Below are 53,985 nucleotides of genomic sequence, written 5' to 3' on the forward strand. Positions count from 1 at the left end.
CACTGGGACCGCCTGGAGGACGCTGAGCACGTCCACGGGCATGGTGGCGCCACCCGGATCGTGTGGGCCGACGAGCAGCCGCCTGGGGACCGGGAGGCCGTGCTGCGGGAGGCGATCGACGTCGCCCGCGAGGAGGGGCACCGGCTTGAGGCCCAAGTGGGCATCCAGCAGGCGCGCGGGGCCCGCTCCGTCGCCTACCTGCTGCGCAAGCTCCTCGCGAAGGCACAGCCCGCCGCCGAGGCGCAGCAGCCGTGACCACGGCCGCCCGCGACGCCGCGGACTGGCGCCTGCGGGCGGCCTGCCGCGGCCACAACACCGAACGCTGGTTTGACGGCCCTGGAGGCCAATACGGCACCGCTCAGCAGCTCTGCGACGGCTGCCCAGTGCGCGCCGAATGCCTCCACGAAGCCCTCACCACCGAGTCCGCCTGGCACCGCTACGGGCTCTGGGGCGGACTCACCGGAGGCCAACGCAACACCATCCCCACTCTCCCCGCCCCGAAAGCCGCCGCCCTCGCCTTCCTCCGCGAACACCTCGCCGCCCTCGACGCCGAAAGGACCCCCAAGCCCATGACCACCGCCCCCGCCACCAGCCCGGCCCCACCGGTCGTCGACGTCCGCCCGAAGGCCGGCGCCGAAACGCCCGAGCTCATCACCACCAGCAGCCTCCTCCGCTGGGCGGAAGACCACCCTGACCCCGACGTCCAGGACCAGGGCGCCCGCGCCGAAGCCGCCCTCACCGGCCTCCGCCACCGGTACGCCGCCGACCAGGAACTCACCGCCATCACCACCGAGGCCGAGCAGCTGGAGAAGCGCCTCGCCGAACTCCGCGCGCGTGAAGCCGAGCTCGCGCCGGCGCCGAAGCGGAAACGCGGCTCGCACGTCCGCGACTACGACCCCCGGACCGTCCGCGCCTGGGCCGACGAGAACGGCGTCGACTGCCCGCGCATGGGCCAACTCCCCAAGGCCGTCCTCGAGGCGTGGCGCGCGGCCCAGGAGCCGAAGTGATCGCCGAGATCCTCGCCAGCTTCGCCATCGCCGCCGTGACCGTCGCCTGGACATTCCTCGCGACGGTCCGGTGGGCCCGCTTCGGCAACGACCAGCCCACGACTCGGCCCACCCCCACCTGGGCCCGGAGGAACCGATGAACCGCCCCACCACCATCCTCTGCGGCCTGTACAGCTCCCACGCAGTCCTCCTCGGCTACTACGCCACCAACAGCGCCCGCAACGACGCTCCCTGGCACACCGTCGGCCTAGTCGCCGTCTCGGCGCTCCTGGTCGTCGCCGCCGTCCGCGAGTACGTGGCCGCAGACGAGAGGCGAGCCGCCGCCGCGAGGGCCGAGCGCGCCGCCAGACCTCCCGACGCCATACCGCGCGCCCTCCGCGACGACATCGCCCTCGGCTGGAACGACCTCACCTCGGCGTGCTGCCTGACCGCCTGGGCCTCGCACGGCACCGACCACGACCCCGCCACCTGCACCCGAAAGGACCAGACCACATGAGCAACCGCCTGACCGAAGCGGAGGCCGCCGCCCTCCGCGCCTACCCGCCCAAGCCCGGCACCCTGATCACCCGAGCTGTGGTGAACAAGGCCGTCCGGCAGGCCGCCGACGTGCCCGAGGCCCGCCTGACCCTCGACACGATCACCAGCGACGCCCTCGACGCCCTCCAGCTCAGGGCCGCGCGCATGGAGCACGCCACCAAGCAGGCCGCCGAGCTCGCCGTGCGCCTGGAGGACGCCGAACGGGAACGGGACGGGGCGTACCGCGAGCGCGCCCACCTCCTCGCCTGGCTCGCCGCCCTCCACCCCCGGCACGCGGTCCTCGCCCCGGCTGTCGACATCGACGACGAGGACGGCTGGTGGCTGCTGTTCCTCACCGTGACTGGCCGCCAGCTCTCGTGGCACATCGCACCGCGGGACGTGGGGCTGTTCGACCACGTGGAGCACGTGGACGTCGCCGACCCGCGCGCGCAGTGGGACGGCCACACCACCGATGAGAAGTACGCGGGCATCGCGGCGCACACGGCCGAGCTGGAGAAGCAGATCGTCCCGGGGGGCGCTGAGGCAGCCATCGCCCGCGTACGCCAGATCATCCAGGAGTTCACTGGCGGCGAGCACCCCCGGCGCGCTGGGAAGACGCTCGCCGGGGAGCTGGCCGCCCGCGTCCTTGTCGCCCTCGACGAACCCGCGCCCGGCCCGGCAGGGGCCGACGTGGCCGAACTGGAGAAGACCGCCCGCGTCTTCGCTGCACTCCACCAGTCCGCCGAGCAGGACGTGAGCCGCGTCATCGCCCTCTACGAGCAGTGGGTGAAGGCCGGACCGCCGCCGCTCGGCACGTCCATGGCGCGCTGGTGGGACGCCCGGCTCGTCGAACTGCACGACGCGATCCGGGCGCCCGACGAAGCGACCGAGCCCATCGTCGACCGGCCCTTCCGCTCCCACCGGCCGAAGCCCGCAGCCCCATACGAGTGCGCCCACGGCCACGCCTGGAAGCCCCGCACGCCGTGTGCCGAGTGCCTCGCCGAGCGGGAACGGCCGCACCCGGCTGAGCCCGTGAGCGCCGTTCTGGACCCCGACCGCCCGAAGACGAGGTACCGGGTGTGCCGCAGATGCACTCAGGCCACCGCGGAGCCGGTACACCGCGCTGCCGCGTGCGCCTGCACGTACGGCCAGCGCTGCCCCAACTGCCGCGACTGAACACGGAGACGACCATGCCCGAAGCCGACCACCACCGCCCGTTCATCACCGAGCCGCCCGACTGGCCGTCGACAGTCCGCCTCTTCCAGCCCCCGCAGCTCACCGACGAGCAGCGCGAGCAGATCCGCCAGTCCATGGCCAACGTCACGGCCGGGCTCACCCAGATCTTCGAGGCGATCAGCCCGGCCGCCGTAACCGCCGCCAAGCAGCTGGAGGAACTCGGCGAGCAGCTGCGCGCCGCGGGTTCGTACCGGCCCGACTGGGCCGACACGTTCGCCTACAAGCCCGGAAGGTCCTGACCGTGCCCAAGCCGATCAGCCGCGCTCCGTACGACCACGCCTTGCACCAGATCAACGAGGTCAGCGAGCAGACCAACCGAATCACCGGCATCGGAGACAGCTCACGCCCCATCGACGCCGTGGCCATGGTGGCCGTCCTCAACGCCCGCTCGAACCTGGCCATCGCGTCCGCGCTCCTTGCGGTCGCCGACGCACTCCGAGACAGGCAGCCAGCCTGAGCACGACGAAGGGGCGCGCGCCAACAGTCTTGCCGGACCGGCGCACGCCCCCAGGCGGGATCACCGTACCGCCCCACGCACACCAGGAGCACCCACGATGACCACCGCCACCCACCTCCGCACCATCGCTACCCGCTGGACCGACCTCACCGACGCCCTCGCCTCCACCGGTACCGCCACCTGGCCCCCCGCAGGCCGCATGAGCGACTACCTCAACGCCCTCGACCAGGCCGACGAAGAGTTGGCCGAAGCCGCACGCTGGCAGGCCGCCTACACCCGACAGTTCCTCGACCGCGACCCCGCCCAGATCGGCGCCACCCGGCCCCCACTGCGCATCGCGATCCTCGACACCATGCGCACGGTCGAAGCCGCCCTGATCCACACCGCCGACGAGGTGGCCCACGTCGTCCAGCGAGAGCCCATGGCATTCACCGCGGCCCGGAAGGTCGACCGGGCGACGTACACGAGCGAGCGGCACGCCCGCGTCGTCCACGAGGATCGGCAGCGCCGTGACGCCCTCGCTCGTGCCGACGTCGCCGACCCGCGACGCTGGCGGTTCGGCGGACGACACACCGCCCCGCACACGGCCCTGTGGCTCCTCGCCCGCGTGGAGGCCCGCCCGGGCCCGTTCCGGCCCCTGCCCGACCGGGAGCACCGGCTGATCGCCAACGTCGCCCAGGAGGCCGCCGAGCGCGTTGAGCGGGCCCTCGACATCGCCGGACGCAAAGCCACCATCGCCCAGCCCTGCCCCGACTGCGGCGGGCGGATCGACATGCACGGAGGCGCCGGCGCCGAACCCGTCGCACACTGCACCAGCTGCGGTCACATCTGGACCCAGCAGGACACCACAGCCGTAGCCTGACCCCATGACACCCGCGGACTTGTTACTCGGCCTCGGCCGGGAAATGGCAGCAGTCCACTCGCTCAGCGCCGACCAATGGCGCCGGCGCGAGTTCCTGGTCCGGCGGGCAGCCGCAGCCGACAGGCTCGCCGACGCCAACGGCGGCCATCCGGTCGCGGCAGCCGAGGTCATCCACGAGGCCCTGCTCTTCGCGCGGGCGCTCCTCGATCACGACCTGCTGAACGGGACCGGGCGCGGGCCGGTCCCTCCGGAATCCGGGACTGATGATCCGCGCGGCTACGCCCGGCAGGAGCATCGGGTGTGGGTGTTGGAGCACGAGACGCCGTAGGCAGCACTGAGCCCCCGCACACCTCGTGCGGGGGCTCACGTACGCCCGGCTACGGCCGCCACTCCTCGCGGTAGCCGGGCCGGTCCGCGTACCGCAGCGCGCGGTATCGCGCGGCCTCCCCCAGCCCGGCTGCGCGACCGTACGCAAACTCCGGCTCGGGGTCCTCGGTGTCCAGGTCCGCGACGGCTTCGTACGCGGCCAGTAGGGCTCGGTCGGCTTCGATCTCGCGCAGCGCCCGAGCAGGATCGTGATGGGCGACGTGTTCGCCACGTCCCTGCTCCAGGAAGTCCTGGAGCGGGAACGCTGCGATGAACTCGGATCGCTCGACGAGTTCCTGAGGTAGCGCGCCGCGTCGCGAGAACACGAAGCCGTCGTTGTAGTACCAGTCTGGGCCCGTGTCCTGGGCGGCGGCCCGCGCGATCCGCTCGTCCTCGTCGAGCTGGGCGCGCAGCCACTGCACGAGATCATCCATCGCTACTCCTCCGCCTGGTCCTTCCTCGGCCGTGCCGTCCCGGACCCCTTGTAGCCGCGGAACACGGTCTGGACGATGCTCAGGCTCACGCCGAGACGATCCGCGATCTTCCGGTACGACAGGCCTTCCTGCTCGTGGAAGCGTCGGATGAGGTCGTCCCGCTCGGCCGACCACTCCGGGTTGCGGCGGACCTGCTCGGCCATGATCCGGCTCTTCGCCTTCACCCGCTCCTCCTCGTCCGCGATCTGTTCGACCGCGTCCAGGGCGTCCGACACGCGGCGCACCTCCTCGTCGCTCACTCCTGGCCCTTCATCCGGTGGGCCGCTTGCCTCGGACTGTAGGGGACCCCTACAGTCGGGAGCAAGCAGCCGAGTGCTGCCAACAGAACGACCCCCGGCCGGAGTTGCCGCTCCATATGGCCGGGGGTCAGGCCCACCTCAACCATCACGAAAAGGCAGGCCCTGATGGCCCACCGTACCGATCAACCCCCTGAGCAGCCCACCCCCGTCACGGAGGACATCGACGCCCCGGCCCCTGTGCTGCTGGATCGTGCCGCCGCCGAATACGCCGACGCGCAGACCCGCCGCCAGCAGCTCTCCCGCGAGGACCGCGTCCACGGCAACCAGACCGGCGGTGCCAGCTGATGGGTCTCCGAGACTTCGTGCGCAGCCTCGCGCCCGGCAACGACCGCCAGCTGGCTGCCGACCTCAGCACCCAACGCCGCCGCGCCCACCACCGCTCCGTCACCAAGGCCGCTGCCGAGGGCGAGAAGTGGGAGCGCAAGGACCGCAAGCGCGACCGCCGCGGCGACCGCCACACCGACTGGACCAACTGACCCTCACGAGACCGGCCGCCCCGCGAAATCCCCCACGCGGGGCGGCCACCTCTTGGAGACCACCGTGAGCATGTCCCGAGCCACGCGACAGATCGTCGTCGCACACCTCACCGACCGAGGCATGAACCCCACAGAGATCGCCGACGAGCTGGGCGTCTCCCGCGAAACCGTCCGCAGAGACCTCCACAACCGGCCCACCGACGACCAGCCCGACACCGCCCCCGACGAGGCGCCCCCTGTGGCATTCGGCGAGCAGGGACTGACGCTCCCCCCGAGCCTCCAGCTCGGCCAAGACCTGCGCCTCCTCGCCGCCTCATACAAGGCCCCCGCCGAGGACATCGCGCGCCAGCTGCTGCACCTCGAAGCCGAGGCGATCCGCGACCGCGTCCACGCCCGCCACGCCGCCACACCGGCCACGTAGCCGTGCGCGCCGTCTGGCCGATCCTCGCCCTCCTCGGCGCCGCCGGCCTCTACGCCGTCGCACCCCGCCGCGCCCCACTCCTGTACCTCGGCCCGGCCGCCTGCACCGTCGCCCTCATCACCCTCGCCGTGACCTACGTCGCGGCCGTCTGGAGCCACTGACCATGCCGTACACCGTCATCAACCTCGGTGGCGTCGCCCTCGGCGTCGGCATCATCCTCATGTTCCTCATCCGCTGGTGGTTCCAGGAGAAGCACCGGTGGGCCGGCCTGGTCCCGTTCGTCCTCGCCCACATCTACGGGCTGCTCGCCGCGCTGGCCACGTTCACCGCCTGGTCCGCGCTCGGCATCGTCACCTGGCTCGCGATCTGGATCGCCAACGTCGGCGGGTGGGCCGGTCTGGTCCTGGGCGTCGGCGGCAACGCCCCGCTCGTCGTCCGCGGCAACCCGGTCGTCCTCACGGACGGCGGCTTCGTGATCGTGTTCCTGTTCACGCTGGTGTTCATCGCCCTGCTGAAGTGGGCGCCCAAGGTGCCGAACGCGAAGCTGGTCTGGGGCGCCTTCTCTGGGATCTGCCTTGCCCTGTCCGGGAACGTGGCCGGGATGGCTGCGGTACCGCTCGGCAGCGCGGTCAACTTGCTGGGGTCCGGCTTCGAAGGAACGTTCACGTGAGCGCCGACGAGCCAACGGAGACGGAGGCCGAGGAGGCCGAACCGGCGGGGGAGTCAGGCGGGATGAGCGAGCGCACGGCGCGCGCGATCCTCGCCCTCGTCGCTGGCCTCGCGGTCTGGGGGCTCGTCGCCGCGTTCCCCGAGATCGCATACGTCATCGTCGGCATCCTCGGCACACACGGCTGGCAGAAGGCGCGCGGGTGGATCGGAGGCCGTCGCGAGGATCAGGCCGCCGAGGAGGAAACGCCCCCGGATATCGGCGAGGCTCTGCGCCGCCTCGTCGGCGACGACAAGGGCGTCCTCCTCACCGTCCTCCGTGACGACCTGAAGCTCCCCGACACGAAGGCAGTGAAGGCGCTCCTCAAGGCCGAGGGCATCCCCTGGAAGTCCGGGCGCACGCGAGAGGGGAACGGGCCGTCCGTGCGCCGGGAGGCCATCCCACCCGCGTCCTCTCCCGCTGCCGCCGAACCCCATAGAGAGGGTTGTTGTTGCAGGTCAGGCGACAACAACAACACCAACAACGGCTCCGGCGACCCCTCCCAGAAGGGGTTACGTGTAGAGCGCATCGGCCAGGCCGGAACCGTCACCTACAGCCCGGCAGACGTCGCCCGCCACCATCCGCCTCCCAACCCCTGAGGCCCCGTCGGCAGGCATGACAAAAAGTTGACAGAACTGCCGATCCGCTGACCGGCAATACTCCCCACTGCGAGGCTGGAGCCATGAGCGAAGCAGATCCCGACACTCCCGTCCGACGGGACATCGACCCCGAAGAGAACCAAGAACCATCGAACAACGACGCCATGAACTACGAGCCCGCCGAGGACGAGTGGGGGTTCGCCGATCCAAACGACTTCTACGACCCGTGATCGTCGTACCACGAGGCCCCGCCGCACACCCTGCGCGGCGGGGCCTTCGTACGCCATCCTGAACCCATGCCCGCAGCCCTCAAGTTCACCGGCGCCGACAAGGACATGACCCTCGACGAGCTCGCCGCGTTCGTCGACGCCGCCAGGAAGGCCGGCGTCCCCGGCGACAACCCGATCCGCGCGGAGCTGTCGACGAGCGGGAAGACCAAGGAAGTTGAGACCGCCCTCGACGAGGACGACGACTAGGCGACTACGCCCGTAGTTGCAAAACCGGCGATGATCCCTGACTATGGGCCTCACGTCCGGCGTGCCCGGACCCAAACCCCAAGGCCCGCCTCCGTGCGGGCCTTCGCCATTTCCGGACCGTGACCCACTTAGGTCACAGAACCGTCCCAACGCCTTCACACGCCCCACACAGCGGCTAGATTCACCCTCCACGCAAACTGCGCCAATGGGGGGCGACATGAGCCAGCACCATCCGCAACAGCCCGAGTGGGGGCACCCGCAGCAGCCGACGCAGCCCGGCTACGGCTACCCGCAACAGCCCGGCTGGGGCGCTCCCCCGCCTCAGCCGCCGAAGCGGAAGACCGGCAAGATCCTCGGCATCATCGGTGCCGTGTTCGTCGGCCTCATTGTGATCGGCGCCCTCGCAGGTGGCGGCGACGCCAAGGACACCAGCAACAAGGACAAGGCCGTCACCGCCGCCTCGGACAAGCCCAAGGCCCAGGCCGAGGAACCCGCCGCCGACAAGCCCGCGAAGGAAGAACCGGCCGCCGAGGACAAGAGCCAGGCCGAGCAGTTCAAAGACTGCGTCACCAAGTCCGGCACCCCCGCCGAGAAGTCCGCCGTGAAGCACGTCACCAAGGTGACCGGCGCCGACAAGAACAACGACATCCTGGACACGGCCGAGGTGTTCACCGACTACACGGGCGGTCTCATTGGCCCGCACGCCTCGGACGGCAAGCTGATCGCGTCCGCGTTCGCGTCCTGCTACGAGTCGAAGAACGGGCTTGTGACCGTGTACGACGAGAAGGGCGAGATCCTCTCGAACGGCAACTACTGACCCACCCTGCTGACCGGCCCGGCTCGCGCCCGTGCGCGGCCGGGCCTTCGCACGTCCGGAGGTGACCATGCCGAACCAGTGGACCCCGGTCACCGACGAGGACCGCGCCGAGATCATCCGCCTCCACGGCGAAGGCCTCGGCCGCAACGAGATCGCCCGCCGCACCGGGCGCGCCCAGCGCACCGTCTCCGTCATCTGCGCCGAGGAAGGCCTCGTCTTCGACGTGTCGATGACCGAGGACGCCACCCGCCACCGCGTCGCCCAACTTGCCGCACTGCGCGCCGACACCGCCGTCGACCTCCACCTTGACGCGCTCAAGCTCACGCAGCAGATGTGGGAACCCGCGACGATCTACAACTTCGGCGGCAAAGAGAACACGTACAACGAGCACTACGTGGACGAGCCGCCCACCGGCGACAAGAAGAACCTCATGGCCGCGGCCGGGATCGCCCTGGAGAAGTCCCTCAAGCTCGTCCCGCCCGCCGACGACGCCGGCGCCGACGACGCCCGCTCGATGCTCGGCCAGCTCATGGTCGGCCTCAAGGCCGCGTACGACCAGGCCGCGGCCGGGGAGGGCGGCACCGGCGAGGAGGCGGAGGGTGAGTCTCCTTGATGCGCTGCCCCTGTCCCGCAAGCAGATCGTCTCGATCGTGGAGGCCGAGGCGCGCATCAACGCTTGGGAGGGCAGCGTCCGGTCGGGGAAGACCATCGCTTCGCTGCTCGCGTGGCTGATCTTCGTCGCGAATGCGCCGACCGGCGGCGAGCTCGTCATGGTCGGCCGCACACGGGACTCGCTGTACCGGAACGTGATCGCCCCGCTGACCAACCCGGAGATCTTCGGGGGCCTGGCGAAGCAGATCGACTACAACCCGGGCGCGCCGACCGCGGTCATCATGGGCCGGATCGTGCACATGATGGGCGCGAACGACGCCAAGGCCGAGCCCAAGGTGCGCGGCATGACCTGTGCGGGGGCGTATGTCGACGAGGCAACGACCCTGCCACAGACGTTCTTCGACCAGCTGGTGGCGCGGTGCAGCGTCAGGGGCGCGCGGATCTTCACGACCACGAACCCCGACAACCCGAACCACTGGTTCCGCCGCGACTACCTGAAGCGGCCTGCAGAGACCCGGCTCAGGTCGTGGCACTTCACCCTCGACGACAACCCGTACCTGGACCCCGAGTACGTCGCGTCGCTCAAGTCGACATACGTGGGCCTGTTCTACCGGCGTAACATCCTCGGGCACTGGGTGCAGGCCGAGGGCGCGATCTACGAGGCGTTCGACGAGACCCGGCACGTCGTCTCCGACCTGCCGCACATCGCCCGCTGGTTGTGCGACGCGATCGACTACGGCACCACCAACCCGTACGCCGACCTGTTGATCGGGCTTGGCGTCGACCAGCGGCTGTACGTCGTCTCGGAGTACCGGTGGGACTCCCGGGCGCAGCGCCGCAAGAAGACTGACGCCGAGTACAGCCAAGCTCGCCGACGCTGGCTCTCCGGGGTCGCTCAGCCGCAGACGAACGTCCTGGGCGTGCAGCCGGAGTTCACCATCGTCGACCCGTCCGCGGCCTCGTACATCGAGCAGCTGCACCGCGACGGCGTGAGCGGCGTGACCCCGGCGGAGAACGCGGTCCTGGACGGGATCCGCACGGTCGGCAGCCTGTTTGCCGCTGACCGGCTGCGTATCCACCCCTCGGCGGTCGGGCTGATCGAGGAAATCCCGGGCTACTCCTGGGATGACGAGGCGGCTGAGAAGGGCGAGGACAAGCCCATCAAGGTCGACGACCACTCTTGTGACGCGCTGCGGTACGGCGTCCGTACGACTGAGGCCCTGTGGCGGCCGCACATCCCGCTGCTCCTGGAGGTGGCCGCGTAATGCCTCTGCCCACTGGTGACAGGCCGTGGCCGCCGGTCGACGAGCGTGTCCAGTACGCCCTCGCCGACTGGGACGCCTGGTACTCGTCAGACCCCGACCGGCTCGAAGCCCGGTACTCCGGCCGCGGCTACCGCGAAGCCGTCGACCGGCCCTCACAGCACCGCGGCGGTGTCGTGGGACGCCTGGCCCGCTGGTTCTGGGGACAGCCCACCCCCGACGGCGAGAAGCGCGACAAGCTCCACGTCCCTCTCGCCGGGGACATCGCCCGCACGAGCAGCGAACTGCTGTTCTCGGAGCCGCCCAAGCTCCTCGCCCCCGAGGGCTCCAACGACGCCACCCAGGCCGCCCTCGACAGCCTGATGGAGGACGGCCTCCAGCCGACCCTCCTGGAGGCCGGGGAGATCTGCGCAGCGCTCGGCGGCGCCTACCTGCGCGTGGTCTGGGACGACGAGGTGTCGGACCGGCCGTGGATCGACACCGTGGCCGCCGACCGCGCCGTCCCCGAGTTCCGGTACGGGCGGCTCGTCGCGGTCACCTTCTGGACCGTGCTGGAGGCCGAAGGCCGCAACGACCAGCGGGTGTTCCGGCACCTGGAGCGCCACGAGAAGGGCCGCATCTACCACGGCCTGTACGAAGGCTCAACGACGAGCCTCGGCGCCCCGCGACCGCTCGCCGACCACCCCGAGACGGCCCCGCTCGCCGCGATGGTCGACGAGGATGGCGGCCTCGACACCGGCGCCCCCGACCACCTCACCGCCGCCTACGTGCCCAACGTCCGGCCCGCGCGCGCCTGGAGGCACATCCCGACCGCCGCCTACTGGGGACAGTCCGACTTCCAGGGCATCGAAGGCCTGATGGACCAGCTCGACGAGACCTACTCGTCGTGGATGCGGGACGTGCAGAACGGCAAGGGCCGCGTGGTCGTCCCCAACAGCATGCTGGAGTCCCTCGGCCCCGGGCAGGGTGCAGCGTGGAGCGAGGAACGCCGGGTCTACTCGGGGCTCAACATGCTCCAACGGCCCGGCGACCCGAACCCGCTCACCGTCGTCCAGTTCGAGATCCGCGTCCAGGAGCACCGCGACACCTGCGCCGAGCTCACCGAGCAGGCTGTACGGCAGGCCGGCTACTCCGCGTCGACGTTCGGGGAGACCGGCGACGGGGCCGCGGTCACCGCGACCGAGATCCGCGCCCGCGAGCGCCGGAGCATGAGCACCCGGTCGCGTAAGGCCCTGTACTGGGGGCCCGCGCTCTCGGACATCACGGCGGCCCTCCTGGCCGTGCAGGCGGGCGAGAGGTTCCGCGTCACGGGCCTGGACTTGGAGCCGCCGAAGGTGGAGTTCCAGGACTCCATCAGCGAGGGCCCGACCGAGCTCGCCACCACGGCCGAGCTGCTGCGCCGGGCCGAGGCAGCGTCCACGGACACCCTGGTGCGAATGACGCATCCGGACTGGGACGACCAGCAGGTCACGGCCGAGGTCGACGCGATCCTCGGCGAGTCTGGCCGTGTGGTCGCCGACCCGACGCTGACCGGAGCCGAAGGAGGCGGGCCCGATGCCGGTTTCCCCAGCGATGGCGGAGGACCTGGCGACTGAGGTCGCCCGCCTCTACGAGGACGCCGAGGCCTCGCTCCTGGAGCGCCTCGCCAAGGCGCTGGAGGCCGATCTCGAAAGCCCCCTGTGGGCTGAACTCAAGCTCGCCGCGATCGGCAACCTCCGGCAGGCCGTGGAGACCGTCACCGACGCACTCCAGCAGGACACCGACGGCAAAGTCCGCGAGGCCCTGATCGAGGCGTACAACCGTGGCCGCCAGGCCGCCGTCGCCGAGCTCGGCGCGCTCGACATCGGCCGCGAGCTCGTCGCCCGCGCGACGGTGCCGAACGCGCCGGCCGTCGACCGGCTGGCGGCATCGATGGCGGACGACACCCGCCCGGTGTACCAGCGCATCACGAGGGCGGTGGTGGACGGCTACCGGCGGATCGTCGCCCGGGCGTCGGGCGGGGTGCTGCTGGGCACCGTGACCCGCCGCCAGGCCGCCCAGCGGGCCCTGGACCAGTTCGCCGCACGCGGGATCACCGGGTTCATCGACCGGTCCGGCCGGTCGTGGGACATGGCCTCGTACGCCGAGATGGCCGTCCGCTCGGTCACCGCCCGGGCAGCCGTGGAGGGGCACATCGACGCCCTCGCCGAGATCGGCGTAGGCCTCGTCATCGTGTCCGACGCCCCACTGGAGTGCCCTCTGTGCGCGCAGTGGGAGGGCGAGATCCTCACCCTGTCCGGGCCGCCCGGACCGCAGTCGCTCCGCGTGGAGCATGCGATCCAGCCGAGCGGCCTGTTCGCTCCCACGCGCACAGTCGTCGTGCACGCCGCCGGGTCGCTCGTGGAGGCGCGCGCGGCCGGGCTGTTCCACCCGAACTGCCGCCACAGCCTCAGCGCCTACCTGCCGGGCGTGTCGACCCGCCCGCCGCACCACGCGACGCCGGGGACGACGTACGAGGACACGCAGCGGCAGCGGGCGATCGAGCGGCACATCCGGGCGTGGAAGCGCCGCCAGGCTGCCGCGATGGACGAGCAGCAGCGGCGCCGCGCGGGCGCGTACGTCCGCAAGTGGCAGGCCGCCATGCGCGAGCACGTGGACGTGCACCCCGACCTTCGTCGCAAGCCTGCCCGCGAGCAGATCGGCGCCGCCCGGTAGGCGCCCCCACAGACCCCCGGCACCCGCCGCACGGCGACCGCCGGACAATCCCGCACGGGAGAACACAATGCAGGTCCCTTTCAAGCACCCGCTGGCAACCCACGCAGCGGGAACCGTTCTTGGCCGACGCCGCAACGGCTCGCCGATCTACGCCATCGCGGGTGGCAACGGCGAGGGCGAAGGCGGCTCCGGCACAGGCGGCCAGGGCGGTTCCAGTGACGGAGGCGCGTCCGGCGGCCAAGGCGCAGGCAGCCAGGGTTCGAGCCAAGGCGCAGGAGACTCCGGCCAGGGCGCCGGCAACCAGAGCGGCGCAGGCTCCGGCGACGGAGACAGCACCGACTGGAAGGCCCTCGCCCGCCAGTGGGAGAAGCGCGCCAAGGAGAACAAGGGCGCCGCCGACGAGCTGGCCACGCTTAAGGCCTCCCAGATGAGCGAGCAGGAGAAGGCCGTCGCCGAAGCCGAGAAGCGGGGCCGCACGGCCGCCGCCATCGAGCACGGCAAGGACCTCGCCGTCGCCCGCTTCGAAGCCGCCGCCACGCGCGCCGGCGTCGACCTGGGCGAGGCCGCCGAACTGATCGACACCGCACGGTTCGTCGACAAGGACGGCAAGGTCGACACCGACGGCATCGCGGCCGCCGTGAAGAAGCTCGCCAAGCTCGCCCCGAAGGGCGCTGGCCGCTCCGGCGGCGACATGGGCGGCGGAGGCGGCTCCGGCGACCAAAACGCCTCCATCGACAAGCAGATCGAGGCCGCGACCAAGGCCCGCAACTTCGCCGAGGTCGTACGACTCAAGCGGCTCAAGACCGCACAGACCACGTAAGGAGTAGGCCATGGCCGGCATCACCGGAATGGGCACCACCTTCAACCTCCCCAACTACGCCGGGGAACTCTTCGCGATCACGCCGGAGGACACCCCGTTCCTGTCGGCCATCGGCGGGCTCACGGGCGGTGGCATGACCACCAGCCAGGAGTTCGAGTGGCAGACCTACGACCTGCGCGACCCGGCGCAGCGCACAAAGGTGGAGGGCGCTGCCGCGCCGACCGCTGAGGAGCGGGTGCGGGCGAACGTCCGCAACGTCGTCCAGATCCACCAGGAGAAGGTCTCCGTCTCCTACACCAAGCAGGCTGCGGTCGGCGCGCTGGCGACGCCGGGTGCGGCGCCGTTCCGTGGGGTGAACGGGGAGAACCCGGTCACCAACGAGATGGACTGGCAGATCGCTCAGGCGCTGAAGTCGATCGCGCTGGACGTGAACTTCAGCTTCCTGAACGGCGAGTTCGCGAACCCGACGACGAACGCGACCGCGCGGAAGACGCGCGGCCTGCTGGAGGCCATCACCACGAACCGCATCTCGCGCGGTACGACGGTGACCGGCGCGACGTCGGCGACGGACACGATCACCTCCACCGCGCACGGCCTCACCGACGGTGACAAGATCGTGTTCCGGGACACCGGAGACGCGACCGGCATCGTCGCCGGCCGGGTCTACTTCGTCGACGCCGTGGACGCGAACACCTTCAAGGTGTCGGCCACCTCCGGCGGCACGGCGATCACCCTCGGCACGGCGACGGACATCTCGTACACGGTGCCCTGGTCGACGACCCTCGCGACCAGCCACATCGACGACCTGCTCCAGCTCGCCTACGACAACGGCGGCATCAGCGAGCAGGAGACCGCGGTGATCGTGACGAACTCGATCCAGAAGCGGGCGATCACCAAGGCGTACGCGGACGCGTACGGCAAGTCCGTCATGGTCACCGAGGCGAACCGCAACGTCGGCGGCGTCAACGTCCAGACCATCGAGACCGACTTCGGGCGGCTCGGCATCATGATGGACCGGCACATGCCGCAGGACTCGATCCTGGTGGCATCGCTGGAGCAGCTGATGCCGGTCATGCTGAACATCCCCGGCAAGGGCGTCCTGTTCGAGGAGCCGCTCGCCAAGACGGGCGCCTCGGACGAGGCCCAGCTGTACGGGGAGATCGGCCTGAAGTACGGCAACGAGCGTGCTCACGCGGTTGAGACCGGCCTGGTGATCTGACGTGGCGGTCTACGAGAGGGGTGCCGCCGGTTTCGTCGCCGAGCGGGTGCGGCCGGTGTCGGGCAGCGAGGCGGCCGAGCGGTACGCCGCCCTGGCCGCCGACCCCAAGTCCGGCTGGCGCTGCGCCGAACCCGACCCCGAGCTGGAGGAGGCCCGGCAGGAGCCGGTCGTCCTGGAGCGGCCGGCCAAGTCGGCGTCCAAGGCGGACTGGAAGGCCTACGCCGTCCAGGAAGGCATGGACGAGGCCGAGGCGGACAAGGCCACGCGCGACGAGCTGGCCGCGACGTACGCGGAAGGAGGCGGTGACTGATGCCCCTCGTCGGAACGAAGCTGTCCCTCGCGCTGAGCACGGTCCAGACAAACCCGCTGGACCTCCTCACCGGGCGGGCCCCGGTGGACCTGCTGAAGGCCATCACCCTCGGCAGCGGCACCGGCGCGAACCAGGTCGACCGGCTATTCACGGACCGGCGCACACTGGCCGCGTCCGCGAGCGAGGACCTGGACCTGGCCGGCGTACTGAGCGACGCGTTCGGGGCGACGCTGACCTTCGCCAAGCTGAAGGCGCTGCTCGTCATCGCCGACTCGGCGAACACGAACAACGTCAACGTCACCCGACCGGCCAGCAACGGCGTACCGCTGTTCCTGGCGGCCGGGGACGGCATCCCGGTCCTGCCCGGCGGCCTCTTCGCATGGGTCGGCCCGGGCGCCGGCGTCGCCGTCACGGCCGGTACCGGAGACCTGGTGACGGTGGCCAACTCGGGTGCGGGCACGTCGGTCACGTACGACGTGTACGCCCTCGGCACGAGCGCGTAGGGGGGTGCCCGGTGGCCAGGATCTACGCCACGGCCGAGGACTACCAGGAGTTCACCGGGCAGACCCCGCCGTCGGACATCACCGTGCTGCTGGCCGACGCTACGCGGATGCTGGAGGCGGCCGTCTTCCGTCTGTGCCTCTACGAGGTCGACGAGGACGGCTACCCCTCCAACACCACGGTGCGGGACGCGTTCCGCGACGCGGTGTGCGCCCAGGTGCGGTGGTTCGATGACGTCGGGGACTCCACCGGCGCGTCTGCGGTCGGGTGGGGCAGCGTGCGGCTCGGCTCGGCGCAGCTGTCCCGCTCGGGTACCGCGGTCTCTGGGGCTTCGTCCGCGGCCCGGGAGGTTGCTCCGGCGGTCTGGGACGTGCTCCAGTCTCCGGACCTGACCCCGGACATCTTCACGCTGGGGGCGGTGACGCAGACGTGAAGCTCCCCGGGATGTGGCTGCGGCACACCGTGACCGTGGAGCCGTACCTCGGCGACAACGGGTACGGCCCCCAGTTCGGGGATGCCGTGTCGGTGCGGTGCTTCCTGGAGGAGAAGACGCGGCTCGTGCGCGCGCCGGACGGCCGCGAGGTCACCAGCTCGTCGACGTTCTACTGCCGCCTGGACGCCGTCGACGCCCCACCCGAGTCCAGGGTGACGCTGCCCGACGGCCGCCAGACCACGGTCATCGACCAGGCCCGGCACGACGGCGGCGGCCTGCCGCTCCCGGACCACCTGGAGGTGAGCCTCCTGTGACGCAGTACGCGCGCATGCGGTGGGAGGGGCGGCGCCTGTGGACCACGCGCGGTCGGCAGATGGCTTCGGATGGCCTGCGGCGGGCGCTGGAGCATCTCCTCGCCGAGTCCAAGAAGATCGTGCCCTTGGAGGAGGGCACCCTTGAGCGGTCCGGGCGGGTCGACGTCGACGGCCTGAACGGGTCCGTGTCGTACGACACGGTGTACGCGGTCCGTCAGCACGAGGAGTTGACCTGGAAGCACCTGCCGGGCAGGTCGGCGAAGTACTTGGAGAAGCCGATGAACTCGGAGCGGGACGTCATGCTGCGGCTGATGGCGGTGCCGCTCAGGAGGTGGCTGCGTGGCTGACCTCCTGGACGGGCTCGCCCGTCACCTCGCTTCCAAGGGCATCGTCACCTTCGAGACGGCGGCGGCGCCGGGCGGGGACTGTTTCATCGACAGCATGCCCTCCACCCCGGACGAGGCGGTCGTGCTGACGACGTACGACGACGCCCGCGAGCCGGACAGTCTGCTCGGCTATGACGAGCCGCGTGTGCAGGTGCGCGTACGCGGCACCCGCGATCCGCGCGTGTCCCGGGAGCGCTGCAAGGCCATCTACGCCGAGCTCCACGGCCTCGGCCCGGTGACGCTGCCGGACGGTACGGAGCTGATCCTGGCTGTGGCCCTCCAGTCCGGCCCGGCCGCGATGGGCACGGACGAGAACGGCCGGCACGAGCACGTCGTGAATTTCCGTATGGAGCACCGCTCCGTCACGACGCACCGCATCTGACCCAACCCCCTCTTTTCCCAGCCCGGGCGGCCTTCGCTGCGGGCATTTCGTCATGCCCGGAGGAGACATGGCAGCGACCAAGTACAACGCTCGCGACTGCGAGTTCGAGATCGAGGACTTCAACACCCCTGGCACCTGGATCGCGATCAGGACCGCTCAGGGCGGCAGCGGCGAGGGCGGCATCAACACCTTCAGCGTCGGCCACGAGTACGAGACCACCGACACCACCACGTTCGCCAGCGCAGGCCGCGCCGAGTCGCAGAACATGCAGGAGGGCAAGACCCTCACCCTGGAGGGCTTCCGCCTCAAGGACCAGGCGACCGGTGCCCTGGACCCGGGCATGGCAGCCGTCGAGGCCCAGGCCGCACGCCTCGGCGAGGACTCCCTCGTCGGCTTCCGCTTCGCCGCACCCAGCGACACGACCTGGACGGTGTGGGCGGATGCGCACTTCCAGCTCGGCGACTCCGGCGGCGGCAACAACGACAAGGTCGGCTGGGCTGTGACGGTCACACGCTCTGGCCCGGAGACCACGGCGGCCAAGTCGTGACGGCCCGCAAGACCAACCCCGACCACGAGTCCTGGGAGGCGTTCTGGCAGGAGGCCTCCGGCGGCCGTACGGAGGTCATCCGCGGAGTCGAAGTTCAGGTGCCAACCGACATGCCGCTGGCCATGGAGAAGCGCATCGAGGAGCTCAGCGACTCCGAGGCCGAGGAAGACCTGGCCGAGCTGATCGCGATGCTGTTCGGCGCTGACGTCCTGGACGCCTGGGTCGACGCCGGCATGGGCGTGCTGGAGTTCCAGACCGTCCTCACCTGGGGCATGGCGCAGGCCGGCGGCCGGGACCTCTCCTTCAGGGAGGCACTGGAGCTCGTACGGTCCGGTGGCGGCGAGGGAAAACAGGTGGCCCCGAAGGGGCCGAACCGAGCGGCACGAAGGAGCGCACCCGCGAAGCGGTCCGCCGCTGGTGGTGGGCGGTCGAAGCCGACTTCGCGCGCGAGTACCGGCTCGACCCGCAAGACATCGCGCAGCTGACCCTGCGCCGCTTCTACACCCTGCTCAGCGGCCTCAGCCCTGAGGCGATCTTCCGCAAGGTAGCGGGCGATTACATCGGGGTCGTCGACGACCCGGACCAGGTCAGGGCTGCTCTGCACAGCTGATCCAGCCACAACTCCATAGCGGTGAGGGGGTGCCCCGTGTCCCTCACCATTGGCGAGCTCGTCGCGGGCCTGCGTGCCGACGAGCGGCCTTTCACCCGCAGCCTGAGCAGCGCGGAGCTGGCCATGCGCGGTCTCACCCGCGACGTGGATGGCCGCCTGCGGGACATGAACGGCCGCTTCGTCAACTCCTCGCAGGCGATGGGGAACAGCTTCTCGTACAACATCGGCCGGGGCGTGCGGGGCGCCCTGGGCGCCCTGAAGAAGGTGGCGCCGGCCGTCGCTGGCATCGGCGTGGGACTGCCTGCGGTCGCAGCGGTGACCGCAGGTCTGATGGGTCTGGCCGCTGGGGCGGCTGCGGCCGGCCTCGCGGTGAAGGCGTTCAGCCTGGCTGCCGGGCAGCAGTGGACGGCCGTCCAGGACGTCGCCAAGCTCGCCGAGGAGGCGCAGAAGGCCGCCGCTGCGGGGTCTGCCGACGCCGCGGAGAAGCAGAAGGCCTACACCGAGGCGCTCGCGCAGCTGCCGCCCGCCACGCAGCAGACGGCGAAGGCGTTCGTCGGGCTGAAGAGCGACTTCAAGAAGTGGTCCGACGGCCTGTCCGGCACGACCATGCCGGTCTTTACCAAGGGCATCGAGATCCTCCGGGACCTGCTCCCGTCTCTGACGCCGTTCGTGAAGGCCGCGGCGAGCGCGTTCGGCGGATTCCTGGACGAGGTCGGGGCCGGGGTGAAGTCCGCGGGCTTCAAGGAGTGGGCCGCGGACATGGCGCAGGCCGCAGGCCCTGCCCTGTCGAACTTCCTGACCGTCGTCAAGAACCTCGCGATCGGGTTCGGTGGTCTTCTCCAGGCGTTCCTGCCCGTCTCGGACGAGATGACCGGCGGGCTGGCCAGCCTGTCCGAGGCGTTCGCGGGCTGGGCCACGTCGTTGGGCGACAGCGAAGGCTTCGCCCAGTTCATGGACCTCGCCCGCGAGGGCGGGCAGACGTTCGGTGTGCTCGCCACGGCGGCACTTGAGGTGCTGTCGGCCCTGTCTCCGCTGCTGGGGATCACGGCGCAGCTGGCGGTGTTCCTCGCGGACATCATCAACAGCATGCCGCCGGACGTGCTGCTGGCGATCGGTACGGCCTGGGTGGCTATGGGCCTCGCGATCAAGGCGTACGGCCTGTACACAACCATCGCGGCCGCCGCGACCAAGGCCTGGGCGGTCGCTCAGGGCATCTGGAACGCGATCATGATGGCGAACCCGATCGGCCTCGTGATCGCCGCGCTCGTCGCCCTCGTCGCGATCATCGTTGTGGCCTGGCAGAAGTCGGAGACGTTCCGGGACATCGTCAAGGGCGTCTGGGAGGCCATCAAGACGGCCGTCTCAGCCTCTGTTGACTGGATCATGGACAAGGTTGCCTGGTTCGCGACCCTGCCTGGCAAGGTCAGCGGCTGGTTCGGCGCCGCGAAGGACTGGGCCATCCGGAAGTTCACCGAGCTGGTCACGTGGGTGGCGGGGCTGCCCGGCCGGGCCTCCTCAGCGCTGTCCGGGCTGGCGGGTGCCCTGCGCCGACGCGCGGCCGAAGCGGGTTCTCAGCTGGTGTCCGCCACGCGGCAGAAGATCAGCGATGCGATCAGTTGGATCAAGGGCTTGCCGGGCAAGGCGAAGTCGGCGCTCGGCAACCTCGGCGGTGTCCTGTGGAACGCCGGGAAGAGCCTGGTCAGGGGCTTCATCGACGGCATCGTGGCGATGTTCAGCAACGTGAAGTCCACCCTCGGCAACCTCACCAGCAAGCTGACGAGCTGGAAGGGCCCGGAGGACGTCGACAAGAAGCTGCTCACCCCGGCCGGCCGCCTGGTCATCGGGGGCTTCATGCGCGGCATCGACCTGGAAACCCCCGCGCTGCGCGCCCAGTTGCAGAGGCTGACTGGTCAGGTGCCAGGCATAGCGCTGGGCGGCGTCGGCGGCGGGGCAGCTGCCGGAGGCGGCGGCATCGTCGGGCTGCGGATCGAGATCGCCGGGCCTGAGGACTTCGCCCGGCTGATTCGAGGGATCGTCGCCACGAAGGGCGGCGGCAACGTGCAGGTGGCATTCGGCCGAGGACGCGGGTAGGGGGTGGGCTGATGGACCTCGATCTGCGGGGTGAACTCTTCATCGGCGGCGTCTGGGTGGACGCGACGGGGAAGATCCTTAAGCGTCAGTCACTGACGCACACGCGCGGGCGTCAGGATCAGGGTGCCCGTGTGGACCCGTCGACGCTGCGGCCGCTCCTCAACAACACGGACGGCCGTTTCTCGCCGGACAACCCGATGGGCCCGTACTACGGCCAGTTTGGCCGCAACACGCCCTTCAGGCTCTCCCTGGCGGCGGGCAGCCCGTTCCTGGATGCGCCAGGGAACGCCGGGGACCGCGTGACCACGCCCGACGACGCAGCCTTGGACATCACCGGAGACATCGACATCCGCGTCGATGCCACCCTGCTCAACTGGGCAACTGGATCCGTGATTCCGCTGCTCGGCAAGTACAACCCCAACACCAACCAGCGCTCGTACCGGCTCGTCATCGGCACCACCGGGCTGCTGTCCCTGGTCTGGTCCACCACCGGGGCCAACTTCATCGAGGCCGCGTCCACCGCGTCGCCGCCTGTGACCCCAACGGGTCGACGCGCAGTGCGCGCTGTCTTGGACGTGGACAACGGCGCTGGCGGGAACACCGCCACGTTCTACTACGCGGACACGATCGCCGGACCCTGGACGCAGCTCGGCGACCCGGTGGTCACGTCGGGCACCACCAGCATCTTCAACAGCACGTCGCCGCTGGAAGTGGGCCATCTGTCCAATCACGTCTTCCCCGCCCCCGAGGGGCGGTTCCACGCCGTCGAAGTCCGAAACGGCATCGACGGCGCACTGGCTGCTGCGCCGGACTTCACAGCCCAGACGATCGGCACCAGCAGCTTCGTGGACGGCGCAGGCCGGACGTGGACTATCAACGGCGGCGCGTCGATCACGAACCGGCGCACCCGCCTGTCCCACGAGCTGGCGGCCTACCCGACGGAGTGGCACCCGTCAGGGGCGCACGCGTGGGTAAACGCGACGACGGCGGGCATTCTGCGCCGACTGCGCCGCGGTGAACATGCCCTGGACTCCACCCTGCGCAGACGCGTTCCGTCCGGGAACCCACTGGCCTACTGGCCTATGGAGGAAGGCGCATTGGCCACCCAGGCGTCTTCGCCGATCGCCGGGGTGGGTCCGCTGCGCGTGTCCGGGCTGAACTTCGACTCCGGCGAGTCGCCGCCTGGCTCAAGCCCGCTGCCCACATTGGGCCAGAGCGTCTCCCTCACCGGGAGCGTGCCGGGCGCCGCAGCGGGCGCCTGGCACGCCGAGATGGTGTACAAGCTTGACGCGCTGCCCGCGACCGAACGGACCATGTTCACGCTGGACCTGAAGGCTGGTGCCGGCGGCGTGGCCCAAGCGCGGGTTCGCGTCTCCACAGCCGGGATCCGCGTGCAGGGCCTTGACTCCGACGGCGGCGTAGTTGCGGAGTTCTTGCACACCGACCCGAATGCCCTCGCCGCCTTTACCGGTGTGTGGAACCGGCTTGCCATGTTCAGCGCTGTCGACAGTCCGCAGGCGTACATCACAGTGGCGTGGCGGGACGTCATCACGGACATCTGGTGGTACGCGGCTACCGTCTACACCGGCACCCCCGGCACAGTCGTCGGCGTGCGTGGCTCGTGGGGCTCGGACTTCCAGGGCATGGGCATCGGGCACCTCGGCGTTTTCGACGTCGGCGGGACCACGGCCCCATCCGCAGGAGTCACCATCTACAACTCCGCCGACGACGGTTTCACTGGCGAGACGGCCGGTGAGCGCATGCAGCGCCTCGCCGAGGAGGAGACCATCCCTCTGACCGTGTGCGGTGTCGTGGCCGAGCAGACCCTCGTCGGGCCGCAGCGCCCGGACGCCGTCCTCAACCTGCTGGAACAGGCGGGCGACGCGGACGGCGGCATCCTGTACGAGGACCGGGAACAGCCCACCCTGCGCTACCGAGACCGTGCAGGCATGTACAACCAGACGCCCGCCCTGGTGCTGGACTACAACGCCCCCGGTCTCGCGCCCCCGTTGAAGCCCACCGGCGACGACGACGCCACCGAGAACGACGTCACCGTGAACCGAGTGGCTGGCTCGTCGGCGCGGGCGGTCCTGGAGGAAGGCCCGATGTCCGTGCAGGCCCCGCCCAATGGGGTGGGGACGGGCTACGACTCGTCGTACACGCTGAACCTGCACTCCGACGACCAGGCGGAGCCACACGCGTACTGGCGCATGTGGCTCGGCACCTACGAGGGCCGCCGCTACCCGCAGGTCCACGTCATGGTCCACAGGGCGTCTCCGGAGGTCGTGGACCAGATCCTCAACGTCGACGTCGGCGACAAGCTCGTCATCCAGAACCCGCCTATCTGGGTGGCCCCGGGTGACATCGAGCTCATCGTCCAGGGCTACGAGGAGACGTTCGCCGGACCGTTCCAGTGGGACATCGTCTTCAACTGCACGCCCGGTCAGCCCTGGAACGTGGGTGTCGTAGGTGACAGCGAGCGCGGCCGCGTGGACGCGAACCCGTCCGGCTCCACCCTCGCCGTCGCCACCGATGCCGACGACACTCTGATCGTCGTGCACACCCCCGCGCGCGGGCCGATGAGACCCGCCCCGTGGATCACTTCGGCGGGGCCAGCTCCGACCTATCCGGCCGAGTTCCCCTACGACATCCGGTTCGGCGGGGAGACCGCCCGCGTCCTCGCGAACGCACCCGCGGTGTGGGACACCTTCAACCGGGCCGAGGCCCACGGGGCCGTCCTCAACACCAACCCCACGTTCGAGGAGGACCTGGACGGCTGGACCGGCAGCGGCGCCACCCTCGAACGTGTCACGACACCCGAGCTGGCGTCCGCGCCGTTCAGCGGGCAGTGGTCCATGCAGATCACCCCGGACGGTGTCGCCGAGTTCCCCAACGCGGGCTCGGACATGATCCCGGTCACGGCAGGCACGCAGTACAACCTGTCCGGATGGCTGCTCTGCGAGACCAGCCGCAACGTAGCGCTGAACATCAACTGGTTCGACGCCGCCAGCGGCTACCTGTCCACCAGCAGCAACGACCAGGCCGTCACCGCGAACACCTGGACGCATTTCACGCTGACCGCGACGGCGCCGGTGGGGGGCGCCTTCGCCAACCTCGCCCCGACGGTGCCCGACTTCCCGCCGGCCACGGACGTGACCTACGCCGACCAGGTGGAGTTCTCCGCGGTCGTGGCCGACACCTGGGGCCGCACCGACGGCCCGTCGACGTGGGCGGAGACCGGTGGGCTCGCTTCGGACCGGAGCCTGAACGGCACCGCCGGCGTCATCACGCTGGCGGCGACACCGGCCACCATCCGCTTCCAGCGCCTGGTGGCCGGGCTCACCGACACCGAGGTCCTCGTCCGCATGAGCGTCGACCAGGTCGCCACCGGAAACGCCCTGCTGCCGTCGGTGCTGCTGCGCTACGTGGACACGTCGAATTTCTACCGGGCCAGGGTGCACTTCGGTCTCAGCGGGGCCATGTCCGCCTCGATCACCCGCGCCACGACCGCCGTCGGCTCCACGGCCACACTGCCCTACACCTACGCCGCGGGCGACTGGTTCTGGGTGCGTGCCCGGCTCACCGGCCAGCGCGTCCAACTGCGCGTGTGGCCGGACGGCCAACTTGAGCCCGCCGTGTGGCACAAGGACGAGACGATCGCCTCCGACACGATCGCCTCCGGCCAAGTCGGCGTCACCGCGTCGGCGTTCGACACCAACACCAACGTCAACCCGCAGCTCAGGTACGACGACTTCACGGTCATCACCCCGCAGCTGATGACCGTGCAGCGGTCGCTGAACGGCGTCGTCAAGGCCCACGCGGTCGGCGCCGAGGTACGGCTCGCCCAACCCGCTGTCGTCGCCCTTTAAGGAGGTGCCGTGCTCGATTTGTGGCAGCCCGGCATGATCATGACCGAAGAGCGGCTCAACGATGCCGCGATGATCGGCGCAGCTCTCTTCCTCGCCAACCGCAGCACCACCCAGGCGATCACGACCGGTGCCGAGAGCGCCGCGAACGCGGTCTCCTGGACCGACATCGAACTTGATGCTCTGGGTGGCTGGTCGGCGGCCAATCCCACGCGGTGGACCGCGCCTCGGGACGGCTGGTACAAGCTGGAGGGCTCCGTCGGCTTCAACGGGTCCACGGCCGGGGAGATCCGGGACGCGATCTGGTTCATCAACGGGGCGCTGATCTCGATGGGGCGGGCCCGGACGATCGCCTCGACGGCCATCTCGGGTGACCCGCTGACCATTGAGGCCCGCGCCATTCCCCGCCTGCTGGCTGCGGGTGACTACGTGGAGCTGATCGCCGCTCAGGACTCCGGCAGCAGCCTGAACACCGCGACCGGATCCCTCCGGCCGTTCATCTCGATCACCTTCGCCGGGGCGGCCTGACCGCACCCCGCACCCCGCACGCCCCGCGCCGCCTGGCCGGGGCCTTCTTCATGCCCTGGAGGGACCTGTGAAGCCATCGATCGAACGCATCGTCCACTACGTCAGCTACGGCACCCCAGGCGGCGAGTACACCCGCGAGTGCCGCGCCGCGATCGTCACGGAGGTCATCAACCCCGACCTAGTCGGACTCGCCGTCCTGAACCCCACCGGGATGTTCTTCAACAGGGAGATCACGCACGACGAGAGCGGGACCGCCGGCGGCACGTGGCACTGGCCGGAGCGTGTGTGATGCAGCTCGTCACCCGCAAGGCGCTGGGGTGGCCCGTTTCGGCAGCGCCGTCCCAGGCGACCGCGAAGGGCGTCAAGGTCCACTACACCGGTGGCCACGTCTCCACAGCCCTGCTGAAGGACCACAGCCGCTGTCTCGCCCTGTGGCGGGACATTCGCGCCTCCCACCTCGCCAACAAGGCCGAAAACTACTCGGACGTCGCCTACAACTACGCGGCCTGCGTCCACGGCTACGTCCTCGAGGGCCGAGGCCGCGGCCGACGCACCGGGGCCAACGGCAACCAGACCCTGAACCGGGCGCACTACGCCGTGCTGGGCCTGATCGGCAGCTCGGGGCTCACAGAGCCGACTGACGAGCTGCTGGGTGCGATTCGGGACGCGATCGAGGACCTCCAGGGGCACGGCGCGGGCAACGAGATCAAGGGCCACCGGGACGGCTACGCGACTGCGTGCCCGGGCGGCCCGCTGTACGCCTGGGTGAAGAAGGGCGCGCCCCGTCCGGGCAGGGAGCCTGCGGCTGGCGGCTCGTACACGGTGAAGGCTGGGGACACGCTGACAGCCATCGCGAAGCGGTACGCCACCACTGTGGATGCCCTCGTGTCGGCGAACGGCCTGAAGGATCCGGATCGGCTGGCGGTGGGGCAGAAGCTCACGATCCCCGGCGGGAAGCCTTCGACCCCGAAGCCGTCCCGGCCGGTGGTGGACCTCTCCCAGCTGGTCGCCGCGGCCCGCTCGAACCCGCCCGCGAAGGGCACGCCGGTCACGTACTCCGGCGTGAAGACCGTGGAGGCCGCGCTCGTCGCCGAACGCCTCCTCTCCAAGAGCCTGGCGGACGGCCACTTCGGCACGGCCACCGTCAAGGCGTACGCGGCGTGGCAGCGGCGCTGCGGCTGGTCCGGCGACGACGCCGACGGCACGCCCGGCATCGCATCCCTCAGAAAGCTCGGCGCCCGCCGCGGCTTCGACGTCAAGGAGTAGCCCATGTTCACCAAGGCATTCTGGAAGGCCACCGGCGAGCGGACCGTACGCACCGTGTCCCAGACCCTCGTCGCCACCCTCGGTCTCGACACCACGGGCGTCCTGGACGTGGACTGGGGCCAGGGCCTCGCGCTCGGAGCGAGTGCCGGCGTCCTCACTGTCCTCACCGCGCTCGCGACGGGCAACGCTGACGGGCCGGGCCTGACCGAGTCCGTGAGCCGCCAGTGACGCCGCCGGAGTCGACCACGATCGCGCTCGAACTCGCCGAGCTCCGACGCACGATGGAGGTGGGGTTCACGCGCGTCGACGGCCAGCTCGCGCTCCTGGTGCAGCGCACCGAGCAGACCGACAAGACCATCGACGAGCACGACCAGCGAATCACCGCGCTGGAGCGGAGCCGCTGGCCCCTGCCGGCCGTGGCCGCGTTGACCGCCGTCGGCGCGCTCGGATTGTCGGTGTGGCAGGCCCTGGGCCAGTGAAGGAACGGTTTGCCCCCTCTCGCCCTACGGGGTGGGAGGGGGCCTTTCGTCGTGTCTCAGCGCGGGTTCAGCGTCCTCCGCGCGCGGTTGATCACGTTCTGCGCATCCGCCCCGTACACAGCCGACTCGCCCAGCGTGTCCCACACGCGCCGGTAGGAGGCCACCGTCTCGTCGTCGTCCAGCCACAGCTCGGCGTGCCAGTCCTCGGCGATGACGAGCGTGTTGTCGAGTATCCAAAAGCCGTTGGCGGTGGGAATCTTCAGGGAGGCGCTGAGCGGGATGATGCCGAGCTCGATCGTGTCCATCCCTACGTGCCCTGCCAGCCGGTCCAGTTGTGCGGCGAGGACAGATGGCGGGCATACGAGCGCGTGGAGCGCGGCCTCCCACACCAGCGCGTGGAAGCGCCTGCCGCCCTTGTACAGCCACGTCTGCCGTTCCATCCGGGAGCGGACGGCTTCCTCCGTATCGCGCTTCGTGCCCTGGATGTCGGCGTACCGCAGGAAGATGTGCCGGGCGTAGTCGGCGGTCTGGAGCATGCCCGGGACGACTGCCTCTTCCCAGGCGTGGATGACGCGGGCCTGGTCCACGGCGACGTTCCACGTGTCTTGGACCGGCCGGTGGCCGGCGCTGAGCTGGCGGCGCCAGGAGCGGATGTGGGACTCGAACCCCCTGAGTCGGGCTACCAGTTCCTCGGCGGTGTCCGAGTGGCCGACGGCCTCCGCCCAGGCCTGGAGGTCCTCCGGGACCGCGGTCTGCCGGCCGCCCTCCAGCTTGTACACCTTGGAGTGCGGCCAGCCGAGCCGTTGCGCGAGCTGCGTGCCGGTGAGACGGCCTCCCAGGGCAGACAAGCGTAGCTCCCTCAGGCGGCGGCCGAGGGCCTCGCGTGCCTGCTGGTAGTCCGTGCTCACCGGTGCCGGGTCAGCCCTTCAGCTGCGCCGCGAAGGCGTCGTACGGGGTGGAGGCGTGCACCGCGGCGTCGCGGACCTGGCAGTAGCGCAGCACCTCGGCGGGCTCGGTGATGATCTCAACGTCGTGGAAGACGTCCTGGTCGTTGAAGTTGAGGATCGCGACCAGCCGCGAGTCGAAGAGCCAGAAGTCCTTGGCGGGCAGGTGCGCCCGCACAGCGTCCTCGCGCCACAGGTTGCGGGCGTCCTCGCCGGTGGCCGCATTGACGCGGGCGTAGCTGAGGAGGAACCGCTGACCGTCGGTCGGCGGGTTGTCGACGACGCGCACGCGCCCGACGTACTTCCCGGCCTCCGTCTGCCGGCGGATGTTCTGGCACCAGTCGCTGTCGAGGTCGCACGGGGCCTCGCCGGTGGCGAGGAACTGGGCGAAGCCCTCGTCCTCCCGGTCGGAGGCATAGCCGCGCCGGGTCTCCAGGTGCCATGCCGAGTGTTCGAACGTCTCGAAGAGTCGGCCGAACTCCTCAAGGTTGATGCTCTTCGGCACGCGGTGCATCTCCTTGGGGCCGTGGTTCACGAGCAGCTCGCGGGGGACGGCCACGGCGGCGTCCCCGGGGCCGAAGTGCTGAAGCTGGGCGAGGTCTTCCGGAGCGGTCACCGGCGCGCCCTGGACGATGATCTCACCGCTGTCGAGGTCCTCGTGGACTGCTGGGCATGAGCCGTTCTTGCTGTCGGTGCCGTTGAAGCGAAGTCGTCGCGCCATGGTCGTCTCCCGTCAGTACCGGATCGTTCGCCTACAGCATCGCCAGGCCGGACGGCCCCTAACTACAGGGCACGCGCCGTTCCGTGAGACCACACAAGAACATTTCGTCATCCGGTGAGAACATTCGAGAACATCGCATAGCGGCTGTCAACAGGGCCTCCCTACCGTCCTGTTCATGGTCAAAGCCCGCGAGTTGCAAGAGGTCGATCCCTTCACGGCCCTGGAGTCGCTGAGGACATCCCTGGATCAGGTCGGGATCGTTTTCCCCTCCCTCAGGGTCGACCCGCAGATGGAGCAGCTGATCGAGCTGGGGCGCGTCCGTGTGGACGTGGCCCTACGGCTGGCTGACGCACTCCGACGAGGGGGCCCAACGGAATGAGCAAACAGCCGATCACGGCCCCGGTAGCGGACTCCCGCCCGGCCGATGTACCGACGATGCGCAGGACCGTGGAGCGCCTCCTCTGCCCCGACGGCGCCCCGGACGTCCTTCCGCCGGCCGCTGAGGTTGACACGCTCGACCTCACGGTCCGCGGCCAGCTGGCCCTCCTCATCCCCGAGGTTGAGAAGGCGGCCGGACGGCGCCCGAAGGACGTCCAGACGTACTGCGCGCTCGCCTGTGTGGGAGAAGCGCGCCGGAAGTTGGGCGTCACGCCAGGTTCCACGCTGCAGGCCCGCGTCGAACACGCGCGGAAGCTGGGCCGGGTCCTCCTCTCCCTGTGTGACCACTACGAGCGGCTCGGCCTCTTAGGCGAGGTACCTGAGCAGACCGCCCTACGGCGCATGGGGGAGCACGCGGCGAAGTGCCCTACGTGCCGGACTCGCGACGACGCGGGCGTGAACGCCAACCTTCCTTGCTCCGAGGCCGACCGGCTGTACGACGCGTGGAGGAAGGCGCGGCGCGGCACCACCAAGGCAACCGCTGTGTGATGAGCTCCCGCTCCCGGCCGCGACGCCGACCGCGCCGGTAGCGGGCCGTACGGGCGGTCGCCCCCGTCACCCCCGTCGGGGGCGGCCGCTCAGCGGACGAGGTCAGCGAGCGGGACACCGATTGCGGAGGCAATCTCCAGCAAGGTGTCCAACGTCGGATTGGCCAGACCGGCCTCGATGTCCTGGTAGTAGCTGCGGTTCATCGGGATGGCGAGGAAGACGGCCTCTTGGGTGAGGTCGTGGTGCAGGCGGGCGTCGCGGATGGCCCGTCCGATGCGCATGCGGTCGTGGAGCCAGGGGTCGTCGGTCGGGTCTTGAGGCACTCGACAAACGCTCTGACCTGCGTGAATATTAGTCAGCCTGGCCTCACCAGGCTTTTTACGATCTTGAAGCCTTGGGAGCACTCGTGGGCGTTACGTAACCGTCGTGTGGTCCCTGTGCAAAAGCGCCAGTTCACACCGTTGGCCCGAACTGTGTGAGACAGGCTGGGGCACATGCCCGCGTGGCATGCCATCCCCCAGCGAGAACGGATGACGCGGGGCGTACCTCTGTCCGCCAGAACGCGTCATCCTGTGCTCTGACTCGGTCAGAGCAAGCCGCCCCACCCCCTGACCGGGGTGGGGCGGTTTACGTTTGTACGAGCGACCCCCGCCGACGTACTCGGCGGGGGTCGCCGCCTACGGGCCGGGTCTCCCCACCCGGGGGCCGTAGGTGACGACGAGCCTCTGTCTGGCGTGTGAGGGGAGTCACGCCGTCCTCGTCCCGCTTGGCAGCCTAAGAGACCTGCCACAGCGATCAAGTCCCCCGGAAGAGTGATGCCAAAACGATGATCACGCGGGGTTGTGGACGCTATGCGGACTCTGATCATGAAAACGCCCTCCGGAAACGAGTCCCGGAGGGCGTCTGACCTGCTGTGGAGCCTAGGGGAGTCGAACCCCTGACATCTGCCATGCAAAGACAGCGCTCTACCAACTGAGCTAAGGCCCCGGAAGAGGAGCATCCAGCCGGAAGAACCGCGTACCGGCGGGCGCCGCAGACCAGAGTACCGGGTCGCCCCCCGTATCTCGCAAAAAGATTGGGGGTCCCGGTGAACGACCACTCTCCGTAAGATGCTCGGCGTGGTTCGCTACAGCGAACCGCAGTTTTTGGGGAAGCGATGGGGAGACGCAATGGACGCCGCACAGCAGGAAGCCACCGCAAGAGCGCGGGATCTGCAGCGGAACTGGTACGGGGAGCCGCTGGGGACGCTCTTCCGTAGGCTCATCGACGATCTTGGTCTCAACCAGGCTCGTCTCGCGGGGGTACTGGGACTGTCCGCACCGATGCTGTCGCAGCTGATGAGTGGTCAGCGGGCGAAGATCGGCAATCCCGCCGTGGTCCAGCGGGTGCAGCTGCTGCAGGACCTGGCGGGGCAGGTCGCGGACGGCAGCGTGAGCGCGGCCGAGGCGACCGAGCGCATGGACGAGATCAAGAAGTCGCAGGGGGGATCGGTGCTCAGCAACACCACACAGACGACGAACAGTTCGGGAGCGCCCACGGTCAAGCGGGTGGTCCGGGAGATCCAGTCGCTGCTGCGCTCGGTCGCGGCCGCGGGGGACATCATCGAGGCTGCGGACACCCTCGCCTCCAGCCACCCGGAACTGGCAGAGTTCCTCCGGGTGTACGGCGCGGGCCGCACCTCCGACGCGGTCGCGCACTACCAGTCCCACCAGAACTGACCCCGAGGCCCGGTCGCCGAAGGGGGTTCGGCGACCGGGCCGACGGCCCCACGTTCCGCAAGGACGCGGATGCGTCAGCGAGGGGGAGTCGTATCGCTCGTCGAGGGGGAAGCAAGGGGGTAGCCGAAGGGGGAGGAGCGACGCACAGCCATGGGTGAGGTCTTCGCCGGCCGGTACGAACTGGTCGACCCGATCGGACGCGGCGGCGTAGGTGCCGTCTGGCGTGCCTGGGACCACCGGCGCCGCCGGTATGTGGCCGCCAAGGTGCTCCAGCAGAGCGACGCGCACTCACTGCTGCGGTTCGTCCGCGAACAGGCCCTCCGGATCGATCACCCCCATGTGCTCGCGCCGGCCAGCTGGGCCGCCGACGACGACAAGGTCCTGTTCACCATGGACCTGGTGGCCGGCGGCTCGCTGGTCCATCTCGTAGGGGACTACGGCCCCTTGGCGCCTTCTTTCGTCTGTACGCTCCTCGACCAACTCCTCGCCGGACTGGCCGCGGTGCACGCGGAGGGCGTCGTCCACCGTGACATCAAGCCCGCCAACCTGCTTCTGGAAGCCACCGGCACGGCGCGTCCGCGGCTGCGTCTGTCCGACTTCGGCATCGCCATGCGGCTGGGCGAGCCGCGACTGACCGAGACCAACCTCGTGGTGGGCACCCCCGGCTATCTCGCGCCCGAGCAACTCATGGGCGCGGAACCGGACTTCCCCGCCGATCTGTTCGCCGTGGGTCTTGTCGCCGTGTACCTGCTGGAGGGCGCCAAGCCTGATGTGAAGGCACTCGTCCAGTACTTCGCGGATCACGGTACGCCCGGTGCGCCCAAGGGGATTCCCGAACCGCTCTGGCAGGTCGTGGCGTCGCTGTTGCAGCCGGATCCTCACGCGCGGTTCCGCACGGCCACGGGGGCGCGCAAGGCGCTCGCCTCGGCCGCCGAGCTTTTGCCGGAACCCGGCCCGGACGACGAGCTCATCGAGATCTTCGACCAAATCGGACCCATGCCCACTGGGTTCGGTCCGGACGGGCCGCTCCAACGGGCGCCGGGCGTCGAGGAGAGCACGGCTGGCCGGCGCCGGTTCGGCACGAACGCGGGCTCGGTGGGGGCGGCCAACTCCGGTTCCCTGCATACGGATAGTGGGGTGGTGGCCGACGCCGCCGGCTCGGGCTCCGGCTCCGGCTCCGGGACAGCAGGCACCGGTTCGGGCATCGCGCCGAGCGATCCGCGCCAGGGCGTGGCCGGGCCGCCCCCGGCTTCCCGGGAGTCGTCCGTCCCCTCGCAGACCGGCGGCACGGACGGGCCCCTGAGCATGTCGGACACCGGCAGCTTCCACCTGCCGCCCCCTCAGGACACCGTCTCCTCCGCGCGACCTCAAACACCCCCGCCCCCGCCGCCCCGGGCCCCGGCGCAGGCCCAGCCAGATCAGGCACACCAAGGCGCCCAGCACCACTTCACCCACGCCTCCCCCTACGACACCACCCACGTCCTGTCCTCCCCCCGGCCGCACGCACCGCAGTACCCGCCTCAGCCTCCGACGCCGGTGCAACACCAACGCGTCGATGCCTCTACTGCTTCGTACACCGCTCAGAGCCCGCAGGTTCCACCTTCGGCGCCCTCAATTCCGCAGCCGCACCGCCGCGGCGGCCACCGCGCCGCCCGCCGCCTCGCGCGCCGGCGTCCCGGCCCGCCCGCGAAGGTCGCCGTACCACTGTTGCTGCTGGCGCTGGCCTGCTACGCCGTGGGTTTCTGGGCGCTGGCCCGCATCTGAGCCCGCTGCTGCGCCGACGGTGCCCCGGCCGCGTCCTGCGCTGCCCGGGCCGTTTCTACAGAACCGCAGCTCTCCGCCGAGCCACCACCGTCCACACCCCCAGCACCACCAGCACCACAGTCCCCGTGCCGATCCCGCTCACCGCGAGCACGGTCATCGCAGAGTCCCCGCCGCCGGCGGCCCCGCCCGCCGCGGCGGCCGCCTGATCGGCGCCGGGGCCGGCCTGCCCGATCCGGAAGAGGCCCTCGGGCTCGGACTCCCCCGCATAGCCGGGACCGGCCCGCGACGCGCCCTCCACTCGCACGCGCAACGTCAGTCGGAACGGTCCCTCGCCGTACTTCTCGGCGACCTCGGCCGCGAGGCTCACCACGAGGTAGTAGGAACCGGCGAACCGCATCCCGTTGAGCGGGTCGGGCACGGCATACCGGTTCTCGTAGGCGACCGGCGGCAGGGCGTCGAGTTCTGCGGACTTCTGGCGGCCGTCGTAGGTGGCGCTCGCCTCGTCGACGAAGCCGTGCACGGGGTTGTAGAGCGAGAGGTTCAGGGCGCCGCCCGCGGAGCCCTCGCCGCTGTTCGAGCTGCCCAGTTCGGCGGTGGCGTTCAGCCGGCGCCCCCAGTCGAGCGGCAGCTTGTAGAAGAGCGTCCGGCCGGGCTCGATGTCGGAGCGCCAGACGCCGTTGTCGATGGTTGCCGCCGAGGCGAAGCCGGAGCCACCCTCGCGCCGGGTGGCGTCGCCGGTGAGGGGTGTCGGCGGGGCGGAGTTCCAGTCCTCGGGGGCTTGTGTCGCGCCGGTCTGCTTCAGGGCGGGCTCCGTGACGGCGAAGAGCTCCAGGTCCCAGGTGTCCGGCACGGAAGTCACCGTACTGACACGCTCGAGGACCACGTAATAGGTGCCCTTGGTCGCGCAGCGGGTCGGCTTGACGGAGATCTCACGTCCGGCCCACGTCGCGAGCGGGCGGGCGGTGCGGACGATGCCGAAGGACTCCCTGTCGGAGGAGCAGGTATGGCCGTCGGAGTCCTCCACGGAGATGCTGATGCCGTCGCCCGAGCGGATGGTGCTGCCGGCAGCGGGGACGGCCGTCGCGGACACGTACGCGTCCGAGGCGGCGTCGAGTTCGAGGCTGTAGTAGATCGCTCCGTCGCTCGGCAGGGAGCTGCGGTACGTCCTGCCCGGTGTGAGAGGTGCGGCGTCCGCCGAGCCCGTCGCTCCCGGGACGAACTGTGCGTCCGGCGTGAAGGCGTAGGGGCTGGGCGTTCCGGCCGCGAGCGCGGCTCCGCCCGGCAGGACGGCAGTCATGCACAGCAGCAGTCCCCCTACGACGGCCACGCGCGCGCGTGCCGCGGGACGACCGCGCCGCACCCTCGCCCGGCGCCACCACGCCGTACGCCGCCGCCTCATCACGCGCCACCCCTCGTCGCCGTCGGACCATGGACCGTCGCCCATCCTGCCCAGCCGGGCCGCCCGCCACCCACGCAATCCGTACGACCGTCCGAAACGCCCGGCTGTAAGGTGTCCGCGCCTCTCCCGCAACTCGAGCCGTGACGCTCCGCGCCGCCGCCGCACGAGTGGCCCGAGCTGACAAGTGGGGGTTCCCGGGCACACAAAACCCCGACCGCTTGGCGGCCGGGGTCTGCTTCAGATTCCGATGTGGTGACTCACGAACCCGTGGGCACGGAGTCAGTCGCCTCCGTCCACAGATCCTGCTCGGCGCGATCCGCCTGGATCTGGCGGTACACGAGGAGCCCGCCGATGGCGGCCAGTGCGACCAGGAGAAGCTTCTTCACCGCGCGACCTCGTCTTTCCTTGACGTAGGGGACCTCTGGCGCCCGACTATACACACCGACCGATATCGATCGGTGACCTGCGTCCGGGCTCAACTGCCCTCCGGAACACCGCAGTAGAAGCGGACCGTGTCGCTCCGATCGGAGGGTGATCACACCTCGACAGAGGGTGACTTCGCTCCCCTTCCTCCACGTTTCCGCGCTCTTCTACTTTCTTGCGCCCATTCGAGTGTTGTTCATCTGAAGATCGACGCGTCATGGGCGTTGGTCCATGACTTCTCGGCCCCCATACACATCATGAGGAAAGTACGCAAATCGCCCAACCTGAAAGTGAGGGGCCATGACCAGGAACAAGGTCATGAAGCTGTGGACCGCCATTGTCTCCGCCTTCCTCGCGCTGTTCTCGGCGCTCGGATTCGTCTCGACCTCCGCTGCCGCGGCCGTACCGCACACCGAGACGACTCGCAAGAGCGGCAGCGACGACAGCGACCGCAACGCCGAGCTGACGGTGCCGGCGATGCCTCACTGGGCCTGGTCCTACGCCAGGGCGCTGCCCCCCACCATGAAGCAGCGCATCCGGGCCGAGGCCCACGGCAAGACCCCCAGCTGCCGCCACCGCCCGCTCACGGACACGGAAGCGGCCATGTCCGACTCGGCCACCCGCGAGTGCGCCCACGCCGGCTCCCCGGCTCAACCGCTCGTCCCACACCAGCGTTGAACCGACGGCTCGCCCCCTGAGCCGTCCCCCTTTGACCCTCTGTGCAATGCCTGTTGATTGTGCTCAGTACCGTTTGTGACAACGGCCCCCAGGGCGTGCTTCACCCTGCTTCGACGATGTGCCGCAGATAGGCCCATGGATCGTTGAGGTAACGCCTCCAGTGGTCGACGAGTTCCAGATCCCGCCAGTCGGCGGGACGCATTCCGTGGTCGCCCACCTCGATGATCTCGGCGCCTGGCAGCGCCGTCAGCACGGGTGAGTGCGTGGCGCAGACGATCTGTGCACCGGAACGCCCCAGCTCATGCAGATGTCCGACGAGTTGAAGACAGGAAGCGAAGGACAGCGCGGCCTCCGGTTCGTCCAAGACGTACAGCCCAGGCTCCTGAAACCGCTCGCGGAAGGCCATCAGAAAGCCCTCGCCGTGGCTCATCTCGTCCGCGGCCCCGGACAGCCTTCCCGTCTCCTGTTCCCGGCCCAGCGCGTCCAGCGCCGTCTCCGCCCGCAGAAAGAAGCCTCTGCGTCGCGTCCGAGGCCCGCGCAGCATCCGACGCCCGGCCGCCGTCGCCTCGAACCGTATCCGGCCGCCCAGCATCGACGGCTCACGCCGGCTCGCGTACTTGTAGCCCGCGGATCCGCCCCAGGAGTCCAGGCCGAACCCCTCCGCCAGCGCCTCTACGAGCGTCGACTTGCCCGAGCCGTTCTCCCCCACCAGGAACGTGACCGGCGCGGTGAACGTCAGGCCGTCCTCCAGCAACTGCCGCACGCACGGCACCGACCACGGCCACTGGCTGCCTTCCCCCAGCTCGCCCTCGGCGACATGCGCGTATGCCCGTTCGACGATCATGCCGCCAGGCTCTCATCCGGCACTGACAACCGCGCCGGTCGATCCTTCACTGCCGCCGTTGGGCGAGGACACAGAACTCGTTGCCCTCGGGGTCTTCCATGACCACCCATGACTGTTCGCCCTGGCCGATGTCCACGCGCTTCGCACCGACGGCCTCCAGGCGGGCCACCTCGGCGTCCTGGTCATCGGGCACGAAGTCGAGATGCAGCCGGCTCTTGGCCTTCTTGCTCTCCCGCAACAGGACGAACTCCAGCCCCGGCGAACGATCCGGCTCCGGGCGGATCGCGAACTCCACGTCAGACGCGTGGACCACGACCCAGCCGAGCGCCTCGGCCCACCACTGCCCCAACGCCGCCGGATCCGCCGAGTGAACGACTACGTGTCGCCATTCCAAGGTCATCCGGGGAGTCTAGGCCGACCGGGAGTTCGACACTCGTCGAACGGGGGGGCAGCCGTGCACGCGAAAGACCCCCAACCATGATCGGCTGGGGGTCTTCTCGAATGTGGGGCTAACAGGATTTGAACCTGTGGCCTCATCCTTATCAGGGATGCGCTCTAACCAACTGAGCTATAGCCCCGCCGCGCTCTGCGGTGTGTCCCGCGCGCTGACTCCTGAAGATTAGCGCACGACCGGGGCAGTCCCAAAATCGGTTGTCGGGGGACCGTCAGCCGCGGTTCAGCCGCAGGTCACTCGTCCTCGGCCAGCGTCAGCTCGACGCCGCCCACGAAGCCGGCGGACAGGTTGTAGATGAACGCGCCCAGTGTCGCCAGCGCCGTCGCGAGGACGACGTCGATGACCGCGATGATCGACGTGAACATCAGGACGTGCGGCAGGGACAGGAAGGACTGCAGGTCGAAGCCGTTCGACTCGTTCGAGCCGGTGGCCTCGGAGATCGTGCCTCCGACCGTCGAGAAGACGCCCATCGCGTCCATCACCATCCACAGCACCGCGGACGCGACGATCGTGCAGATGCCCAGGGCGATGGAGAGCAGGAAGCTGACCTTCATCACCGACCACGGGTCGGCCTTGGCCACCCGCAGGCGTGCCTTGCGGGTGCGGGGCGTCGTGCTGGCCCCCGTGCGCGGCCGGCGTACCGCGCTCGCCGGAGCGGGCGTCTGGTAGGCCTGCGGCGGGTGGTAGGGCCCGGCGGCGGGCTGCTGTTCCTGCCGTTCCCCGGGCAGCGGCGACGCGGACGGCGCCGCGGCCGGCTGCTGCGCCCCTGTGGGTGCCGGCTGCGGCTGGGCGCCGGGACGGGCCGAGCCCGCACCGGCCGCGTACTGCTGGGGCTGCGGGCCCCGGCCGTCCGTCACGGTTCCCCCCTGGGTCCCAGCGCCTGACGAGGGCGAGTCCTTCGCGGGCGACTTGATCGCCTTCAGCTGCGTGGTGTGCGTGTCCGTCGCACGCGCGGCGGAGCCACGGCCTCCGCCGTCCGCCTCCTTACCGGCCGTAGAACCGGTGGGGGTTCCGGACGATCCGGCGCCCGTGGCTCCGCTCACGATGACTCACTCCTCGTGCTACTCGGCCGAGGGCGCCTCACCCTCGTCCGTGCCGATGGTCGCGGCGGCATCCTCGGCGGTCTCGTCGACGGCCACATCGCCGTCGACCTCCTCCGCCTCGCGTCCCGCCTCGGCGTTACGTGCGATGCCCACGACGGCATCGCGCTTGCCCAGGTTGATCAGTTGGACGCCCATGGTGTCACGGCCCGTCTCCCTGACCTCGTTGACTCGCGTACGAATCACACCGCCGCCCAGCGTGATGGCGAGGATCTCGTCGGTCTCCTCGACCACCAGCGCACCGACGAGCGAGCCACGGTCCTCGACGATCTTGGCGGCCTTGATACCGAGGCCACCGCGACCCTGGACGCGGTACTCGTCGACGGGGGTCCGCTTCGCGTACCCGCCGTCGGTGGCAGTGAACACGAACGTACCGGTTCGAACAACATTCATCGAGAGCAGCTCGTCGCCCTCGCGGAAGCTCATGCCCTTGACGCCGGAGGTGGCGCGGCCCATGGGGCGCAGCGACTCGTCCGTGGCCGTGAACCTGATCGACTGTGCCTTCTTGCTGATCAGAAGCAGATCGTCGTCGGCCGAGACGAGTTCGGCGCCGATCAGTTCGTCGTCGGAACCGTCCTCCCGTTCACGGAGGTTGATCGCGATGACACCGCCGGAGCGCGGCGAATCGTAATCCTTCAGAGGCGTCTTCTTCACCAGACCCGCCTTCGTGGCGAGCACCAGGTACGGCGCCGCCTCGTAGTCGCGGATCGCGAGGATCTCGGCGATCGCCTCGTCCGGCTGGAAGGCGAGCAGGTTCGCGACGTGCTGCCCGCGCGCGTCACGCCCGGCGTCGGGAAGCTCGTACGCCTTCGCCCGGTACACCCGGCCCTTGTTGGTGAAGAACAGCAGCCAGTGGTGCGTCGTCGAGACGAAGAAGTGGTCGACGATGTCGTCTTCCTTCAGCTTCGTGCCGCGTACGCCCTTGCCGCCGCGCTTCTGCGCGCGGTAGTCGACGGTCTTGGTGCGCTTGACGTAACCGCCGCGCGAGACCGTGACGACGATGTCCTCCTCGGCGATCAGGTCCTCGATGGACATGTCGCCGTCGTAGGGCACCAGCATGGTCTTGCGGTCGTCGCCGTACTTCTCGACGATCGCGGCGAGTTCCGCGCTGACGATGCCCCGCTGGCGGACCGGCGAGGCCAGGATCTCGTTGTACTCGGTGATCTTCGCCTGGAGCTCGTCGTGCTCCTGGATGATCTTCTGGCGCTCCAGGGCGGCCAGTCGGCGCAGCTGCATCTCGAGGATGGCGTTGGCCTGGATCTCGTCGATCTCCAGGAGCTCCATCAGGCCCCCGCGCGCGATCTCGACGGTGTCACTGCGCCGGATCAGCGCGATGACCTCGTCGATGGCGTCCAGGGCCTTCAGCAGGCCGCGCAGGATGTGCGCCCGCTCCTCGGCCTTGCGCAGCCGGAACTTCGTACGGCGGACGATGACCTCGATCTGGTGCGTCACCCAGTGGCGGATGAACGCGTCCAGGGAGAGGGTGCGCGGGACGCCGTCGACGAGCGCCAGCATGTTGGCGCCGAAGTTCGTCTGCAGGTCCGTGTGCTTGTAGAGGTTATTAAGTACGACCTTGGCGACCGCGTCCCTCTTGAGCACGATGACGAGGCGCTGACCGGTGCGGGACGACGTCTCGTCGCGGACGTCCGCGATGCCGCCGATCTTGCCGTCCTTCACCAGGTCGGCGATCTTCTGCGCGAGGTTGTCGGGGTTGACCTGGTAGGGCAGCTCCGTGACCACCAGGCACTGGCGGTTCTGGATCTCCTCGACCTCGACGACCGCGCGCATGGTGATCGAGCCGCGGCCGGTCCGGTAGGCCTCTTCGATGCCCTTACGGCCCACCACAAGGGCGCCCGTCGGGAAGTCGGGGCCCTTGATGCGCTCGATGAGGGCGTCGAGGAGCTCCTCGTGCGAGGCCTCCGGGTTCTCCAGGTACCACTGGGCGCCGGCCGCGACCTCGCGCAGGTTGTGCGGCGGGATGTTGGTCGCCATGCCGACCGCGATGCCGGCCGAGCCGTTGATCAGCAGGTTCGGGAAGCGGGCCGGCAGGACGGTCGGCTCCTGGGAGCGGCCGTCGTAGTTGTCCGTGAAGTCGACGGTCTCCTCGTCGATGTCGCGGACCATCTCCATCGACAGCGGCGCCATCTTGCACTCGGTGTACCGCATGGCCGCCGCCGGGTCGTTGCCCGGAGAGCCGAAGTTGCCGTTGGAGTCGACGAGCGGCATGCGCATCGACCAGGGCTGGGCGAGGCGGACCAGGGCGTCGTAGATCGAGGAGTCGCCGTGGGGGTGGTAGTTGCCCATGACGTCGCCGACCACGCGCGCGCACTTGTAGAAGCCGCGCTCGGGGCGGTAGCCGCCGTCGTACATGGCGTACAGGACACGGCGGTGGACGGGCTTGAGGCCGTCGCGGACGTCCGGCAGGGCACGCGAGACGATGACGGACATCGCGTAGTCGAGGTACGAGCGCTGCATCTCCGTCTCGAGCCCGACGGGCTCGACACGCTGGGCGATGTCGCCGCCCTCGTCAGGCGTGACGGGAGTGTTGTCGTCGGTCATTGCTGGTGAAGATCCTTCCTGGTGCGGTCAGCTGAGACCGACTCAGATGTCGAGGAAGCGGACGTCCTTGGCGTTGCGCTGGATGAACTGGCGGCGTGCCTCGACGTCCTCGCCCATGAGGACCGAGAACAGGTCGTCGGCCTGGGCGGCGTCGTCCAGGGTGACCTGGCCGAGGACGCGGTGCTCCTGGTCCATGGTCGTGATGCGCAGTTCCTCGGCGTTCATCTCGCCGAGACCCTTGAATCGCTGGATCGAGTCCTCTCGGACGCGCTTGCCGCGCTGGCGGCCCATCTCCAGCAGCGCGTCGCGCTCGCGGTCGGAGTACGCGTACTCGACCTCGTCACGACCCCACTTGATCTTGTACAGCGGGGGACGGGACAGGAACACGTGCCCGGCCTCGACCAGCGGCCGCATGAAGCGGAACAGGAAGGTCAGCAGCAGGGTGTTGATGTGCTGGCCGTCGACGTCGGCGTCCGCCATCAGGATGATCTTGTGATAGCGGAGCTTCTCGATGTCGAAGTCCTCGTGGACTCCGGTGCCGAAGGCGGAGATCAGCGCCTGGATCTCCTGGTTCTGCAGGATCTTGTCGATCCGCGCCTTCTCGACGTTGAGGATCTTGCCTCGGATCGGGAGGATCGCCTGGTACTCCGGGTTGCGGCCGGACTTGGCCGAGCCACCGGCGGAGTCACCCTCGACGATGAAGATCTCGCACTTGATGGGGTCGTTCGACTGGCAGTCGGAGAGCTTGCCCGGCAGGGAGGCGGTCTCCAGCAGGCCCTTGCGACGCGTCAGGTCACGGGCCTTGCGGGCCGCCACGCGCGCGGTGGCCGCCTGGATGCCCTTGCGGATGATGTCCGCCGCCTCGTTCGGGTTGCGGTCCAGCCAGTCGTTGAGGTGCTCGTAGACGACCTTCTGGACGAAGGTCTTCACCTCGGTGTTGCCCAGCTTGGTCTTCGTCTGCCCCTCGAACTGCGGCTCGCTCAGCTTCACCGAGATGATCGCGGTCAGACCCTCGCGGATGTCGTCACCCGTGAGGTTGTCGTCCTTCTCGCGCAGCAGCTTCTTGTCACGCGCGTACTTGTTGATCAGCGAGGTCAGCGCGGCCCGGAAGCCCTCTTCGTGCGTACCGCCCTCGTGCGTGTGGATGATGTTCGCGAAGGAGTACACGCCCTCGGTGTAGCTGCTGTTCCACTGCATCGCGACTTCGAGGGAGAGGCTGCGCTCCTTGTCCTCGGCCTCGAGGTCGATGACGGTGGGGTGCACCACGTCTCCCTTGCGGGAGTTGAGGTACTTCACGAAGTCGACGATGCCGCCCTCGTAGTGGTAGTCGACCGACTTGACCTCAGCGCTCTCGTCCGCGCCCGCCTCGTCCGCGCCGGACGTCGCCTTGGCCGACTCCCGCTCATCAGTGAGTTTGATCCTCAAACCCTTGTTGAGGAACGCCATCTCCTGGAAGCGGCGCGAAAGCGTCTCGAAGGAGTAGTCGGTCGTCTCGAAGATGTCCGGGTCGGCCCAGAAGGTGACCGAGGTACCGTGCTCCTCCGTGGCCTCGTGCTTGGCCAGCGGGGCCGTCGGAACGCCGAGCTTGTAGTCCTGCGTCCAGCGGTAGCCGTCGGTCTTGACCTCGACGGCCACCTTGGTCGACAGGGCGTTCACGACGGAGACACCCACGCCGTGCAGACCGCCGGAGACCGCGTAGCCGCCGCCGCCGAACTTTCCGCCCGCGTGCAGCACGGTGAGCACGACCTCGACGGCCGGCTTGCCCTCGGAGGGCACGATGCCGACCGGAATGCCACGGCCGTTGTCCACCACCCGGACCCCGCCGTCGGGGAGGATCGTCACGTCGATGGTGTCCGCGTGGCCCGCCAGCGCCTCGTCGACGGAGTTGTCGACGACCTCCTGCACCAGGTGGTGCAGGCCGCGCTCGCCGGTCGAGCCGATGTACATACCGGGTCGCTTGCGGACCGCGTCCAGACCCTCGAGGACGGTGATGGCGCTGGCGTCGTACGAGGCGGTTACCTCGCCGTTCGACGAGATCGCCTCGGCGTCGGTGGACGGGATGTTCTCGTTGGGGTTGCCGGAATCGGCCACGAAGCGCCCTTTCTGGCACAGCACGAGCCAGGCTCGTCGGCGGGTTGCCGGAGCGGCTGCGGCATGTTGCGTTGGTAAGCCTTGATCAGCGTTGCTCAGCTTTTCCCGGACGGTCCCCACGTTTGGGGCGGGATTGGCTTCCAGTCTACCGGTTGCGCCGACAGTGATGGGGGTTTGCCGGTACCTGAGTCCGCATGTGCCGCCCTGAACCCGGCTCGGCCGACTCCCGATATACGGATGGGGGCTCCAAGAGGCTCAGGGAGCCACTCAGCGCTTCCAGGCGTCAACCCTTGGCTACTTAGGAGTCAGGTCGCGATTCGCAACCGCGTGCGGTGGTGCGACGAGCAGGTCGCCGACCGCGCTCCGGGACCGTCGGCAACTGCTGATGTGATGTCGGTCACCTGTGCCTGACGAGGCGTCGGGGACTGCGGTGACGGCCCCTCGACAGGCCCGGCACACCCTCCACGGACAGCCCGATCACGCCTGCCCGGCACCCGTCACCCGTAGGTGTCACCGGGCCCCGTGCTGCCGGGCGCACGCAACGGGCCGTACCGGCGGGCGGGGCCGCCCGGCCCCTGCACCTTGATCTGCCGCACCGCGCCATGGCCGAGGTCCTCGTTGAGACGGGCCACCAGGGTCGGGGCGAGCAGCCGCAGATTCGTCGCCCAGGCCGTCGAGTCGCAGCGCACGACCAGGACCCGCTCGTCCTCGTCGTACTTCTCCGGCACACAGTGCTTCGCGACGTCCTCACCGACGATCTGCGGCCAACGGCCCATCACACCGCCCACCGCAGCCGGGGCCTCCCAGCCCCGCTCGGTGATCAAGCGGTTAATGGCAGCGCCGAGCGCCAAGGGGTCGCGGCCGTCGGCACGCGCGCCCGAGCGCAACCCCCCACGCCGCGCCTGCTTCTTCTGCTGCGCCGCGTCCCCACGCGCGCGTGCCTGCTCCTTGGCCGCCCTGAGCGCCACGCGCGCGAGGTCGACGCCGGAGGGCTCCGGAGCCTTCTTGGCGGCGTCCGGGGCCTTCTCGGACGGGTTCTCGCTCATACGCGCTCCACCGCCCCCTCGGCCACCGCGTACCGCGCCCCCGCCAACACATGCGGCACGTCGTCGTCGACCGCGGCCGTCACCAGGACCTGCTCAGCGGGCGCGACCAGCTCGGCCAGCCGCTCACGACGCCGGGCGTCCAGCTCGGCGAAGACATCGTCGAGGACCAGCACCGGCTCGTTGCCCTCGGCCCGCAACAGGTCGTACGAGGCCAGCCGCAGCGCCAGCGCGTACGACCAGGACTCGCCGTGCGAGGCGTACCCCTTGGCGGGCAACTGACCGAGTTTGAGAAGCAAATCGTCCCGATGAGGGCCTACGAGGGTGACACCACGCTCGATCTCCTGCTTACGGGCCTCGGCGAGCGCCGCCATCAGCTGCTCGAAGAGATCCTCGCGCGTGTGCGCCTCGCCGGGAGCAGACGGCTTGTACTCCAGCAAGACCGGACCGCCGCCCGGCGCCAGCTGCTCGTACGCCTTGTCGGCCAGCGGCTGGATCGCGGCGACCAGATCGAGACGCTGGGCGAGCAGCTCGGCGCCCGCGCGCGCCAGGTGCTGGTCCCAGACGTCGAGAGTGGACAGGTCCATGGAACGCCCGCCGTGCCGACGGGCCAGCGCGGCCGACTTCAGCAGGGTGTTGCGCTGCTTCAGCACCCGCTCGTAGTCGGAGCGAACGCCGGCCATGCGCGGGGAGCGGGCGGTGATCAGCTCGTCGAGGAACCGGCGCCGCTCCCCGGGATCGCCCTTCACCAGGGCGAGATCCTCCGGCGCGAACAGGACGGTCCGTACGATGCCGAGCACGTCACGGGGCCTGACCTGCGAGGACCGGTTGATGCGAGCCCGGTTTGCCCTGCCGGGGTTCAGCTCCAGCTCGACCAGTTGCTGCCGGTCGCCCTGGCGTACCTGCGCCCGGATGATCGCCTGGTCGGCACCCATGCGGACCAGCGGGGCGTCGGAGGCGACACGATGGCTGCCGAGGGTCGCGAGGTAGCCGACCGCCTCGACGAGATTGGTCTTGCCCTGGCCGTTGGGGCCCACGAAAGCGGTGACGCCCGGGTCGAGCGGAACTTCGACCCGGGCGTACGAGCGGAAGTCGGCCAGCGACAGATGCGTGACGTGCATGGTCGTTCGCCGACCTCCCCCAACGTGTGGTTCAACCTTCCCCAGTTGTGGACAACCGGGCCACTCCCGAGGGTGCCAGGGTGCCATCCCCAGGGTGTGGATTACTTGTTCTCGTTTCCGACGGTCGCTCGCTCCGCCCCGCCGCTCGCGACGGGGCGGTCCCGACGGCTACTACTTCGTCTCGACCGCGTGGCCACCGAACTGGTTCCGCAGCGCCGCGATCATCTTCATCTGCGGAGAGTCGTCCTGCCGGGACGCGAACCGCGCGAACAGCGACGCGGTGATCGCCGGCAGCGGCACCGCGTGGTCGATCGCGGCCTCCACAGTCCAGCGTCCCTCACCGGAGTCCTGTGCAAAACCCTTGAGCTTGTCCAGGTGCTCGTCCTCGTCGAGGGCGTTCACCGCGAGGTCCAGCAGCCAGGAACGGATGACCGTACCCTCCTGCCAGGAACGGAAGACCTCCCGGACGTCCGTCACGGAGTCGACCTTCTCCAGCAGCTCCCAGCCCTCGGCGTAGGCCTGCATCATCGCGTACTCGATGCCGTTGTGGACCATCTTCGCGAAGTGCCCCGCGCCGACCTTGCCGGCGTGCACCGCGCCGAAGTCACCCTCGGGCTTGAGGGCGTCGAAGATCGGCTGCACCTTGGCCACGTTCTCCGCGTCGCCGCCGTACATCAGCGCATAGCCGTTCTCCAGGCCCCACACGCCGCCGGAGACCCCGCAGTCGACGAAGCCGATGCCCTTGGCCGCCAGCTCCCCGGCGTGCCGCTCGTCGTCCGTCCAACGCGAGTTGCCACCGTCCACGACGACGTCACCGGGCTCCAGCAGCTCGGCGAGCTCGTCGATGGTCGACTGGGTCGGGGCACCGGCCGGGACCATCACCCAGACCACGCGCGGCCCGGGAAGCTTGCCCACAAGCTCTTCCAGGCTGTGGACATCTGCGAGGTCCGCGTTGCGGTCGTATCCGACGACGGTGTGGCCCGCGCGGCGTATCCGCTCGCGCATGTTGCCGCCCATCTTGCCGAGGCCGACGAGACCGAGCTCCATCAGTTGTTCCTTAGGTTGCTGTGGCGTGTGGGGCACCTTCGTACCCATGCATGAGCCTAAACCCGGACGCACGCGCACATCCGTGGGCACAGGCGCTCATACGTACGCCCTCACCTGCGGGTTCTCCCACAGGCCGGCGTTCACTTCTCCACCGGCCTGTGGACAACTGTCGGCTGCTCAGCCGCTCAGACGCACCGGCATGATCAGGTACTTGTAGGCCTCGTCCGCCTCGGCGTCCAACGCCGGCTTGCCGCTGAGCAGCGCGGGCTTCGTGGACGTCGTGAAGGACAGCTGGGCGATCGGGGAGTCGATGGCGCTCAGACCGTCCAGCAGGAAGGTCGGATTGAAGGCGATCGAGATGTCGTCGCCCTCCAGCTGGGCGTCAACCCTCTCCACAGCCTGTGCGTCGTCGCTGGAACCCGCCTCAAGGATCAGCACACCCTGCTCGAAGCTCAGCCGCACCGGGGTGTTGCGCTCGGCGACCAGGGCCACGCGCTTGACGGCCTCCACGAAGGGGGCGGTCTCGATCACGGCGACGGAGTTGAACTCCGTCGGGAACAGCGTGCGGTACTTCGGGAGGTCGCCCTCCAGCAGACGGGTCGTCGTACGACGCCCGGCCCCCTCGAAGCCGATCAGTCCCTCGCCCGCACCCGAGCCGGACAGTGCCAGCGTGACGCTGTCACCGCTGGTGAGCGCCTTGGCGGTGTCCAGGAGCGTCTTGGCGGGCACCAGGGCGACCGCGGAGGCCTCCGGGTTCTCCGGCTTCCACAGGAACTCGCGGACCGCGAAGCGGTAACGGTCGGTGGACGCCAGCGTCACCGTGTCGCCCTCGATCTCGATGCGCACGCCGGTCAGCACGGGCAGCGTGTCGTCACGGCCGGCCGCGATGGCGACCTGGGCGGCCGCGGACGCGAAGACCTCGCCGGGGACGGTGCCCGTGGCGCTCGGCATCTGCGGCAGCGCCGGGTACTCCTCCACAGGCAGGGTGTGGAGTGTGAACCGCGAGGAGCCGCAGACCACGGTCGCCCGTACACCGTCTGTGGAAATCTCCACCGGCCGGTTGGGCAGAGCGCGGCAGATGTCCGCGAGCAGACGGCCCGAGACCAGGACCGTGCCCTCCTCCTCGACCTCCGTCTCCACGGACACCCGTGCCGAGACCTCGTAGTCGAAGCTGGACAGGCTCAGCTGGCCGTCCTCGGCCTTGAGGAGGAGGCCGGCGAGGACAGGCGCCGGCGGACGGGCCGGGAGGCTGCGTGCCGCCCAGGCCACTGCCTCCGCGAGTACGTCGCGTTCCACCCGGATCTTCACTGTTGCCGCCTCCTGCTGTTGCCGGCGCTTCTCGCTCTGCCTGGCCCTCGTCGTCTGTCTCTGTGTCGTCGGCCCCTGTGAGGGGAAGGACACCGGGGACCAGTCTGACGCACGGCACTGACAGTAGGTGCCTCTCGGGGTCAAGTCGTGACGAGGGGCAGCCGGGAGCCGGACAGCGAGTTGTGCACAGGACCCTCTTCGAAACGAATTCCCAGCTCTCTCTAGTTGGGAGTAGTAGTAGGGCCTGTGGATACCGTGGATAACCTCGTTTGCCCAGCTCAGAGCGGAGATTTTGTCCACGGGGCCTGTGGGTGACGGCGGTGGACAACTCAGGGTTTCTGTGGAGAACGGAAAGTTCTGCACACCCCGTGCACAGGCTGGGGCGACTTCTCCCCAGTGCCGTCCCCAGCTTTACCCACCTTTCCCACAGCCCAACCCGGCACCTTCGTGTGACGCCTTTCACTCGGGGTGGTGAGATGGCGCGTCGTGTTGCCGAACAGTGGACAGCGGTGTGGAGAAGATGCGGATCGCTGGGGACAACTGGCCACAGCCTGTGGGTTGCCGGTGGACAACTTGATGCACAGCCTGTGGATCTTCTCGCTGTCCACAGTCTGTGGAGATCGTTCGTCCACGAATCCACAAGCAGTTGACCTGGTCTGATGGTCTTTCAACAGACAGCTCTGTGGACACAGTCTGGACAACTTTCCAGTCCCCAGGGTGTGGACGCCAGAAAGTCACCGAATCTGTGGAGAGTGGCCGTAACCCGGCAGGTAATCGAACAGCCGGTGTCCGGACGTTCGGCCGTGGCATGACGAAGGGCGCCCCCGGAACCTTCTCCGGGGGCGCCCTCGGCGTCGTACGACGGTTCTTGCGGCCGTTGCTCGGCCCGCTCGGTCAGCCGTTCTTGATGCGGTTGGTCAGCTCGGTGACCTGGTTGTAGATGGAGCGTCGCTCGGCCATCAGATTGCGGATCTTGCGGTCGGCGTGCATGACCGTGGTGTGGTCGCGGCCGCCGAACAGTGCGCCGATCTTGGGCAGGGAGAGGTCCGTGAGCTCGCGGCACAGGTACATGGCGATCTGGCGGGCCGTGACGAGTGCGCGGCCGCGGGAGGTGCCGCACAGGTCCTCGACGGTCAGGCCGAAGTAGTCGGCGGTCGCGCTCATGATGGCCGTGGAGGTGATCTCCGGAGCCGAGTCCTCTCCGCCGGGGATCAGGTCCTTCAGGACGATCTCTGTCAGGCCCAGGTCGACCGGCTGCCGGTTGAGCGAGGCGAAGGCCGTCACCCGGATCAGGGCGCCCTCCAGCTCGCGGATGTTGCGCGAGATGCGGGAGGCGATGAACTCCAGGACCTCCGGCGGGGCGTTGAGCTGCTCCTGGACCGCCTTCTTGCGGAGGATCGCGATGCGCGTCTCCAGCTCGGGTGGCTGGACGTCGGTGATCAGGCCCCACTCGAAACGGTTCCGCAGCCGGTCCTCCAGCGTGACCAGCTGCTTGGGCGGCCGGTCGCTGGAGAGCACGATCTGCTTGTTCGCGTTGTGGAGCGTGTTGAAGGTGTGGAAGAACTCCTCCTGCGTCGACTCCTTGTCCGCGAGGAACTGGATGTCGTCGACGAGCAGGATGTCCATCTCGCGGTAGCGCTTGCGGAAGCTGTCGCCCTTGCCGTCGCGGATGGAGTTGATGAACTCGTTGGTGAACTCCTCGGAGCTCACGTATCGCACGCGTGTGCCCGGGTAGAGGCTGCGCGCGTAGTGCCCGATCGCGTGCAGCAGGTGCGTCTTGCCGAGGCCCGACTCCCCGTAGATGAAGAGGGGGTTGTACGCCTTCGCGGGCGCCTCGGCGACGGCGACCGCGGCCGCGTGGGCGAAGCGGTTGGAGGCGCCGATGACGAACGTGTCGAAGAGGTACTTCGGGTTCAGTCGCGCGGTGGGTTCGCCGGGGCCGGGGGCCGGTGCGGGCTGTGCGGCCAGGGGGCCGGGGGCGCCGGTGGTCGGCAGATTCGCGCCGACGGGGCCGCCGCGGTGCACATGACCGGAGCCGGGGGGCGGGTCGGGCAGGTCGCGGCGTGGGTCGCGGTCGTAGTCGGCGCGCGGCTGGTCGTAGTCCGGCCGCTGCTGCTCGTACTCGGGGCGGTGCTGGTCGTGGTCAGGACGGTGCTGCTCGTAGTCGGAGCGGTGTCCGTCGTAGGACGGCCGTTCCATCCGCTGCGGCCGGTAGTCCTGCGTGGGTGCGCCGTAGGAGTCCTGTGCGTAGGAGTCCTGGGACGGCGACGCGTACGGGTCTCGCTCCGGGAAGCCGAGTCGCTGCTGCTGCCAGCCGTAGTCGTCCTGTGTCGGGCGGGGCCAGCTGCCGGGGCTGGGCTCGGGGCGCTGGTACTCGCTGGGGTAGGCCGGGCGGGCGGTGGGCAGCGGGTCGTTGGGTGCGCCGTTCCCGCGGTCGTCGGCGCGGTGGCGGCCGTAGCCGTCGTACGAGGGGAGCTCGGGCTCCTCGTAGCGCGGCTGGGGCGGGGTGGGGGGCGCCGGTGGGGCGGGGGGTTCGCCGGCGGAGTCGTCGACGGTGATCGCGATGCGGATCGGGCGGCCGCATTCGCGGCTCAGGGTCTCGCTGACGATGGGGGCCAGACGGCCCTCCAGTACGCCTTTCGCAAATTCGTTCGGTACGGCGAGGAGGGCGGTGTCGGCCACCAGCGCGAGCGGCTGGCAGCGCCGGATCCAGTGCTCGTCCTTGACCTCGACGCCCTGCCCGCGGCCCTCACCGAGAAGCTGCTCCAGTACTCGTGGCCACACTGCGGCAAGATCGGCAGGTACGTCAGCCACAGGGCACGCTCTCTCACGGGTCCCACGAACGTGTGATGGTGGGACGGGTCGGGATTCAAAAGGGGTGGAGCCAGAATCAAGGGGACAAGGGAACGAATCGGAGTTCAGCCACGGTAGTCAGGGCGGCGGGTGCGGTTCAAGTTGTTGTCCCCAGCCTGTGGATAGTGTCTCCCCGTGACCTCTGGTTTGACCGGATGGCGTAGCCGCGCGTACCGTAACCAGGTCGAGTTGTCGATGGCTGCTGCCGCCTGCCTCCGATGGGCACAGATCGCCTCGGGTGATCGGGAAGCGGTGCACTCGGGCGTAACGCGAGCTACTCGTGGGCGCACGGTGACAGCCAGGACGGCACCCGCCGAACACCGATTTCTTTCTGGAGCCCCCGAGTGAGCAAGCGCACCTTCCAGCCGAACAACCGTCGTCGCGCGAAGACCCACGGCTTCCGCCTGCGGATGCGCACCCGCGCTGGCCGCGCGATTCTCGCGAACCGTCGTGCCAAGGGTCGCGCCAGCCTGTCCGCCTGATCCTGATCAGGTCATGACGTCGTGCTGCCCACCGAGAACCGGCTGAGGCGGCGCGAGGACTTCGCGACCGCGGTACGACGAGGTCGCCGGGCAGGCCGCCCGACGCTCGTCGTCCACCTTCGCAGCGGTGCCATGGACCCGCACGCGCCTGGGGAGAGCGCTCCCTCGACGCGTGCGGGTTTCGTCGTGAGCAAGGCTGTGGGCGGTGCGGTCGTACGGAACAAAGTGAAGCGCCGGCTTCGCCATCTGATGCGCGACCGAGTCGACCAGCTGCCCCCCGGTAGCCTGGTAGTCGTACGAGCGCTGCCCGGTGCGGGTGGCGCCGACCATGCACAGCTGGCCCGAGACCTGGACGCCGCTTTGCAGCGGCTCCTGGGAGGGGGCGCGCGATGAAGTACCCACTGCTGGCTCTGATCAAGCTGTACCAGTGGACGATCAGTCCGCTGCTCGGGCCGGTGTGCAAGTACTACCCGTCGTGTTCCCACTACGGCTACACGGCGATCGACCGGCACGGTGCGATCAAGGGCACGGCGCTCACCGCCTGGCGCATCCTGCGGTGCAACCCGTGGTCGCTGGGTGGTGTGGACCATGTTCCGCCACGCAAGCGCCCGCGGTGGCACGAGTCGCTGCGTAATGCGTGGCGTGCACGGAAGGGCGGGCACTCCGCCGCCGAAACGGCCACCGAGGAGAATGTTCCTTCGAGCCCGGCCGCAGAGACCTCGTCCCATGCGCAAGGAGCATGATTAGTGGACACGATTGCCAGCCTCTTCAGCTTCATCACGACACCCGTCTCATGGGTCATCGTCCAGTTCCACAAGGTGTACGGCGCCATCTTCGGCCCTGACACCGGGTGGGCCTGGGGCTTGTCCATCGTGTCCCTGGTGATTCTGATCCGTATCTGCCTGATTCCGCTCTTCGTGAAGCAGATCAAGGCGACCCGGGCCATGCAGACGCTCCAGCCCGAGATGAAGAAGATCCAGGAGCGCTACAAGAACGACAAGCAGCGTCAGTCCGAAGAGATGATGAAGCTGTACAAGGAGACGGGCACCAACCCGCTCTCCTCGTGCCTTCCCATCCTGGCGCAGTCGCCGTTCTTCTTTGCCCTGTACCACGTGCTCAACAGCATCGCGAACAACGACACCATCGGTTCCATCAACCAGAGCCTGTTGGACAGCGCGCAGAAGGCTCACATCTTCGGGGCCCCGCTCGCGGCGAAGTTCACCGACAGTTCCTCGAAGGTGGAGGCGCTCCAAGCCACGCTCACCGACGTTCGGATCGTCACCGCGATCATGATCATTCTGATGTCGGCGTCGCAGTTCTACACGCAGCGTCAGCTGATGACGAAGAACGTCGACACCACGGTGAAGACGCCGTTCATGCAGCAGCAGAAGATGCTGATGTACGTCTTCCCGGTCATGTTCGCGGTCTTCGGTATCAACTTCCCGGTCGGTGTCCTCGTCTACTGGCTGACCACCAACGTGTGGACCATGGGCCAGCAGATGTACGTCATCCACAACAACCCGACCCCGGGTTCCAAGGCCCAGGCCGCGTACCTGGAGCGTCTCACCAAGCACGTCACGCAGCACGGCAAGGCCCGCAAGCGCAGCGAGCGCGTGATCATCAAGGCGATCGTCGCCAAGGGCCGTGACCGCAACGACTACGAGCGCAAGTTCATCAACGGCCTGAGCAAGGCGGGTCTCGCTGCGCAGACCGACGGCAGCGTGGTGAAGAGCGAGGGCGCCGTCGCCACCGTGACAGAGGACGGTACGCCGACCACGGCTGGTGCGCCCAAGCGCCAGCAGCCGAAGCGGCAGAGCAAGTCCCAGCGGCAGTCCGGCGGTGCGAAGCAGGGCGGTGAGCCGACCACCTCGCTTCAGAAGTCCGACGATCCCGAGGACGCCAAGCCCGGCGCTGCGAAGTCCGACGCTGCGAAGTCCGACTCTGCCAAGAAGGCCGCGCAGAAGCCCGGCGGCGGTACCCGCAGCAAGGCCCAGTCCGGGCAGCGCAAGGGCGGCCCGCAGCGTCCCAAGTCCCCGTCCAAGAAGTAAGAAGGAGCCCATCCCGTGACGGAAGGCACCACCTCCGCCGCTGCCGAGGGTGCAGACACCCTGACCCGCCTGGAGCAGGAGGGTGAGATCGCGGCGGACTACCTCGAGGGTCTGCTCGACATCGCCGATCTCGACGGCGACATCGACATGGACGTCGAGGCCGACCGCGCCGCTGTCTCGATCATCAGCGACGCGGGCAGCCGAGACCTGCAGAAGCTGGTCGGGCGTGACGGCGAGGTGCTGGAGGCACTCCAGGAGCTCACGCGCCTGGCCGTGCACCGGGAGACCGGGGACCGCAGCCGGCTGATGCTGGACATCGCGGGCTACCGGGCCAAGAAGCGTGCCGAGCTCTCCGAGCTGGGCGCCAAGGCCGCAGCCGAGGTCAAGAGCACGGGCGAGCCCGTGAAGATGAAGCCGATGACGCCGTTCGAGCGCAAGGTCGTGCACGACGCGGTCAAGTCCGCGGGCCTGCGCAGCGAGTCCGAGGGCGAGGAACCGCAGCGGTTCGTCGTCGTGCTCCCCGCCTGATCGGCCCGTTCGTTCCCCCGGCCCCGTCTGCACGCAGGCGGGGCCGAACTTTGTCAGCCTGATAGTTCTGGTGGTTCTGGTGTCGGCGCTCGGTGCGCCGACGGTACGGAAGGACGGTCCCCGTGACGGAGGCAGCGGAGCTTCCCCCTGCGCCCGAGCAGGCACGTGAGGTGTTCGGCGATCGCTACGCAGATGCGGTCCGCTACGCCGAACTGCTCGCTGAGGCGGGTGTGCAGCGCGGTCTGATCGGCCCGCGTGAGGTGCCCCGCCTGTGGGAGCGGCATCTGCTGAACTGTGCGGTGCTCTCCGAGGTGGTGCCGGAGGGGGTGACCGTGTGCGATGTCGGCTCGGGCGCAGGCCTGCCTGGCATTCCTCTGGCCCTCGTCCGGGAGGACCTGAAGATCACGCTGCTTGAGCCGCTGCTACGACGCACCAACTTTCTGACCGAGGTGGTGGAACTGTTGGGCCTCGATCACGTGACGGTGGTACGTGGCCGTGCCGAGGAGGTCATGGGGAAGCTGACGCCGGTGCACGTTGTCACCGCCCGTGCCGTGGCGCCGCTGGACCGACTGGCCACCTGGGGAATCCCTCTGCTGCGACCGTACGGCGAGATGCTCGCCCTCAAGGGCGACGCTGCCGAAGAGGAGCTCAAGAGCGCCTCCACGGCGCTGAGCAAGCTCGGCGCCGTGGAGACGTCCATCCTGCACGTGGGCGAGGGAGTAGTGGATCCGATGTCCACCGTCGTCCGCGTGGAGGTCGGGGAGAGCCCGGGAGGTGTGCGTTTCGCGGCGAAGCGTGCGAAGGCGGCCCGGTCGACCCGGGCACGGCGCAGGCGCTGACGGGAGCCGAACGCCGCGTATCGCTTTTTAAGCAAAAGAGGT

67 protein-coding genes and 2 tRNA genes (1 of these 69 only partly in view) are annotated in these 53,985 nt (G+C 69.4%); 50 read left to right on the forward strand and 19 right to left on the reverse strand.

All coding sequences use genetic code 11. The annotated features are described in order from the left end of the window. The 9 genes from ACZ4UU_RS12225 to ACZ4UU_RS12265 all read left to right on the forward strand — a co-directional run. A protein-coding gene (locus tag ACZ4UU_RS12225; RefSeq protein ID WP_468039000.1) for a hypothetical protein crosses the window boundary here: on the forward strand, positions 1–255 show its 3' portion. Its footprint begins 354 nt before the window's first position; 255 of the gene's 609 nt are visible here — the last part of the coding sequence; its start codon lies beyond the left edge, outside the window; it ends in the stop codon at positions 253–255. Continuing rightward, positions 252–1,007 (forward strand): WhiB family transcriptional regulator, encoded by a 756-nt coding sequence (locus ACZ4UU_RS12230; RefSeq protein ID WP_468039002.1) that lies wholly within the window; start codon positions 252–254, stop codon positions 1,005–1,007. Before ACZ4UU_RS12225 ends, ACZ4UU_RS12230 begins: the two co-directional genes overlap by 4 nt. Then, positions 1,004–1,147, forward strand: coding sequence for a hypothetical protein (locus ACZ4UU_RS12235; protein WP_468039003.1), 144 nt, complete (start codon positions 1,004–1,006; stop codon positions 1,145–1,147). Before ACZ4UU_RS12230 ends, ACZ4UU_RS12235 begins: the two co-directional genes overlap by 4 nt. Continuing rightward, the gene (locus ACZ4UU_RS12240; RefSeq protein ID WP_468039005.1) at positions 1,144–1,503 is read left to right on the forward strand and encodes a hypothetical protein; all 360 of its coding nucleotides are present in this window, start codon (positions 1,144–1,146) and stop codon (positions 1,501–1,503) included. The genes ACZ4UU_RS12235 and ACZ4UU_RS12240 overlap by 4 nt, the downstream gene beginning before the upstream one ends. Beyond that, positions 1,500–2,699 carry a hypothetical protein gene (locus ACZ4UU_RS12245; RefSeq protein ID WP_468039007.1) on the forward strand — a complete coding sequence of 400 codons (1,200 nt, stop codon included), beginning with the start codon at positions 1,500–1,502 and terminating at the stop codon, positions 2,697–2,699. Before ACZ4UU_RS12240 ends, ACZ4UU_RS12245 begins: the two co-directional genes overlap by 4 nt. Positions 2,700–2,713: 14 nt before the next feature. Continuing rightward, positions 2,714–2,998, forward strand: coding sequence for a hypothetical protein (locus tag ACZ4UU_RS12250; RefSeq protein WP_468039008.1), 285 nt, complete (start codon positions 2,714–2,716; stop codon positions 2,996–2,998). A gap of 2 nt (positions 2,999–3,000) precedes the next feature. Then, complete coding sequence (locus tag ACZ4UU_RS12255) at positions 3,001–3,216, forward strand: hypothetical protein (RefSeq protein ID WP_468039010.1); 216 nt, start codon at positions 3,001–3,003, stop codon at positions 3,214–3,216. Positions 3,217–3,313: 97 nt separating this feature from the next. Next, entirely contained in the window at positions 3,314–4,078 is a 765-nt protein-coding gene (locus tag ACZ4UU_RS12260) for a hypothetical protein (protein ID WP_468039011.1), read from the forward strand. 43 nt (positions 4,079–4,121) lie between these two features. Next, positions 4,122–4,406: a hypothetical protein gene (locus tag ACZ4UU_RS12265; protein WP_468039013.1), complete on the forward strand. Its 285-nt coding sequence runs from the start codon at positions 4,122–4,124 to the stop codon at positions 4,404–4,406. Positions 4,407–4,455: 49 nt separating this feature from the next. On the opposite strand, the gene ACZ4UU_RS12270 is transcribed toward ACZ4UU_RS12265, so the two are convergent. Together ACZ4UU_RS12270 and ACZ4UU_RS12275 are read right to left on the reverse strand one after the other, a co-directional pair. After that, positions 4,456–4,878 (reverse strand): DUF6221 family protein, encoded by a 423-nt coding sequence (locus ACZ4UU_RS12270; RefSeq protein WP_468039015.1) that lies wholly within the window; start codon positions 4,876–4,878, stop codon positions 4,456–4,458. Between the two features lie 2 nt (positions 4,879–4,880). Beyond that, entirely contained in the window at positions 4,881–5,177 is a 297-nt protein-coding gene (locus tag ACZ4UU_RS12275) for a helix-turn-helix domain-containing protein (RefSeq protein WP_468039017.1), read from the reverse strand. A 165-nt stretch (positions 5,178–5,342) separates the two neighbouring features. On the opposite strand from ACZ4UU_RS12275, the gene ACZ4UU_RS12280 reads away from it, so the two are divergent. The 30 genes from ACZ4UU_RS12280 to ACZ4UU_RS12425 all read left to right on the forward strand — a co-directional run bounded on the left by ACZ4UU_RS12280 (position 5,343) and on the right by ACZ4UU_RS12425 (position 27,052). After that, a complete protein-coding gene (locus ACZ4UU_RS12280) occupies positions 5,343–5,522 on the forward strand; it encodes a hypothetical protein (RefSeq protein WP_468039019.1) in 180 nt (59 codons plus the stop codon). Continuing rightward, complete coding sequence (locus tag ACZ4UU_RS12285) at positions 5,522–5,713, forward strand: hypothetical protein (RefSeq protein ID WP_468039021.1); 192 nt, start codon at positions 5,522–5,524, stop codon at positions 5,711–5,713. The genes ACZ4UU_RS12280 and ACZ4UU_RS12285 overlap by 1 nt, the downstream gene beginning before the upstream one ends. 70 nt (positions 5,714–5,783) lie before the next feature. Then, positions 5,784–6,134 (forward strand): helix-turn-helix domain-containing protein, encoded by a 351-nt coding sequence (locus tag ACZ4UU_RS12290; RefSeq protein ID WP_468039215.1) that lies wholly within the window; start codon positions 5,784–5,786, stop codon positions 6,132–6,134. A 2-nt stretch (positions 6,135–6,136) separates the two neighbouring features. Next, positions 6,137–6,295, forward strand: coding sequence for a hypothetical protein (locus tag ACZ4UU_RS12295; protein WP_468039022.1), 159 nt, complete (start codon positions 6,137–6,139; stop codon positions 6,293–6,295). 2 nt (positions 6,296–6,297) lie between these two features. Further along, on the forward strand, positions 6,298–6,804 hold the full coding sequence (locus tag ACZ4UU_RS12300) for a hypothetical protein (RefSeq protein WP_468039024.1): 507 nt from the start codon (positions 6,298–6,300) through the stop codon (positions 6,802–6,804). After that, positions 6,801–7,439 carry a hypothetical protein gene (locus tag ACZ4UU_RS12305; RefSeq protein ID WP_468039025.1) on the forward strand — a complete coding sequence of 213 codons (639 nt, stop codon included), beginning with the start codon at positions 6,801–6,803 and terminating at the stop codon, positions 7,437–7,439. The genes ACZ4UU_RS12300 and ACZ4UU_RS12305 overlap by 4 nt, the downstream gene beginning before the upstream one ends. Positions 7,440–7,522: 83 nt before the next feature. Further along, positions 7,523–7,669, forward strand: coding sequence for a hypothetical protein (locus tag ACZ4UU_RS12310; protein ID WP_468039027.1), 147 nt, complete (start codon positions 7,523–7,525; stop codon positions 7,667–7,669). A gap of 66 nt (positions 7,670–7,735) precedes the next feature. Beyond that, positions 7,736–7,915 carry a hypothetical protein gene (locus ACZ4UU_RS12315; protein ID WP_468039029.1) on the forward strand — a complete coding sequence of 60 codons (180 nt, stop codon included), beginning with the start codon at positions 7,736–7,738 and terminating at the stop codon, positions 7,913–7,915. Positions 7,916–8,132: 217 nt separating this feature from the next. Further along, on the forward strand, positions 8,133–8,732 hold the full coding sequence (locus ACZ4UU_RS12320) for a hypothetical protein (protein ID WP_468039031.1): 600 nt from the start codon (positions 8,133–8,135) through the stop codon (positions 8,730–8,732). A 67-nt stretch (positions 8,733–8,799) separates the two neighbouring features. After that, the gene (locus ACZ4UU_RS12325) at positions 8,800–9,345 is read left to right on the forward strand and encodes a helix-turn-helix domain-containing protein (protein WP_468039033.1); all 546 of its coding nucleotides are present in this window, start codon (positions 8,800–8,802) and stop codon (positions 9,343–9,345) included. Further along, positions 9,332–10,609 (forward strand): PBSX family phage terminase large subunit, encoded by a 1,278-nt coding sequence (locus tag ACZ4UU_RS12330; RefSeq protein ID WP_468039035.1) that lies wholly within the window; start codon positions 9,332–9,334, stop codon positions 10,607–10,609. The genes ACZ4UU_RS12325 and ACZ4UU_RS12330 overlap by 14 nt, the downstream gene beginning before the upstream one ends. Continuing rightward, the gene (locus ACZ4UU_RS12335) at positions 10,609–12,201 is read left to right on the forward strand and encodes a phage portal protein (protein ID WP_468039037.1); all 1,593 of its coding nucleotides are present in this window, start codon (positions 10,609–10,611) and stop codon (positions 12,199–12,201) included. Before ACZ4UU_RS12330 ends, ACZ4UU_RS12335 begins: the two co-directional genes overlap by 1 nt. Then, a complete protein-coding gene (locus ACZ4UU_RS12340; protein WP_468039039.1) occupies positions 12,161–13,300 on the forward strand; it encodes a phage minor capsid protein in 1,140 nt (379 codons plus the stop codon). The genes ACZ4UU_RS12335 and ACZ4UU_RS12340 overlap by 41 nt, the downstream gene beginning before the upstream one ends. Before the next feature lie 67 nt (positions 13,301–13,367). Next, the gene (locus ACZ4UU_RS12345) at positions 13,368–14,120 is read left to right on the forward strand and encodes a hypothetical protein (RefSeq protein WP_468039040.1); all 753 of its coding nucleotides are present in this window, start codon (positions 13,368–13,370) and stop codon (positions 14,118–14,120) included. Positions 14,121–14,130: 10 nt separating this feature from the next. After that, on the forward strand, positions 14,131–15,339 hold the full coding sequence (locus ACZ4UU_RS12350) for an SU10 major capsid protein (RefSeq protein ID WP_468039042.1): 1,209 nt from the start codon (positions 14,131–14,133) through the stop codon (positions 15,337–15,339). Between the two features lies 1 nt (position 15,340). Next, entirely contained in the window at positions 15,341–15,649 is a 309-nt protein-coding gene (locus ACZ4UU_RS12355) for a hypothetical protein (RefSeq protein ID WP_468039044.1), read from the forward strand. Next, a complete protein-coding gene (locus tag ACZ4UU_RS12360) occupies positions 15,649–16,152 on the forward strand; it encodes a hypothetical protein (RefSeq protein WP_468039046.1) in 504 nt (167 codons plus the stop codon). The genes ACZ4UU_RS12355 and ACZ4UU_RS12360 overlap by 1 nt, the downstream gene beginning before the upstream one ends. Before the next feature lie 11 nt (positions 16,153–16,163). Beyond that, positions 16,164–16,583 carry a hypothetical protein gene (locus tag ACZ4UU_RS12365; protein WP_468039048.1) on the forward strand — a complete coding sequence of 140 codons (420 nt, stop codon included), beginning with the start codon at positions 16,164–16,166 and terminating at the stop codon, positions 16,581–16,583. Beyond that, the gene (locus tag ACZ4UU_RS12370; RefSeq protein WP_468039050.1) at positions 16,580–16,897 is read left to right on the forward strand and encodes a hypothetical protein; all 318 of its coding nucleotides are present in this window, start codon (positions 16,580–16,582) and stop codon (positions 16,895–16,897) included. The genes ACZ4UU_RS12365 and ACZ4UU_RS12370 overlap by 4 nt, the downstream gene beginning before the upstream one ends. Beyond that, positions 16,894–17,244 (forward strand): hypothetical protein, encoded by a 351-nt coding sequence (locus ACZ4UU_RS12375; RefSeq protein ID WP_468039052.1) that lies wholly within the window; start codon positions 16,894–16,896, stop codon positions 17,242–17,244. The genes ACZ4UU_RS12370 and ACZ4UU_RS12375 overlap by 4 nt, the downstream gene beginning before the upstream one ends. Then, positions 17,237–17,665, forward strand: coding sequence for a minor capsid protein (locus ACZ4UU_RS12380; protein ID WP_468039054.1), 429 nt, complete (start codon positions 17,237–17,239; stop codon positions 17,663–17,665). Before ACZ4UU_RS12375 ends, ACZ4UU_RS12380 begins: the two co-directional genes overlap by 8 nt. Before the next feature lie 67 nt (positions 17,666–17,732). Continuing rightward, a complete protein-coding gene (locus tag ACZ4UU_RS12385) occupies positions 17,733–18,212 on the forward strand; it encodes a phage tail tube protein (RefSeq protein ID WP_468039056.1) in 480 nt (159 codons plus the stop codon). Continuing rightward, positions 18,209–18,697 (forward strand): hypothetical protein, encoded by a 489-nt coding sequence (locus ACZ4UU_RS12390; RefSeq protein WP_468039058.1) that lies wholly within the window; start codon positions 18,209–18,211, stop codon positions 18,695–18,697. Before ACZ4UU_RS12385 ends, ACZ4UU_RS12390 begins: the two co-directional genes overlap by 4 nt. A gap of 161 nt (positions 18,698–18,858) precedes the next feature. Next, on the forward strand, positions 18,859–20,913 hold the full coding sequence (locus ACZ4UU_RS12395) for a hypothetical protein (RefSeq protein ID WP_468039060.1): 2,055 nt from the start codon (positions 18,859–18,861) through the stop codon (positions 20,911–20,913). A gap of 11 nt (positions 20,914–20,924) precedes the next feature. Further along, a complete protein-coding gene (locus ACZ4UU_RS12400; RefSeq protein WP_468039062.1) occupies positions 20,925–24,782 on the forward strand; it encodes a hypothetical protein in 3,858 nt (1,285 codons plus the stop codon). Between the two features lie 9 nt (positions 24,783–24,791). Then, positions 24,792–25,307, forward strand: coding sequence for a hypothetical protein (locus ACZ4UU_RS12405; protein WP_468039064.1), 516 nt, complete (start codon positions 24,792–24,794; stop codon positions 25,305–25,307). A gap of 67 nt (positions 25,308–25,374) precedes the next feature. Continuing rightward, positions 25,375–25,596, forward strand: coding sequence for a hypothetical protein (locus ACZ4UU_RS12410; protein WP_468039066.1), 222 nt, complete (start codon positions 25,375–25,377; stop codon positions 25,594–25,596). After that, complete coding sequence (locus ACZ4UU_RS12415) at positions 25,596–26,573, forward strand: LysM peptidoglycan-binding domain-containing protein (RefSeq protein WP_468039068.1); 978 nt, start codon at positions 25,596–25,598, stop codon at positions 26,571–26,573. Before ACZ4UU_RS12410 ends, ACZ4UU_RS12415 begins: the two co-directional genes overlap by 1 nt. A 3-nt stretch (positions 26,574–26,576) precedes the next feature. Next, complete coding sequence (locus ACZ4UU_RS12420; RefSeq protein WP_468039069.1) at positions 26,577–26,801, forward strand: holin; 225 nt, start codon at positions 26,577–26,579, stop codon at positions 26,799–26,801. Positions 26,802–26,854: 53 nt separating this feature from the next. Further along, on the forward strand, positions 26,855–27,052 hold the full coding sequence (locus ACZ4UU_RS12425) for a hypothetical protein (protein ID WP_468039217.1): 198 nt from the start codon (positions 26,855–26,857) through the stop codon (positions 27,050–27,052). Between the two features lie 56 nt (positions 27,053–27,108). Here ACZ4UU_RS12425 and ACZ4UU_RS12430 read toward each other — a convergent pair whose 3' ends face one another. Both ACZ4UU_RS12430 and ACZ4UU_RS12435 read right to left on the reverse strand, forming a co-directional pair. Then, positions 27,109–27,960, reverse strand: a complete 852-nt coding sequence (locus ACZ4UU_RS12430; RefSeq protein WP_468039071.1) for a helix-turn-helix domain-containing protein — start codon at positions 27,958–27,960, stop codon at positions 27,109–27,111. Positions 27,961–27,970: 10 nt separating this feature from the next. Then, positions 27,971–28,717 (reverse strand): DUF6879 family protein, encoded by a 747-nt coding sequence (locus ACZ4UU_RS12435; RefSeq protein WP_468039073.1) that lies wholly within the window; start codon positions 28,715–28,717, stop codon positions 27,971–27,973. 175 nt (positions 28,718–28,892) lie between these two features. Between ACZ4UU_RS12435 and ACZ4UU_RS12440 the strand changes: the two genes are divergently transcribed. Beyond that, complete coding sequence (locus ACZ4UU_RS12440) at positions 28,893–29,096, forward strand: hypothetical protein (RefSeq protein WP_468039075.1); 204 nt, start codon at positions 28,893–28,895, stop codon at positions 29,094–29,096. Beyond that, the gene (locus ACZ4UU_RS12445; protein ID WP_468039077.1) at positions 29,093–29,644 is read left to right on the forward strand and encodes a DUF6415 family natural product biosynthesis protein; all 552 of its coding nucleotides are present in this window, start codon (positions 29,093–29,095) and stop codon (positions 29,642–29,644) included. The genes ACZ4UU_RS12440 and ACZ4UU_RS12445 overlap by 4 nt, the downstream gene beginning before the upstream one ends. 89 nt (positions 29,645–29,733) lie before the next feature. Here the strand turns inward: ACZ4UU_RS12445 and ACZ4UU_RS12450 are convergent, their stop codons facing one another. Both ACZ4UU_RS12450 and ACZ4UU_RS12455 read right to left on the reverse strand, forming a co-directional pair. Then, positions 29,734–29,967: a helix-turn-helix domain-containing protein gene (locus ACZ4UU_RS12450; protein WP_468039079.1), complete on the reverse strand. Its 234-nt coding sequence runs from the start codon at positions 29,965–29,967 to the stop codon at positions 29,734–29,736. A gap of 591 nt (positions 29,968–30,558) precedes the next feature. Next, positions 30,559–30,631: transfer RNA gene (locus ACZ4UU_RS12455), tRNA-Ala, on the reverse strand. A 182-nt stretch (positions 30,632–30,813) separates the two neighbouring features. Here ACZ4UU_RS12455 and ACZ4UU_RS12460 point away from each other — a divergent pair. Next, positions 30,814–31,362 carry a helix-turn-helix domain-containing protein gene (locus ACZ4UU_RS12460; RefSeq protein ID WP_468039081.1) on the forward strand — a complete coding sequence of 183 codons (549 nt, stop codon included), beginning with the start codon at positions 30,814–30,816 and terminating at the stop codon, positions 31,360–31,362. A gap of 150 nt (positions 31,363–31,512) precedes the next feature. Continuing rightward, positions 31,513–33,126 (forward strand): serine/threonine-protein kinase, encoded by a 1,614-nt coding sequence (locus ACZ4UU_RS12465; RefSeq protein ID WP_468039083.1) that lies wholly within the window; start codon positions 31,513–31,515, stop codon positions 33,124–33,126. A 55-nt stretch (positions 33,127–33,181) separates the two neighbouring features. On the opposite strand, the gene ACZ4UU_RS12470 is transcribed toward ACZ4UU_RS12465, so the two are convergent. Both ACZ4UU_RS12470 and ACZ4UU_RS12475 read right to left on the reverse strand, forming a co-directional pair. Continuing rightward, on the reverse strand, positions 33,182–34,423 hold the full coding sequence (locus tag ACZ4UU_RS12470) for a hypothetical protein (protein WP_468039085.1): 1,242 nt from the start codon (positions 34,421–34,423) through the stop codon (positions 33,182–33,184). Between the two features lie 359 nt (positions 34,424–34,782). Continuing rightward, the gene (locus tag ACZ4UU_RS12475; RefSeq protein WP_003999697.1) at positions 34,783–34,911 is read right to left on the reverse strand and encodes a DLW-39 family protein; all 129 of its coding nucleotides are present in this window, start codon (positions 34,909–34,911) and stop codon (positions 34,783–34,785) included. A gap of 337 nt (positions 34,912–35,248) precedes the next feature. On the opposite strand from ACZ4UU_RS12475, the gene ACZ4UU_RS12480 reads away from it, so the two are divergent. Beyond that, positions 35,249–35,626 (forward strand): DUF6344 domain-containing protein, encoded by a 378-nt coding sequence (locus tag ACZ4UU_RS12480; protein WP_383449687.1) that lies wholly within the window; start codon positions 35,249–35,251, stop codon positions 35,624–35,626. A 100-nt stretch (positions 35,627–35,726) separates the two neighbouring features. On the opposite strand, the gene ACZ4UU_RS12485 is transcribed toward ACZ4UU_RS12480, so the two are convergent. The 11 genes from ACZ4UU_RS12485 to dnaA form a co-directional block, all read right to left on the reverse strand. Then, on the reverse strand, positions 35,727–36,470 hold the full coding sequence (locus ACZ4UU_RS12485) for an AAA family ATPase (protein WP_468039087.1): 744 nt from the start codon (positions 36,468–36,470) through the stop codon (positions 35,727–35,729). Between the two features lie 46 nt (positions 36,471–36,516). After that, the gene (locus ACZ4UU_RS12490) at positions 36,517–36,870 is read right to left on the reverse strand and encodes a VOC family protein (RefSeq protein WP_468039089.1); all 354 of its coding nucleotides are present in this window, start codon (positions 36,868–36,870) and stop codon (positions 36,517–36,519) included. A 104-nt stretch (positions 36,871–36,974) separates the two neighbouring features. Next, positions 36,975–37,048 (reverse strand) — tRNA-Ile (locus ACZ4UU_RS12495). Positions 37,049–37,157: 109 nt separating this feature from the next. Then, the gene (locus ACZ4UU_RS12500; RefSeq protein WP_468039091.1) at positions 37,158–37,967 is read right to left on the reverse strand and encodes a DUF3566 domain-containing protein; all 810 of its coding nucleotides are present in this window, start codon (positions 37,965–37,967) and stop codon (positions 37,158–37,160) included. Positions 37,968–37,985: 18 nt separating this feature from the next. Beyond that, positions 37,986–40,583, reverse strand: a complete 2,598-nt coding sequence (gene gyrA / locus ACZ4UU_RS12505; protein ID WP_468039093.1) for a DNA gyrase subunit A — start codon at positions 40,581–40,583, stop codon at positions 37,986–37,988. Positions 40,584–40,625: 42 nt separating this feature from the next. After that, complete coding sequence (gyrB, locus tag ACZ4UU_RS12510; protein WP_468039095.1) at positions 40,626–42,698, reverse strand: DNA topoisomerase (ATP-hydrolyzing) subunit B; 2,073 nt, start codon at positions 42,696–42,698, stop codon at positions 40,626–40,628. Positions 42,699–43,171: 473 nt separating this feature from the next. Beyond that, the gene (locus ACZ4UU_RS12515; protein WP_217212318.1) at positions 43,172–43,720 is read right to left on the reverse strand and encodes a DciA family protein; all 549 of its coding nucleotides are present in this window, start codon (positions 43,718–43,720) and stop codon (positions 43,172–43,174) included. Next, positions 43,717–44,838 carry a DNA replication/repair protein RecF gene (recF, locus tag ACZ4UU_RS12520; RefSeq protein WP_468039097.1) on the reverse strand — a complete coding sequence of 374 codons (1,122 nt, stop codon included), beginning with the start codon at positions 44,836–44,838 and terminating at the stop codon, positions 43,717–43,719. Before recF ends, ACZ4UU_RS12515 begins: the two co-directional genes overlap by 4 nt. Before the next feature lie 171 nt (positions 44,839–45,009). Then, complete coding sequence (gene gnd / locus ACZ4UU_RS12525; protein ID WP_468039099.1) at positions 45,010–45,885, reverse strand: phosphogluconate dehydrogenase (NAD(+)-dependent, decarboxylating); 876 nt, start codon at positions 45,883–45,885, stop codon at positions 45,010–45,012. A gap of 177 nt (positions 45,886–46,062) precedes the next feature. Then, positions 46,063–47,193 (reverse strand): DNA polymerase III subunit beta, encoded by a 1,131-nt coding sequence (dnaN, locus tag ACZ4UU_RS12530; protein WP_468039101.1) that lies wholly within the window; start codon positions 47,191–47,193, stop codon positions 46,063–46,065. Between the two features lie 894 nt (positions 47,194–48,087). Further along, positions 48,088–50,007, reverse strand: coding sequence for a chromosomal replication initiator protein DnaA (gene dnaA, locus ACZ4UU_RS12535; RefSeq protein ID WP_468039102.1), 1,920 nt, complete (start codon positions 50,005–50,007; stop codon positions 48,088–48,090). A 383-nt stretch (positions 50,008–50,390) separates the two neighbouring features. Between dnaA and rpmH the strand changes: the two genes are divergently transcribed. The 6 genes from rpmH to rsmG all read left to right on the forward strand — a co-directional run bounded on the left by rpmH (position 50,391) and on the right by rsmG (position 53,943). Continuing rightward, the gene (gene rpmH / locus ACZ4UU_RS12540) at positions 50,391–50,528 is read left to right on the forward strand and encodes a 50S ribosomal protein L34 (RefSeq protein WP_015659252.1); all 138 of its coding nucleotides are present in this window, start codon (positions 50,391–50,393) and stop codon (positions 50,526–50,528) included. A gap of 21 nt (positions 50,529–50,549) precedes the next feature. After that, positions 50,550–50,921, forward strand: coding sequence for a ribonuclease P protein component (gene rnpA / locus ACZ4UU_RS12545; RefSeq protein WP_468039104.1), 372 nt, complete (start codon positions 50,550–50,552; stop codon positions 50,919–50,921). Continuing rightward, complete coding sequence (gene yidD / locus ACZ4UU_RS12550; RefSeq protein WP_468039106.1) at positions 50,918–51,271, forward strand: membrane protein insertion efficiency factor YidD; 354 nt, start codon at positions 50,918–50,920, stop codon at positions 51,269–51,271. The genes rnpA and yidD overlap by 4 nt, the downstream gene beginning before the upstream one ends. Positions 51,272–51,274: 3 nt before the next feature. After that, entirely contained in the window at positions 51,275–52,576 is a 1,302-nt protein-coding gene (yidC, locus tag ACZ4UU_RS12555) for a membrane protein insertase YidC (protein WP_468039108.1), read from the forward strand. Positions 52,577–52,591: 15 nt separating this feature from the next. Then, on the forward strand, positions 52,592–53,104 hold the full coding sequence (locus ACZ4UU_RS12560; RefSeq protein WP_468039110.1) for a Jag family protein: 513 nt from the start codon (positions 52,592–52,594) through the stop codon (positions 53,102–53,104). A gap of 122 nt (positions 53,105–53,226) precedes the next feature. Beyond that, positions 53,227–53,943 carry a 16S rRNA (guanine(527)-N(7))-methyltransferase RsmG gene (gene rsmG, locus ACZ4UU_RS12565; protein WP_468039112.1) on the forward strand — a complete coding sequence of 239 codons (717 nt, stop codon included), beginning with the start codon at positions 53,227–53,229 and terminating at the stop codon, positions 53,941–53,943. Positions 53,944–53,985: the final 42 nt, after the last annotated feature.

It is taken from the genome of Streptomyces sp. NPDC028907 (assembly GCF_055564995.1).

Bases quoted from the DNA above. Each gene is read 5' to 3' on its own strand.
- ACZ4UU_RS12240 (WP_468039005.1), top strand. From the start codon at position 1,144: ATGAACCGCCCCACCACCATCCTCTGCGGCCTGTACAGCTCCCACGCA.
- ACZ4UU_RS12245 (WP_468039007.1), top strand. From the start codon at position 1,500: ATGAGCAACCGCCTGACCGAAGCGGAGGCCGCCGCCCTCCGCGCCTAC.
- ACZ4UU_RS12250 (WP_468039008.1), top strand. From the start codon at position 2,714: ATGCCCGAAGCCGACCACCACCGCCCGTTCATCACCGAGCCGCCCGAC.
- ACZ4UU_RS12260 (WP_468039011.1), top strand. From the start codon at position 3,314: ATGACCACCGCCACCCACCTCCGCACCATCGCTACCCGCTGGACCGAC.
- ACZ4UU_RS12265 (WP_468039013.1), top strand. From the start codon at position 4,122: ATGGCAGCAGTCCACTCGCTCAGCGCCGACCAATGGCGCCGGCGCGAG.
- ACZ4UU_RS12270 (WP_468039015.1), bottom strand. From the start codon at position 4,878: ATGGATGATCTCGTGCAGTGGCTGCGCGCCCAGCTCGACGAGGACGAG.
- ACZ4UU_RS12280 (WP_468039019.1), top strand. From the start codon at position 5,343: ATGGCCCACCGTACCGATCAACCCCCTGAGCAGCCCACCCCCGTCACG.
- ACZ4UU_RS12285 (WP_468039021.1), top strand. From the start codon at position 5,522: ATGGGTCTCCGAGACTTCGTGCGCAGCCTCGCGCCCGGCAACGACCGC.
- ACZ4UU_RS12290 (WP_468039215.1), top strand. From the start codon at position 5,784: ATGTCCCGAGCCACGCGACAGATCGTCGTCGCACACCTCACCGACCGA.
- ACZ4UU_RS12300 (WP_468039024.1), top strand. From the start codon at position 6,298: ATGCCGTACACCGTCATCAACCTCGGTGGCGTCGCCCTCGGCGTCGGC.
- ACZ4UU_RS12310 (WP_468039027.1), top strand. From the start codon at position 7,523: ATGAGCGAAGCAGATCCCGACACTCCCGTCCGACGGGACATCGACCCC.
- ACZ4UU_RS12315 (WP_468039029.1), top strand. From the start codon at position 7,736: ATGCCCGCAGCCCTCAAGTTCACCGGCGCCGACAAGGACATGACCCTC.
- ACZ4UU_RS12320 (WP_468039031.1), top strand. From the start codon at position 8,133: ATGAGCCAGCACCATCCGCAACAGCCCGAGTGGGGGCACCCGCAGCAG.
- ACZ4UU_RS12325 (WP_468039033.1), top strand. From the start codon at position 8,800: ATGCCGAACCAGTGGACCCCGGTCACCGACGAGGACCGCGCCGAGATC.
- ACZ4UU_RS12335 (WP_468039037.1), top strand. From the start codon at position 10,609: ATGCCTCTGCCCACTGGTGACAGGCCGTGGCCGCCGGTCGACGAGCGT.
- ACZ4UU_RS12340 (WP_468039039.1), top strand. From the start codon at position 12,161: ATGCCGGTTTCCCCAGCGATGGCGGAGGACCTGGCGACTGAGGTCGCC.
- ACZ4UU_RS12345 (WP_468039040.1), top strand. From the start codon at position 13,368: ATGCAGGTCCCTTTCAAGCACCCGCTGGCAACCCACGCAGCGGGAACC.
- ACZ4UU_RS12350 (WP_468039042.1), top strand. From the start codon at position 14,131: ATGGCCGGCATCACCGGAATGGGCACCACCTTCAACCTCCCCAACTAC.
- ACZ4UU_RS12360 (WP_468039046.1), top strand. From the start codon at position 15,649: ATGCCCCTCGTCGGAACGAAGCTGTCCCTCGCGCTGAGCACGGTCCAG.
- ACZ4UU_RS12385 (WP_468039056.1), top strand. From the start codon at position 17,733: ATGGCAGCGACCAAGTACAACGCTCGCGACTGCGAGTTCGAGATCGAG.
- ACZ4UU_RS12400 (WP_468039062.1), top strand. From the start codon at position 20,925: ATGGACCTCGATCTGCGGGGTGAACTCTTCATCGGCGGCGTCTGGGTG.
- ACZ4UU_RS12415 (WP_468039068.1), top strand. From the start codon at position 25,596: ATGCAGCTCGTCACCCGCAAGGCGCTGGGGTGGCCCGTTTCGGCAGCG.
- ACZ4UU_RS12420 (WP_468039069.1), top strand. From the start codon at position 26,577: ATGTTCACCAAGGCATTCTGGAAGGCCACCGGCGAGCGGACCGTACGC.
- ACZ4UU_RS12425 (WP_468039217.1), top strand. From the start codon at position 26,855: ATGGAGGTGGGGTTCACGCGCGTCGACGGCCAGCTCGCGCTCCTGGTG.
- ACZ4UU_RS12435 (WP_468039073.1), bottom strand. From the start codon at position 28,717: ATGGCGCGACGACTTCGCTTCAACGGCACCGACAGCAAGAACGGCTCA.
- ACZ4UU_RS12440 (WP_468039075.1), top strand. From the start codon at position 28,893: ATGGTCAAAGCCCGCGAGTTGCAAGAGGTCGATCCCTTCACGGCCCTG.
- ACZ4UU_RS12445 (WP_468039077.1), top strand. From the start codon at position 29,093: ATGAGCAAACAGCCGATCACGGCCCCGGTAGCGGACTCCCGCCCGGCC.
- ACZ4UU_RS12460 (WP_468039081.1), top strand. From the start codon at position 30,814: ATGGACGCCGCACAGCAGGAAGCCACCGCAAGAGCGCGGGATCTGCAG.
- ACZ4UU_RS12465 (WP_468039083.1), top strand. From the start codon at position 31,513: ATGGGTGAGGTCTTCGCCGGCCGGTACGAACTGGTCGACCCGATCGGA.
- ACZ4UU_RS12470 (WP_468039085.1), bottom strand. From the start codon at position 34,423: ATGACTGCCGTCCTGCCGGGCGGAGCCGCGCTCGCGGCCGGAACGCCC.
- ACZ4UU_RS12480 (WP_383449687.1), top strand. From the start codon at position 35,249: ATGACCAGGAACAAGGTCATGAAGCTGTGGACCGCCATTGTCTCCGCC.
- ACZ4UU_RS12485 (WP_468039087.1), bottom strand. From the start codon at position 36,470: ATGATCGTCGAACGGGCATACGCGCATGTCGCCGAGGGCGAGCTGGGG.
- ACZ4UU_RS12490 (WP_468039089.1), bottom strand. From the start codon at position 36,870: ATGACCTTGGAATGGCGACACGTAGTCGTTCACTCGGCGGATCCGGCG.
- gyrA (WP_468039093.1), bottom strand. From the start codon at position 40,583: ATGACCGACGACAACACTCCCGTCACGCCTGACGAGGGCGGCGACATC.
- ACZ4UU_RS12515 (WP_217212318.1), bottom strand. From the start codon at position 43,720: ATGAGCGAGAACCCGTCCGAGAAGGCCCCGGACGCCGCCAAGAAGGCT.
- recF (WP_468039097.1), bottom strand. From the start codon at position 44,838: ATGCACGTCACGCATCTGTCGCTGGCCGACTTCCGCTCGTACGCCCGG.
- gnd (WP_468039099.1), bottom strand. From the start codon at position 45,885: ATGGAGCTCGGTCTCGTCGGCCTCGGCAAGATGGGCGGCAACATGCGC.
- yidD (WP_468039106.1), top strand. From the start codon at position 50,918: ATGAAGTACCCACTGCTGGCTCTGATCAAGCTGTACCAGTGGACGATC.